Source organism: Caballeronia sp. LZ032, assembly GCF_031451315.1.
Lineage (GTDB): Bacteria > Pseudomonadota > Gammaproteobacteria > Burkholderiales > Burkholderiaceae > Caballeronia.
The window spans coordinates 2,398,994-2,456,664 of record NZ_JARUXP010000001.1 but is presented as its reverse complement, the minus strand read 5'-3'; the positions used below and the strand labels follow the sequence as shown (position 1 = coordinate 2,456,664).

At 65.0% G+C, this 57,671-nt stretch carries 48 protein-coding genes (1 of these 48 cut by a window edge); 23 read left to right on the top strand and 25 right to left on the bottom strand.

The genetic code is table 11. From position 1 onward, the window contains the following. A protein-coding gene (locus QCE69_RS11470) for a helix-turn-helix domain-containing protein (RefSeq protein WP_309918093.1) crosses the window boundary here: on the bottom strand, positions 1-939 show its 5' portion. It extends 144 nt beyond the left edge of the window; only the first 939 of its 1,083 coding nucleotides appear in the window; the start codon lies at positions 937-939; its stop codon lies off the left edge, out of view. 326 nt (positions 940-1,265) lie between these two features. On the opposite strand from QCE69_RS11470, the gene galU reads away from it, so the two are divergent. Further along, the gene (gene galU, locus QCE69_RS11465) at positions 1,266-2,231 is read left to right on the top strand and encodes a UTP--glucose-1-phosphate uridylyltransferase GalU (RefSeq protein WP_309918091.1); all 966 of its coding nucleotides are present in this window, start codon (positions 1,266-1,268) and stop codon (positions 2,229-2,231) included. 81 nt (positions 2,232-2,312) lie between these two features. On the opposite strand, the gene QCE69_RS11460 is transcribed toward galU, so the two are convergent. Further along, entirely contained in the window at positions 2,313-2,765 is a 453-nt protein-coding gene (locus QCE69_RS11460) for a GDP-mannose mannosyl hydrolase (protein WP_309931633.1), read from the bottom strand. 149 nt (positions 2,766-2,914) lie between these two features. Continuing rightward, positions 2,915-4,951, bottom strand: coding sequence for a hypothetical protein (locus tag QCE69_RS11455; protein ID WP_309930778.1), 2,037 nt, complete (start codon positions 4,949-4,951; stop codon positions 2,915-2,917). 1,202 nt (positions 4,952-6,153) lie between these two features. On the opposite strand from QCE69_RS11455, the gene QCE69_RS11450 reads away from it, so the two are divergent. The 9 genes from QCE69_RS11450 (at position 6,154) to QCE69_RS11410 (ending at position 18,726) form a co-directional block, all read left to right on the top strand. Further along, complete coding sequence (locus QCE69_RS11450; protein WP_309930776.1) at positions 6,154-7,155, top strand: helix-turn-helix domain-containing protein; 1,002 nt, start codon at positions 6,154-6,156, stop codon at positions 7,153-7,155. 185 nt (positions 7,156-7,340) lie between these two features. Further along, on the top strand, positions 7,341-8,822 hold the full coding sequence (locus QCE69_RS11445; RefSeq protein ID WP_309931632.1) for a mannose-1-phosphate guanylyltransferase/mannose-6-phosphate isomerase: 1,482 nt from the start codon (positions 7,341-7,343) through the stop codon (positions 8,820-8,822). Between the two features lie 134 nt (positions 8,823-8,956). After that, entirely contained in the window at positions 8,957-10,336 is a 1,380-nt protein-coding gene (locus tag QCE69_RS11440) for an undecaprenyl-phosphate glucose phosphotransferase (protein ID WP_309918082.1), read from the top strand. A gap of 50 nt (positions 10,337-10,386) precedes the next feature. Next, positions 10,387-11,541: a polysaccharide biosynthesis/export family protein gene (locus QCE69_RS11435; RefSeq protein WP_309919814.1), complete on the top strand. Its 1,155-nt coding sequence runs from the start codon at positions 10,387-10,389 to the stop codon at positions 11,539-11,541. Positions 11,542-11,613: 72 nt separating this feature from the next. After that, positions 11,614-13,842, top strand: coding sequence for a polysaccharide biosynthesis tyrosine autokinase (locus QCE69_RS11430; protein WP_309930774.1), 2,229 nt, complete (start codon positions 11,614-11,616; stop codon positions 13,840-13,842). A 97-nt stretch (positions 13,843-13,939) separates the two neighbouring features. Beyond that, positions 13,940-15,058 carry a GDP-mannose 4,6-dehydratase gene (gene gmd, locus QCE69_RS11425; protein WP_309918076.1) on the top strand — a complete coding sequence of 373 codons (1,119 nt, stop codon included), beginning with the start codon at positions 13,940-13,942 and terminating at the stop codon, positions 15,056-15,058. 4 nt (positions 15,059-15,062) lie between these two features. Next, positions 15,063-16,019, top strand: a complete 957-nt coding sequence (locus QCE69_RS11420) for a GDP-L-fucose synthase (protein WP_309918074.1) — start codon at positions 15,063-15,065, stop codon at positions 16,017-16,019. Between the two features lie 53 nt (positions 16,020-16,072). Next, positions 16,073-17,215, top strand: coding sequence for a glycosyltransferase family 4 protein (locus QCE69_RS11415; protein ID WP_309930771.1), 1,143 nt, complete (start codon positions 16,073-16,075; stop codon positions 17,213-17,215). A gap of 161 nt (positions 17,216-17,376) precedes the next feature. Then, the gene (locus QCE69_RS11410; RefSeq protein WP_309930769.1) at positions 17,377-18,726 is read left to right on the top strand and encodes a glycosyltransferase WbuB; all 1,350 of its coding nucleotides are present in this window, start codon (positions 17,377-17,379) and stop codon (positions 18,724-18,726) included. Between the two features lie 54 nt (positions 18,727-18,780). Here the strand turns inward: QCE69_RS11410 and QCE69_RS11405 are convergent, their stop codons facing one another. Continuing rightward, positions 18,781-19,254, bottom strand: a complete 474-nt coding sequence (locus QCE69_RS11405; protein WP_309918066.1) for a hypothetical protein — start codon at positions 19,252-19,254, stop codon at positions 18,781-18,783. A 466-nt stretch (positions 19,255-19,720) separates the two neighbouring features. On the opposite strand from QCE69_RS11405, the gene QCE69_RS11400 reads away from it, so the two are divergent. The 3 genes from QCE69_RS11400 (at position 19,721) to QCE69_RS11390 (ending at position 23,027) form a co-directional block, all read left to right on the top strand. Beyond that, positions 19,721-20,350, top strand: a complete 630-nt coding sequence (locus QCE69_RS11400; RefSeq protein WP_309918064.1) for a DapH/DapD/GlmU-related protein — start codon at positions 19,721-19,723, stop codon at positions 20,348-20,350. Between the two features lie 387 nt (positions 20,351-20,737). Further along, positions 20,738-22,483, top strand: coding sequence for a GMC family oxidoreductase (locus QCE69_RS11395; protein ID WP_309930767.1), 1,746 nt, complete (start codon positions 20,738-20,740; stop codon positions 22,481-22,483). 115 nt (positions 22,484-22,598) lie between these two features. Next, entirely contained in the window at positions 22,599-23,027 is a 429-nt protein-coding gene (locus QCE69_RS11390) for a hypothetical protein (protein ID WP_404987314.1), read from the top strand. Here the strand turns inward: QCE69_RS11390 and QCE69_RS11385 are convergent. Both QCE69_RS11385 and QCE69_RS11380 read right to left on the bottom strand, forming a co-directional pair. Then, positions 22,997-24,205 (bottom strand): glycosyltransferase, encoded by a 1,209-nt coding sequence (locus tag QCE69_RS11385; protein WP_309918056.1) that lies wholly within the window; start codon positions 24,203-24,205, stop codon positions 22,997-22,999. The two genes, QCE69_RS11390 and QCE69_RS11385, sit on opposite strands and share 31 nt — an antisense overlap. Positions 24,206-24,241: 36 nt before the next feature. Next, the gene (locus QCE69_RS11380) at positions 24,242-25,723 is read right to left on the bottom strand and encodes a hypothetical protein (protein WP_309918054.1); all 1,482 of its coding nucleotides are present in this window, start codon (positions 25,721-25,723) and stop codon (positions 24,242-24,244) included. Between the two features lie 381 nt (positions 25,724-26,104). Here QCE69_RS11380 and QCE69_RS11375 point away from each other — a divergent pair, with 381 nt between their 5' ends. Continuing rightward, a complete protein-coding gene (locus QCE69_RS11375; RefSeq protein ID WP_309930765.1) occupies positions 26,105-27,241 on the top strand; it encodes an acyltransferase in 1,137 nt (378 codons plus the stop codon). A 1,225-nt stretch (positions 27,242-28,466) separates the two neighbouring features. Here QCE69_RS11375 and QCE69_RS11370 read toward each other — a convergent pair. Beyond that, positions 28,467-29,639: a glycosyltransferase gene (locus QCE69_RS11370; protein ID WP_309930763.1), complete on the bottom strand. Its 1,173-nt coding sequence runs from the start codon at positions 29,637-29,639 to the stop codon at positions 28,467-28,469. A gap of 457 nt (positions 29,640-30,096) precedes the next feature. Here QCE69_RS11370 and QCE69_RS11365 point away from each other — a divergent pair, with 457 nt between their 5' ends. From QCE69_RS11365 to QCE69_RS11345, 5 genes are all read left to right on the top strand, one after another. Further along, the gene (locus QCE69_RS11365; protein WP_309918046.1) at positions 30,097-31,344 is read left to right on the top strand and encodes an oligosaccharide flippase family protein; all 1,248 of its coding nucleotides are present in this window, start codon (positions 30,097-30,099) and stop codon (positions 31,342-31,344) included. Beyond that, positions 31,345-32,421, top strand: a complete 1,077-nt coding sequence (locus QCE69_RS11360; protein ID WP_309930760.1) for a glycosyltransferase family 4 protein — start codon at positions 31,345-31,347, stop codon at positions 32,419-32,421. A gap of 221 nt (positions 32,422-32,642) precedes the next feature. After that, positions 32,643-33,122 carry an ImmA/IrrE family metallo-endopeptidase gene (locus tag QCE69_RS11355; protein WP_309918039.1) on the top strand — a complete coding sequence of 160 codons (480 nt, stop codon included), beginning with the start codon at positions 32,643-32,645 and terminating at the stop codon, positions 33,120-33,122. Then, complete coding sequence (locus tag QCE69_RS11350; protein WP_309918035.1) at positions 33,119-33,574, top strand: hypothetical protein; 456 nt, start codon at positions 33,119-33,121, stop codon at positions 33,572-33,574. The genes QCE69_RS11355 and QCE69_RS11350 overlap by 4 nt, the downstream gene beginning before the upstream one ends. 53 nt (positions 33,575-33,627) lie before the next feature. Beyond that, entirely contained in the window at positions 33,628-34,335 is a 708-nt protein-coding gene (locus QCE69_RS11345; RefSeq protein ID WP_309930757.1) for a dienelactone hydrolase family protein, read from the top strand. A gap of 66 nt (positions 34,336-34,401) precedes the next feature. Here QCE69_RS11345 and QCE69_RS11340 read toward each other — a convergent pair whose 3' ends face one another. The 5 genes from QCE69_RS11340 to QCE69_RS11320 form a co-directional block, all read right to left on the bottom strand. Beyond that, the gene (locus QCE69_RS11340; RefSeq protein WP_309809457.1) at positions 34,402-35,511 is read right to left on the bottom strand and encodes a glycosyltransferase; all 1,110 of its coding nucleotides are present in this window, start codon (positions 35,509-35,511) and stop codon (positions 34,402-34,404) included. Positions 35,512-35,607: 96 nt separating this feature from the next. Further along, a complete protein-coding gene (gene galE, locus QCE69_RS11335) occupies positions 35,608-36,657 on the bottom strand; it encodes a UDP-glucose 4-epimerase GalE (RefSeq protein WP_404987313.1) in 1,050 nt (349 codons plus the stop codon). Positions 36,658-36,678: 21 nt separating this feature from the next. Beyond that, positions 36,679-37,818 (bottom strand): glycosyltransferase family 4 protein, encoded by a 1,140-nt coding sequence (locus QCE69_RS11330; protein WP_309930755.1) that lies wholly within the window; start codon positions 37,816-37,818, stop codon positions 36,679-36,681. 133 nt (positions 37,819-37,951) lie between these two features. Continuing rightward, positions 37,952-38,758 carry a glycosyltransferase family 2 protein gene (locus QCE69_RS11325; protein ID WP_309930753.1) on the bottom strand — a complete coding sequence of 269 codons (807 nt, stop codon included), beginning with the start codon at positions 38,756-38,758 and terminating at the stop codon, positions 37,952-37,954. Then, on the bottom strand, positions 38,755-40,017 hold the full coding sequence (locus QCE69_RS11320; protein WP_309918024.1) for an oligosaccharide flippase family protein: 1,263 nt from the start codon (positions 40,015-40,017) through the stop codon (positions 38,755-38,757). Before QCE69_RS11320 ends, QCE69_RS11325 begins: the two co-directional genes overlap by 4 nt. Before the next feature lie 527 nt (positions 40,018-40,544). On the opposite strand from QCE69_RS11320, the gene QCE69_RS11315 reads away from it, so the two are divergent. From QCE69_RS11315 to waaA, 4 genes are all read left to right on the top strand, one after another. After that, positions 40,545-41,945: a phosphomannomutase/phosphoglucomutase gene (locus QCE69_RS11315; RefSeq protein WP_309918020.1), complete on the top strand. Its 1,401-nt coding sequence runs from the start codon at positions 40,545-40,547 to the stop codon at positions 41,943-41,945. Between the two features lie 1,040 nt (positions 41,946-42,985). Continuing rightward, complete coding sequence (waaC, locus tag QCE69_RS11310; RefSeq protein ID WP_309930751.1) at positions 42,986-43,981, top strand: lipopolysaccharide heptosyltransferase I; 996 nt, start codon at positions 42,986-42,988, stop codon at positions 43,979-43,981. Positions 43,982-44,064: 83 nt separating this feature from the next. After that, complete coding sequence (locus tag QCE69_RS11305; RefSeq protein ID WP_309930749.1) at positions 44,065-44,949, top strand: Kdo hydroxylase family protein; 885 nt, start codon at positions 44,065-44,067, stop codon at positions 44,947-44,949. A 32-nt stretch (positions 44,950-44,981) separates the two neighbouring features. Then, positions 44,982-46,331 (top strand): lipid IV(A) 3-deoxy-D-manno-octulosonic acid transferase, encoded by a 1,350-nt coding sequence (waaA, locus tag QCE69_RS11300; RefSeq protein ID WP_309918012.1) that lies wholly within the window; start codon positions 44,982-44,984, stop codon positions 46,329-46,331. Between the two features lie 3 nt (positions 46,332-46,334). On the opposite strand, the gene QCE69_RS11295 is transcribed toward waaA, so the two are convergent. The 13 genes from QCE69_RS11295 to urtE form a co-directional block, all read right to left on the bottom strand. Continuing rightward, positions 46,335-47,513, bottom strand: coding sequence for a glycosyltransferase (locus tag QCE69_RS11295; protein ID WP_404987359.1), 1,179 nt, complete (start codon positions 47,511-47,513; stop codon positions 46,335-46,337). A gap of 165 nt (positions 47,514-47,678) precedes the next feature. Next, entirely contained in the window at positions 47,679-48,329 is a 651-nt protein-coding gene (gene ureG / locus QCE69_RS11290; RefSeq protein ID WP_309809441.1) for an urease accessory protein UreG, read from the bottom strand. An 8-nt stretch (positions 48,330-48,337) separates the two neighbouring features. Next, complete coding sequence (locus QCE69_RS11285; protein WP_309931628.1) at positions 48,338-49,018, bottom strand: urease accessory UreF family protein; 681 nt, start codon at positions 49,016-49,018, stop codon at positions 48,338-48,340. Then, complete coding sequence (gene ureE / locus QCE69_RS11280; RefSeq protein ID WP_309930746.1) at positions 49,005-49,628, bottom strand: urease accessory protein UreE; 624 nt, start codon at positions 49,626-49,628, stop codon at positions 49,005-49,007. The genes QCE69_RS11285 and ureE overlap by 14 nt, the downstream gene beginning before the upstream one ends. Positions 49,629-49,632: 4 nt before the next feature. Further along, the gene (ureC, locus tag QCE69_RS11275; RefSeq protein ID WP_309918005.1) at positions 49,633-51,339 is read right to left on the bottom strand and encodes an urease subunit alpha; all 1,707 of its coding nucleotides are present in this window, start codon (positions 51,337-51,339) and stop codon (positions 49,633-49,635) included. Between the two features lie 27 nt (positions 51,340-51,366). Next, on the bottom strand, positions 51,367-51,672 hold the full coding sequence (locus tag QCE69_RS11270; RefSeq protein ID WP_309809435.1) for an urease subunit beta: 306 nt from the start codon (positions 51,670-51,672) through the stop codon (positions 51,367-51,369). 14 nt (positions 51,673-51,686) lie between these two features. Beyond that, complete coding sequence (gene ureA, locus QCE69_RS11265) at positions 51,687-51,989, bottom strand: urease subunit gamma (RefSeq protein WP_309809433.1); 303 nt, start codon at positions 51,987-51,989, stop codon at positions 51,687-51,689. A gap of 98 nt (positions 51,990-52,087) precedes the next feature. Then, positions 52,088-52,807, bottom strand: a complete 720-nt coding sequence (locus tag QCE69_RS11260) for an amino acid ABC transporter ATP-binding protein (RefSeq protein WP_309918000.1) — start codon at positions 52,805-52,807, stop codon at positions 52,088-52,090. Continuing rightward, positions 52,794-53,444 carry an amino acid ABC transporter permease gene (locus QCE69_RS11255; RefSeq protein ID WP_309917997.1) on the bottom strand — a complete coding sequence of 217 codons (651 nt, stop codon included), beginning with the start codon at positions 53,442-53,444 and terminating at the stop codon, positions 52,794-52,796. Before QCE69_RS11255 ends, QCE69_RS11260 begins: the two co-directional genes overlap by 14 nt. After that, complete coding sequence (locus QCE69_RS11250; protein ID WP_309809426.1) at positions 53,441-54,118, bottom strand: amino acid ABC transporter permease; 678 nt, start codon at positions 54,116-54,118, stop codon at positions 53,441-53,443. Before QCE69_RS11250 ends, QCE69_RS11255 begins: the two co-directional genes overlap by 4 nt. A gap of 18 nt (positions 54,119-54,136) precedes the next feature. Continuing rightward, complete coding sequence (locus tag QCE69_RS11245) at positions 54,137-54,934, bottom strand: transporter substrate-binding domain-containing protein (RefSeq protein ID WP_309930744.1); 798 nt, start codon at positions 54,932-54,934, stop codon at positions 54,137-54,139. Positions 54,935-55,115: 181 nt separating this feature from the next. Beyond that, positions 55,116-55,976, bottom strand: a complete 861-nt coding sequence (locus QCE69_RS11240; protein ID WP_309930742.1) for an urease accessory protein UreD — start codon at positions 55,974-55,976, stop codon at positions 55,116-55,118. 29 nt (positions 55,977-56,005) lie between these two features. Continuing rightward, the gene (urtE, locus tag QCE69_RS11235) at positions 56,006-56,698 is read right to left on the bottom strand and encodes an urea ABC transporter ATP-binding subunit UrtE (RefSeq protein ID WP_309917984.1); all 693 of its coding nucleotides are present in this window, start codon (positions 56,696-56,698) and stop codon (positions 56,006-56,008) included. Positions 56,699-57,671 lie beyond the last annotated feature (973 nt).

The following is a 57,671-nucleotide window of genomic DNA, read 5'->3' as shown; positions in this document are numbered from 1 at the left end:
GTCGGTGCCGGCGAGCAGCATGCAGCTCGCATCGAGCCGTGCGCGCAACAGATACTCCGACGGCGTCAGTCCGATCTGCGCCTTGAAACGGCGCAGGAAATTGCGTTCGCTCATCGCCGCGACGCGCGCCGCATCGGCGATCGAGATCGGCCGCACGTAGTTCTCGCGAATCCAGCGCGCGGCCGCGTCGATCTTCTGGCGCACGCCGCCGCCGTCGGTGTCGTCGAGGACCGTCGCGAGCTTGTGCCATGCGCCCGGAATCGAGCGTTCCGATACTTCGCGCGCCACCGCCGAACCATAGTCCCGCTTGATGATGGACAGCGCCGCCGCGATCGGTCCTTTCGGATCATCGAGCGTGAGCGTCTGCTCGGCGATGAACAGCGGGTTCGCCATGCCGGGCAGGTGCGCGGCCGGGAACGCCGGCGCCGCTGCTTCTCCGGCGAAATCGAGCGAACGGCTCTGCACGGTGAGATTGGCCGCCGTGAGAATATGCGCGCCTTCGCCGATCGCCTTGATGAACGGAATCTTCGGCGCCACGCGGCCGAGGCGCTTGCGCAGCATCGTGTCGTGCCGCGCCTGGCGCGCGCCCGCGCCGCCCGCGATGAACAATGCATCGCATTCGTTCATCCAGCGCGTCTCCAGGCTGTCGGTCCAGATGCGCATCGAACAACTGCTCGCCACGCTGCCGCCTTCACTGGACAAAAATAGCAGCGAATAGTGCGGCGCTTCCGTGCGGTGGCCAGCATCCGCCGGCAGATGGACTTCGTTGGCAAGCGAAAAGACCTCGGAGATGGAACTCACTTCGACGAGCGAGAATTCCTCGAAGACCAGAATGCCGATCCGCTTCTCCGTGCCGGCCATGCTGGCGGGCTCAGGCTCGATGCCGGGCGTGACCCCGCGCACCACCTGAAGCCGGCCCATGCCATTGGCGTATTCCATCGACTTTCTCCCTCGACCGGAACGGGCCCTCACGGCATCCGGACCGGTCACATGCAAGGAACGCGAACCTCCGTTGAAGGCGGCGCAAGGTGCGGCAATGTGAGCTCACATGCGTCGCACTATACGCGGCAGGCAACATTCGCCACGCTCGCAGTCGGAAAAAGGCGAAGTGTTGGCAGATGATTTCGATACTCGAGGAATAAGCTCACTTCATTCCTGTCGTCTGACGAAACCGACGACGCTTTTCTCATAACAAGAGGCGTGCCGCAAACGCTCGACGACGCATCGGGCATGCCTCCCCGACAACCATGACACGAGGTGAGCCGATGCTCAAAGTACGCAAGGCGGTGTTTCCTGTCGCGGGCCTCGGCACGCGCTTCCTTCCGGCCACCAAGGCGAGCCCAAAGGAAATGCTGCCGGTGGTCGACAAGCCGCTGATCCAGTATGCGGTCGAGGAAGCGATGGCCGCGGGTATCACCGAGATGATCTTCGTCACCGGCCGCAGCAAGCGCGCGATCGAAGATCATTTCGACAAGTCCTACGAGATCGAGTCCGAGCTCGAAGCGCGCGGCAAGCAGAAGCTGCTCGACCTCGTGCGCAGCATCAAGCCGAGTCATGTCAACTGCATCTATGTGCGCCAGGCGGAAGCGCTCGGACTGGGTCACGCGGTGCTGTGCGCGGAAAAGCTGGTCGGTGCCGAGCCGTTCGCGGTCGTGCTCGCCGATGACCTGCTCGACGGCGAGCCGCCGGTGCTCTCGCAGATGGTCGATGTCTTCGATCACTATCATTCGTCGGTGATCGGCGTGGAGGAGATCGACCGGCAGGACTCGCGCTCGTATGGCGTGATCGAAGGCAAGCCGTGGGACGACGGGCTCTTCAAGCTCTCGCGCATGGTCGAGAAGCCGGAGCCGGCGCTGGCGCCGTCGAACTTCGGCGTGGTCGGCCGCTATGTGCTGATGCCGCGCGTGTTCGACTTCCTGCGCAAGCAGACGCCCGGCGCAGGCGGCGAGATCCAGCTGACCGATGCGATCCAGGCGCTGCTTACGCAGGAGCAAGTGCTGGCGTTCCGTTATCGCGGCAAGCGCTTCGATTGCGGCAGCAAGCTCGGCTACCTGAAGGCAACGGTCGAATTCGCGCTGCGTCATCCTGAAGTGCGCGACGAGTTCGAGCGCTATCTGCGCGCGCAGTTCGGTGCGCAGCAAGAGCAGCAACAAGCGCAGCAACAGGAGCAACAGGCAGTGGCCACGCCTGCCGCGGACGACGCGAGCGCGTGCCCGGTGGTCGAGGCATAACCAGTTTCTTGGCGGGAAGGATGGGCGGCGCGCAGCGATGCGCGCCGTTTGTCTTTTGAGCGCCGGCGCACGTGCGCACGCTCAGCGGAAGTACGCCTTGGTGTTCTCGTGGACGTCGTCGCGCGCGAGCAGTTCGTCGCGCGAGAGCCATAGATATTCGCTGTGCTGGTCGAAGCGGCCGATGGCCGCCGTGGCGTTCAGCGTCAGCGTGTAGGCGAGCACGACATAGTGCGTGCCGAAGCCGCCGGCGCCCGCGAAGTTGTCGTCGTAGCGGTGTTCATACACGCCGAAGAAGCGCGCTCCCGCGCGCTCCATGCTGGCCACGCCCAGCTCGTTGTGGGCGATGCGCGTGAACGCGCCATCGAGCGATTCGTCCTTGGCGATGCGTCCGCCCGGCACGAACCAGGTGCCCTGCGCCGGCCGGTTGCGCCGCCGTCCTAACAAAACATGCCGGTTGCCGTCGGTGACGATCAGGTCGATCGAGACCAGCGGCGTGAGCCGCACCACGGTCAGGAAATCCGCCTCGCTCAGCATCGCCGCTCCGTAGGTCGCGTCCATCGTGGCCGGGTTCATTGCGAATCGAGTGTAGCGCGCGGGGTCGCTCCGCCGGCATGCGCGGCACTGGCGAAAACCGCCTGAATGCCGTCAGCGCAGGCCATGCGGCACGCGGCCTGGACCATCGCTCACTGACCGACATAGCCGGCCGGACGCATCACGTTCGCGCGCATCGATTCGGCATTGTTCGACACGACATAGACCGGCGCGGCCGTGAGCACGAGCGGCACCTGGCCGTCGCTGTAAGGCACCGTCGAGGCGTTGCCCATCATGTCGAACACGGTGACCGAGCCGGAATTGCCCGGCGCGTCCACGGCGAGCCGGTAGTTCACCGCGCGCGTGGCATCGAAGCCGTTGGCGCCGGGCCAGGCGGCATTGTCGTGCGTCCACAGCGCGGTCACGACGCGGCCGTTGTTGAGGCGCTGGAACGCATAGGCATAGACGCCCTTCGGCGTGTCCTTCACCGGGCCCAGCGTGGTCGTGCCGTCGATGAGACGCGTCATCGCGGCGACCGCCATCGCGGCGGGCTTCGGACTGATCTGCTTCTGCCCGAAGCCGCCCTGTGGATTCACTAGGTCGAAGAAGATGCCGTAGCCGATCTCGTTGGGAATGTCGGCGGAATAGAACACGAAGCTCACGTCCGCGCCTTCGCCGAGCAGGATCAGATGGGCGCGCGCGACCACCGCGCCCTGCGCATACAGCACGTTCCAGCCGGGCGAGGTCAGCCCGTATTTGCTGCCGATGTCATAGCTCACGCCCGTCTCGGTGACGAACAGCTTCGCGCCGGGCCTGACCACCTCGGTCATTGCGCGGCGCAGGTCGCGCATCATGCCCGGCATCGCTTTCGCGGCGGTGGCCGGGGAGGCGTCGAAGCGCTCCGGCGGATGCGACGGCGACGTGCCGACATCGTAATAGCCATGCGCGCTGACGCCGTCGAGATACTTGCCGATGCCGAGCGGCGCGAGGCGTCTCAGCCATTTCGTGTTCGACGCCAGATTCGACAGCGTCAGCCCCATCACGACCGCGTTCGGATCGCCGGCGTGGATGGCATCGTGCGTGGCCTTGTACAGCGCGACGAGATGGGCGTCCGTATCCTTCCACGGCAGTCCGCCTTCGTAGTCGGGCTCCCAGGTCACTTGGTAGTAGTTGTGCGTCTGCCGCGCGAACCAGGTCTTGCGCACCGTGTTCGATTCCTCGCCCACACGCTTCATATAGGCGCTGTATGCATCGAGCGAGACCGGCGCCCAGCTGTGCGTGCGCTCCTTCGTCGGACTGGCCCAGGCGGGGATGCCGTCGAGCTGGATGAGGCGCAGCAGGTCGCCGGGCTTGAAATAGGCCGCGAGATTGTCGGCGCTGGCGTTGAAGGTGTTCGGGCCTTTTTCCTCGGTCACGTACCAGTTGCGGTTGTCGTTCACCCAGGTGAGGCCGAGGTCCGTGTACAGCGGCCGATAGCCGTCGCCCGAGCAGCATTCCTCGCCGGGCTTGAGATACGCGGAGCCTTGCCCGCCGAAGCGATGCTGGTCGGGATGCGCGAAGGTGATGGGCGGAAGCGCGGGCGACACGTCCGGCAGCACGCCGAAAGTCGCGATGCCCGCGGCCCGGGTGCCGCGCATCGGCAGCGTGCTCTTGCCCGAAGCGAGCGAGGCGCTGACGGAGAAGTATCCCGCCGCCTCCGACGTGCAGGCGAGCGTGTAGGTGCCCGGCTGGGCCTTCACCGGAAAACTGCCGCTGGCCTTCCGGGTGTTCCAGGCATCGCGGATCTGCCATTCGACGGTGTCGGCGGCCTGGGTTCGCGTGGTGATCGCGATGCGCACGGGGGCATCGAGCGGAAACATGCGCGTGCCGTCGCTGCCGGGCGTATCGGCTTCGATCGGATCGCCGCCCGCTTTCGCCGCGACGGGCGGCGTGGGCGCGCTGCAACGCAGGGGCGGGGTGTCGGCCGGGTCCGGCGCCTCGTTTTCGGCGACCTTCACGAGCGCCGCGCGCGGGGCGCCGGGTCCCTCCGCCGCGAGCGTCTCGATGCGGGTGGCCAGCGTCTCGGCGGGGCCTGGCTTGTCGCAGGCGCTCAGCGCCAGCAGCGCGCCCGCGGCCATGGCGATGCGCGCCTGCGGGACGCGCAGGGTTCGACGAGGGGCGGTGAAACGCGAAGCGGGTTTCCGGTTCATCGTGAGCCTGGCGCATGAGCGCTGCGTGCCGCCGATGCGGCGAAGGCGCTCGGGCCACGCGCCAAGCGCACACGATGCTGCCTGCGCCGGCGGGCTACCGTGCGCGCGCGCACGCGTGGGCGTGCGTCGTCGGAAGAATGCTGGACCGGGTGCCTGCGTTGCGAATGTGAACGCTCCGGGATGGCAGCCATGTGCGTGAGCGCTCATCCAATTTCAGGAGTGAAACATGGAAGGATGACCACGACAACTGCATCCGACCTTGAAAATCGGCAAAGCTGACCGGCGCGGACACTGTTTCGCTGCGTCTAAACAGCGTGATTTGAATGACATGAGAGGTTTGCAAGCAAGCGCACGTATTCTCCCGATGATTACAGCCGCTTTCAATGGCGTGGAGAAAATCCGCGACGGACCCTGCGCCGCCGCAAAACGCTAGAGAATGGCGGACGCGTCAGTTGCCGTTTCCCGGCGGATACGCGGACGTGTCGCGCTTGCGGCCGTTTTGCGGTGCAGCATCGGAGTTAATAAGCCATGTCTTCAGATTTGCCAGTAAGCCGGCATTATGATGATTAATTTAAAATCAAAAAACGCGTGATTTAATCACCGGGAAAAAATAGCAATCAGTTAATACATCGCCAATTACGGGATTAACCGGGTGTACGAAAGCCGGATTAAGACCGAGTTCTGAACCGCCGCGAACGGCAAAAAATTTCCGATTGACGCGATACGTTGGCCGGTCTCTGAACCGCGCGATGTTTCATGGTTGAATCAGTTTCTTTGCTCCGACCTGCGCCAAACCTCGCCGCGCCAGCCGTACAGGGCCGCGGGGCGTGGCTTTCAGGCTTTGTCCATGGCCGATCAAGCGGCTCGCGGGCGCGGATTGCACTAAGTCGCGGACTAAAAGTTTGTATGACAAATCGCGTCTTTATCGCGTGATTCTTTAGAAAGCGGCGCATTCCGAATTTGGGGAGGGATATCAATGTGCGCTCACCCTCATAGCGCGACAGATTTTGTGGTTCAAGCGCGAAAATCTAGAGCACAAAAAAGTTTGTCTGCTTATTATTCAAGCCAGCGGATCGATTCCGCCATCACTCCGTTCCAATCGGTCACGGTAACCCGGCGAAGTTCGGGAAACTCCTTTGATGCGCCGCAATGACCGAGAACTCTTCCGCACCTCATTGGAAACAAAGCTGCAGAGGATGACCATGCCTTACGCCAATCTCGAACCCGCAGTCATGGGTTGGACGCCGCCCGCGGCGCGAACCTCGCAGACCGAGGTCCGCCGCATTGCGATCCTGCTGTTCGACGGATTCTCCCTGCTGGGCGCGGGGATCGTCGCGGAAGTCTTCCACATGGCCAACGAGCTGTCGTCGGCACGGTCCCGCGTGGACTGCACCTACGACGTCCGTTTCCTGTCGGTGGAAGGCGGCAACGTTGCGTGCTCCTCGTCGGTGCGCGTGTGGACCGACGGCCTGGACGGGCGTCACTACGGCGGCTTCGACGCGCTGTTCGTCGCCGGCGGCCGTGGCGCGGAAAGCGCCGCGAAGGACGATCGCATCGTCGAATGGCTGCGCCGCGTGCAGACCAAGACCACCGTGGTCCGCGCCATCTCCGAGGGCCGCAAGGTGCTCGACGCCGCGGGCATCGGCCAGGTGCAGGATCCGCAGGCGCGCTACGGCGGCGCCATGATCCATCTGGTGCGAGAAGAGCAGTCGGCCGACGCTGGCGACCGCTACGAGTCGATGAAGGGCGCGCTGCTGATCGTGAAGCGCGACCTCGGCATCGACGTGTCGCGCAGCGTCGCGGAGCGCCTGATGCCGGGTTCGGCGGCGAAGCTGGTGTCGATTCTCGGCGACAGCGGCGCGGCGTCCGCCGGCGACAAGATCCGGGCGGCGGCGCGCTGGCTGCAGGACAACTGCGAGCGGCCAATCTCGGTGGTGGATGCGGCGCAGGTAGCCGCGATGAGCGAACGCAACTTCCTGCGCCGCTTCAAGATCGAGATGGGCATCACGCCGTCCGATTACCTGTTGCAGGCGCGGCTTGCCGTCACCTGTGCGCTGCTGACGGATTCGGAACTGCCGGTCGACAAGATCGCGCGCCGCAGCGGCATGGGCAACGGCGACCGGCTGGCGAAGATTTTCCGCAAGCGCCTCCTGATCTCTCCGACCGAGTACCGGACGCAGAGCAGGCGCGAAGCAAACGGCTGAACGGCCGAACGGCTGATACGCGCGCTAGCGCGCATGGTCTGAACAACGATGGCGTAAAGCGTCGAAGGTTTGGCCGGACCAGAACGGTTCGGCACTCAATCATTCTCGGGCGGCAGTGTGCTGCCCGACCGAAATCGCAGGCAGGAGTCCATATGACGAATGAGGCACGCACGGTAGGCGAGACGATGACTGGCACGACGAGCATGGAGACGGCCGCGTGCCGCAGGCTTGTCCCGGTCATTCTCGCCGGCGGCTCGGGTACACGCCTGTGGCCGATGTCCCGTGAACAATTCCCGAAGCAGCTGATCGGCATCGTCGGCCGTGATTCGCTGCTGCAGGCCACCGTCGGGCGCCTCAAGGGTTTCTCGGGCGATTTCAAGGTGGCCGCTGCACCGATCATCGTGTGCGGCGAGGAACATCGCTTCACCACGGAAGAGCAGACCCGCGAGGCAGGTGTCGATGCCCGCATCATCGTCGAGCCGGCGCGCCGCGATACGGCGCCCGCGCTGACGCTCGCAGCACTCGCGGCGATCAAGGACGGCGAGGACGCGATCATGGTCGCGATGCCCGCCGATCACTCGATCGCCGACCTGCCGGCGCTGCATCGCGCGATCGCCATCGCGGCGGAGCACGCGGCGCGCGGCGTGATCGCGACGCTCGGCATTCCGCCGACGCGCCCCGACACCGGCTTCGGCTACATCCGCCTGGGCGAGGCGCTGGAAGACGGCGCGCACAAGATCGAGCGCTTCGTCGAGAAGCCCGCGGCCGAGCTCGCGACGCAATACGTCGCGGCGGGCACGTACTGGTGGAACAGCGGCATTTTCGTGGTGCGCGCGAGCGTGTGGCTCGCCGCGTTGCAGAAGCTCAATGGCGAGATGCACGCGGCCTGCCGCGCCGCGCTCGCGGAAGGCCGCGACGACGGCAAGTTCATGCGTCCGTCGGCCGCCGAGTTTGGCCGCGCGCCGTCGGATTCGATCGACTACGCGGTGATGGAGCACATCGGCACGAACAACCGGCCGTGCGACGGCGTGGTGGTGCCGCTGGTGGCGGGCTGGTCCGACCTCGGCTCGTGGGACGCCGTGTGGGACGCGATGGACAAGGACGAGTCGGGCAACGTCGCGAGCGGCCGGGTGATGTTCGAAGGCGCCACGTCGAGCTATGCGCGTTCCGAAGGCGGCCGCCTGGTGGCGTGCGTCGGCACGACCAACATCATCGTGGTCGAGACGGATGACGCCGTGCTGGTGGCGGACCGTTCGCGCGTGCAGGACATCAAGGGGCTGGTGGCGCGCATCCGCGAGCAGCACGCGCCTGAAGCGAACGCGCATCGCAAGGTGCGCCGTCCGTGGGGCTTCTACGATTCGATCGAACACGGCGAGCGCTTCCAGGTGAAACGCATCGTGGTGTCGCCGGGTTCGAAGCTCTCGTTGCAGATGCATCACCACCGCGCGGAGCACTGGATCGTCGTGTGCGGCACGGCGCTCGTCACGCGCGGCGACGAGCAGTTCATGTTGTCCGAGAACCAGTCGACCTTCATTCCGCTCGGCGTGACGCATCGGCTGGAGAACCCGGGCAAGGTGCCGCTCGAGATCATCGAGGTGCAGTCGGGCAGTTATCTCGGCGAAGACGACATCGTGCGCTTCGACGACACCTACGGCCGCTGCAACTGAGCACGGCTTGAGAGTAACAAACGGGCAACACGCGACACTTCTTTGCAACGGCTTCACACCAGATCCAAGACTGGCTGGCGAGGGAGGACACGAGCGGGTGCGGTACACGGGCGATAAGCATTCGGGGGAATGACATGCGCGATTTACAGGGATTGCTGGCCAGGCTGTTCGACGTCATCGTGATCGTCGGCGGCGCGGCCGTGGCATCGCAGATCAGGTTCGAGTACATCGAGGCTCACGCCTATTCGGTGGCGTTCGTCGCGTTCGCGGCGGCGTTCTCGCTCGCCCTGTTTCCGGGCTTCGGCGTGTATCAGTCGTGGCGCGGCCGCAGCAAGCTGCAACTGGCCTGCCAGGTGTCGCTCGGCTGGCTGGTCGTGCAAGGCTGCGCCCTGGCGCTGATGTTCTCGCTGCATCGCCTCGACTATGTGTCGCGCCTCTGGTTCGCTTACTGGACCGCGATGTCCGGCGGCCTGATGATCGCCGGCCGGCTGATCACGCACGCGGTGCTCGCGCACATGCGTCATGCGGGCATGAACCTGCATCAGGTGGCGATCGTCGGCTGCGGGCGGCACTGCCATTCGATGATCCGCAAGGTCGACCGCGCCACCGACTCCGGTTTCCGCGCCACCGCCGTCTTCAATGCGGCGCCGGAGACCGGCACGATCAACACGCATGTGCCGGTGTTCGAGAATTACGAGGCGTTCGTCAACTACGTGCGCACCCAGCATGTCGATGAAGTGTGGCTCGCGCTGCCGCTGTCGCAGGAACGCATGATCCTGCGCTTCGTGAACGAGTTCCGCGACGACCTCATCAACGTGCGTTTCATCCCGGACGTGCGCAGTCTCGCGCTGTTCGAAAGCGGCGTGACGGATCTGCTCGGCACGCCCGCGATCAACCTGGTGGCGTCGCCGCTGTCGGCGTCGGCGCTGCTGAAGAAGGAACTGTTCGACCGCGCGTTCGCGCTCGCCGCGCTGATCGCCGTCGCGCCGCTGATGATCGGCATCGCGCTTGCGATCAAGCTGACCTCGCGCGGCCCGGTGTTCTTCAGGCAACGCCGCAAGGGCGCGGATGGCCGCGTCTTCCGAATCTACAAATTCCGTTCAATGCGTCTGCATACGGAACAGGCCGGAGTGCTCCAGCAGGCCACGCGCGGCGACCCGCGCGTGACCCGGGTCGGAGCGTTCCTGCGCCGTACCAGCCTCGATGAGCTGCCGCAGTTCCTCAACGTTCTGTTCGGCGACATGTCGGTCGTGGGCCCGCGTCCACACGCACTGGAGCATGACGACCTGTATCAGAAGGTCGTATCGGGGTACATCCATCGTTACCGGATCAAGCCGGGCATTACCGGCTGGGCCCAGGTCAACGGATTTCGAGGAGAGACTGATCGCATCGAGAAGATGGAAGGACGCGTCGCACACGATTTGTACTACCTGGGTAACTGGTCGTTCGGCCTCGACATGAGAATCATCGCCGCAACGATCTTCAAGGGACTACGCCACACCAACGCTTACTGATGTAGGGGACGACCATTATGCACAATCAACAACAACCGGGCACCACCTCCATGGCCGCCAATACCAACGTGTCGCGCATGTTCCGCCTCACGAGCCTGGCTGCGGCTGCTTCCTTCACCGTGCTGTTCGCGGGCTGCGGTCTGGCGCCGGGCATGCACTTCGAACAACCGGCGCAACTCGTCGAGACCTCGAACGACCAGGGCGATCCTGCATCCACGGTCAACATTCCGATCACGCCGATCGACCTCTCGCTCGTGCGCAAGATGAAGGCCGCGCAACCGGTCGTCACGGGCGATCCGAACGCCTCGCTGTACGGCAAGGCCGGCGCGTACAAGCTCGGCGTCGGCGACGTGCTGCAGATCACCGTGTGGGATCACCCGGAACTCGTCGCCGCGCTCGGCCAGCCGCCGCAGCAGACGCGTACCGCGGATGCCGCGCCGGGCTTCGTCGTCGATGCCGACGGCAACCTGCAGTTCCCGTACGTCAACCGTCCGCTGCATGTGGAAGGCAAGACCGAAGGCCAGGTGCAGCGCGAGCTCTATCAGGAGCTCTCGAAGGTATTCGTGAAGCCGCAGGTGACGGTGCGCGTTGCATCGTTCCGTGCGTCGCAGGTGTATATCGACGGCGATGTCCGCACGCCGGGCTCGCAGCAGATCAACGACATTCCGATGACGCTCACCGAGGCCATCGGCCGCGCGGGCGGCTTCGCGACGACGGCGGATCAAAGCCGCGTCACGCTGATCCGCGACGGCGTCACGTATCACATCAACATGGCGGGCATGACGTCGAAGGGCAAGAGCCCGTCGGACATCATGCTCAAGCCGGGCGATGCGCTGCGCATCGACTCGCGCGAAGACAACGGCGTCTATGTGATGGGCGAAGTGTCGAAGCCGGCCACCGTGATCCCGATGCGCAACGGCAAGCTGACGCTGTCGGATGCGGTGTCGCAGGCGGGCAGCTTCAACCCGGAGACGTCCGATCCGAAGCAGGTGTACGTGATCCGCAACGGCCAGACCGACCAGCCCGAGGTGTATCACCTCGACGCGCGTTCGCCGGTGTCGATGCTGCTCGCGAACGGCTTCGAGCTGCAGCCGCATGACGTGGTCTACGTGGACAACAACGGACTGGTTCGCTTCTCGCGTGTGCTGAACCTGCTCCTGCCTGCCATCAACGCCGGTCTGACGGCAGCCGTCCTGACGAAGTAAGGGTTGTGACCGGCGCGCAGGGGCGCGCCGGTGGTTTGTTTGTTCGTTTTCAAGAACTGAGCGAGCGAGACCATGGCGATGAACTTCGATTCACGATACTCCGACGTATCGACGGGCGACGAATTGCGGCTTTCCGACTATCTGGCGGCCGTACTCGGCAACTGGAAGCTCGTGACAATCGTGATGCTCGCCGTGGTCGCACTGGGCACAGCGTACGCGTTCATCGCGACGCCGACCTACAAGGCGGACGCGCTCATCCAGGTCGAGGAAACGAACCCGAACAACAACCCGAACGCGAACGCCAATGCCGTGCAGGCCGTGTCGCAGATGTTCGACGGCAAGGCCACCACGGCCGCGCAGATCGAACTGCTGCGTTCGCGCCTCGTGGTGGACGACGCGGTGCGCCGCCTGCATCTCGACATCAGCGCGGTGCCGCATGGCTTCCCGGTGCTGGGCGGACTGCTCGGCAGCGCGTTCTCGATGTTCAACATGGCGGTGCCCTCGGGTTATCTGTCGCGCTTCGCATGGGGCGGCGAGCAGATCGAGGTGCCGCTCTTCGATACGCCGAAGGATCTCTACGACAAGAAGTTCACGCTGGTCGCGGGCGAGAACGGCAGCTATGTGCTGAACGATCCGGACGGGGTCGCCATTCTCACGGGCCGCGTGGGCCAGGAAGCGACCGGCGTGACGCAGCAGGGGCCGGTCAAGCTCAAGGTGGACAAGCTCGTCGGCAACCCGGGCGTGCAGTTCGAGTTGCAGCGCTTCTCGACGCTCACCACCATCGACAGCCTGCAGAAGCGCCTGACGGTCGCGGAAACGGCATTGCAGTCGGGCATCATCGGACTCAGCCTGGAAGGCAGCAACCCGAAGGAAGTCGCGCAGATCGTCAACAACATCGCGAACCGCTATGTCGCGCAGGATTCGGAGAAGCGCTCGGCCGAAGCGGAGCACACGCTCGCGTTCCTCGACCAGCAGTTGCCGATCCTCAAGAAGCAGCTCGACGAATCCGAGCAGAAATACAACTCGTTCCGCAACAAGCAGGGCACGGTGGATCTTTCGGAAGAGAGCCGCCTGCTGCTCCAGCAGATCGTCGACAACAAGACCAAGCTCTCGGACCTGCAACAGCAGCGCGCCGAACTGTCGCTGCGCTTCACCGCGAACCATCCTTCGGTGCAGGCGCTCGACGCACAGATTGCCTCGCTGACCGGCGCGCAGTCGCGCATGGCCAAGAACGTGTCGACGCTGCCCGATACCGAGCAGACCGCGCTGCGCTATCTGCGCGACGTGCGCGTCAATACCGAGCTCTACACCAATCTCCTGAACAGCGCGCAGCAGCTGCGCATCGCCAAGGCGGGGCAGATCGGCAACGTGCGCGTCGTCGATTTCGCGCAGACGCCGGACGATCCGGTGCGCCCGAAGCGCGTGCTCGTGATCCTGATCTCGGCGGGCGTGGGCCTCGTGCTCGGCATCCTGCTCGCGTTCGTGCGCAAGTCGCTGTATGGCGGCGTCGAGCGGCCGGAGGAGATCGAGAAGCAACTGGGCGTGCGCGTCTTCGCGATCGTGCCGCGCAGCACCCAGCAACTGCGCCTGCAACGCAAGGTCGGCATGCGCCGCGAAGGGCTGCACGTGCTCGCGGCGCAGGCGCCGGAAGATGCGGCCGTGGAAGGCATTCGCGGCTTGCGCACCTCGCTGCAACTGCAACTCGCCGATGCCCGCAACAACGTCGTCATGCTGACCGGCTCGCGGCCGGAGGCGGGCAAGTCGTTCCTTTCCGTGAACCTCGCGACCCTGGTGGCCTCGACCCGCAAGCGCGTGCTGCTGATCGACGGCGACATGCGCCGCGGCGACATCCACTCGCACTTCGGCGTGCGTCACTCGCCGGGCCTCTCCGACGTGCTGATGGGCGCGGACGTGGCGAGCGCGATCCTCACCGACGTCCTGCCGGGCGTCGACCTCATCACCAAGGGCTCGCTGCCCTCGCATCCGTCGGAGCTGCTCGCGAGCGACCGGCTGGGCGAGGTGCTCGGTGAACTGAAGCAGCGCTACGACCTCGTGATCATCGACACGCCGCCCGTGCTGGCTGTCACCGACGCGACCGTCATCGGCAAGCACGCGGGCACGAGCCTGCTCGTCGTGCGGCATGGCAAGAACCAGGTGCAGGAGATCGGCGAGACGATGAAGCGCCTGCACCACGGCGGCGTGAACATGAAGGGCGTGCTGCTGACCGACGTGCCGCAGTCGAAAATGTTGATGGGAAGTACATACGCCGGGTATTACGGCTACGAAAGCATCGCGGAGTGACCAGCGCAAAACAATAGCTCGGTAGAAGTGCCCGGTACAACAATGTCGGCGCGTCCCCGCGCGCCGCATCTTGAGACCGAAGATGGAGAGGTTACGCATGGACCGCAAAGTCGCGTTGATCACGGGCATCACTGGGCAAGACGGGTCGTATCTTGCCGAACTGCTGCTCAGCAAGGGGTACGAAGTGCACGGCATCAAACGCCGGAGTTCGCTCTTCAACACCGACCGCATCGACCATCTGTACCGCGATCCGCACGAAGCGGACCAGCGCCTGTTCCTGCATCACGGAGACCTGACGGATTCGACGAGCCTCGTGCGCATCATCCAGCGCGTGATGCCGGATGAGATCTACAACCTCGCCGCGCAGAGCCATGTGGCGGTGTCGTTCGAGGAACCTGAGTACACCGCGAACGCCGACGGCCTCGGCGCGCTGCGCATTCTCGAGGCAATACGCATTCTCGGCCTCGAGAAAAAAACGCGGTTCTATCAAGCTTCGACATCCGAACTATACGGGCTGGTCCAGGAAATCCCGCAGCGCGAGACCACGCCGTTCTATCCGCGCAGCCCGTACGCGGTCGCCAAGCTGTATGCCTACTGGATCACGGTGAACTACCGCGAGGCCTATGGCATGTACGCGTGCAACGGGATTCTCTTCAACCACGAGTCGCCGGTGCGCGGGGAAACCTTCGTTACGCGCAAGATCACGCGCGCGATCGCCCGCATCGGCGTGGGCCTGCAGGACGACGTCTATCTCGGCAACCTCTCCGCGCTGCGCGACTGGGGCCATGCGCGCGATTACGTCGAGATGCAGTGGATGATGCTCCAGCAGGACAAGCCTGAGGATTTCGTCATCGCCACCGGGGTGCAGTACAGCGTGCGCGAATTCGTCCAGCAGGCGGCCGCCGAACTCGGCGTGCACGTGCGCTTCGAGGGCGAGGGCGTGGACGAGGTGGGCATCGTGGACCACGTCGAGAGCCGCGAAACCAAGCTCGCGCCGGGACAGGTGATCGTGCGGGTGGATCCGCGCTATTTCCGGCCGACCGAAGTCGAAACCCTGCTCGGCGATCCCTCCAAGGCGCACGCCCGGCTCGGCTGGCGGCCCGCCACTCCGTTCGCGGCGCTCGTCAAGGAGATGGTGCGCGCCGATTTTCAAATTGCCCGGCGCGACGCGCTCGTCACGCTCGCCGGTTTCAAGGCCCTCGAACATCACGAGTAAGCGCATGGACAAGCACGCACGAATCTTCGTGGCAGGACATCGCGGCATGGTCGGCTCGGCGCTCGTGCGCCGCCTCACGGACGCCGGCTACCGGAACATCGTCACCCGCACGAAGGCGCATCTCGACCTGACCGACCAGGGCGGCGTGAACCTGTTCTTCGAGGAAGAGAAGATCGACGTGGTGCTGCTCGCGGCGGCGCGCGTGGGCGGCATTCTCGCGAATTCGACGCTGCCCGCCTCGTTCATCTACGAGAACCTGGCGATCGAAACCAACGTGATTCATGCGGCGTGCCGCTGGAACGTGTCGAAGCTGATCTTCTTCGGGTCGTCGTGCATCTATCCGAAGGACTGTCCGCAGCCTATCCGCGAGGAATACCTGCTGCAGTCCGCGCTGGAGCCGACCAACGAGGCCTACGCGATCGCGAAGATTGCCGGTCTCAAGATGTGCGAGGCCTACAACCGCCAGTACGGCACGAAGTTCGTCTCGCTGATGCCGACCAACCTCTTCGGGCCGAACGACAACTACGACCTGAAGAGCAGTCACGTGCTGCCCGCGCTGCTGCGCAAGGCGCATGAAGCCCGCCTGCGTGGCGACACGACGCTGCCCGTGTGGGGTTCGGGCACGCCGCGCCGCGAGTTCCTGCATGTCGACGACCTCGCCGCCGCCGCCGTCTTCCTGATGGAACAGGACGTGGGCGAAGGCATGTTCAACGTGGGCGTGGGCACGGATCTCACCATCCGCGAGCTGGCGGAGACGATCTGCCGCGTGGTGGGCTTTCACGGCGAACTGGTGTTCGATCCGACCAGGCCCGACGGCACGCCGCGCAAGCTGCTCGATGTCTCGAAGCTGGGCGGCATGGGATGGCAGGCGTCGATCGGACTGGAGGAGGGAATCCGCGCGACGTATGAGGAGTTTCTGGTGCGCTATGCATCGATGCAGCAGACGCCGGTTGCCGCGTGAGCGGTTGCGCGACGGCATCGCTTACGACAAAAACGACACAGGGTAGAACAACAATGTCTGCATCAGTGACCATCTTTCACAACGTCGTGTGGTCGCGGCACAAGGGCGAGGTGCTGTCGGCGCTGCACCACATCTCCGGATCCGGCGCGATCCGCTATTCGATGGTGCAGATCGCGGACACGGAACACGACCGCATCGGCTTCTCGGAAGTGGACTATTCGTTTCACCGCTACCCGATGAAGAAGCTCTTCAACGGCTGTTATGAAGACGTGCCGAGATGGCGCATGACGATGCGCCTCACGTGGGAAGTGCTCCGGACCAAGGCGGATCTCGTGGTTTTGCCGGGCTACCATCGTCCCGAATACTGGGCGATGCTGGGAGCCTGCATCGTGACGGGCAAGCGTCGCGCGGTGTTCTGCGATTCGACCGCGCGCGACAACCCGCGCCGCATGCTCACCTCGATTCCGAAGCGCGTGTTCTTCACGCTGTGCGACGGCTACTTCGCGTTCGGCATGCGCAGCCGCGAGTATCTGATGTCGCTCGGCGCGAAGCAGGACGCGATCTTCAGTCCGTGTCAGGCGGCCGCCATGCCGCGCGCGTTCTCGCCGGGCACCGTCGTGTCCGACCGGCGCGCGCACCGGCAAGGCGGCCGGCCGGTGTTTCTCTTCGTCGGACGGCTCTCGGCGGAGAAAGGAATAAACACGCTCGTCGAAGCGTTCAGGATGTTGAAGGAGCGTGTGCAGGATGCGGAGTTGCGCATCGTCGGCACGGGACCGCTCGGCAATCAGTTGAAACAGCAAGTCGCCGATGCCGGTCTGCAAGACTCCGTGCAGTTCCTGGGCAGTCTGCAGGACGAGCCGCTCTCGCGCGAGTATTTCGGCGCCACCTGCATGGTGCTGCCGAGCGTGCGCGAGCCGTGGGGTCTCGTGACGAACGAGGCGCTGGCCCATGGTTGTCCGGTCCTCGTCAGCGAGAGTTGCGGCTGTGTGCCCGAACTCGTCGTCGACGGCGTGTCCGGCTATGCCTTTCCCGCCGGCGATGTGCCGGCGCTGCATCGCGTGATGCTGAAGTCGCTGGAGGCGTTCGCGGATACGGCGGGTGTCGCCGTGCGCTGCATCGACGTGATCCAGCGCTTCGATCCGCCGTCCGCGGCGGCCAACATCGCGCGCGGCTGCGCGCTGCTGCTGACGAACTGAGCAAGACTGGAGCGGAGGAACCCGAAGGACGCTTAAGGAGGGACCACAGGCTGTCACCAACGCCGTCGGGCACGCGGTCCTGCGTACCCGGCGGCCTGCGCTTTGCCGGGCGGCGAGGACACGCCCGCGCATCCAGGCGCGCATGTCGGGCGAGGGACCACATGAGAATACTTATCTACGGGCTGAACTATGCGCCCGAGTTGACGGGTACCGGCAAGTACACGGCGGAAATGGCGGAGGCGCTGGCCTGCGCGGGCCACCGGGTACGCGTCGTCTGCGCGCCGCCGTATTACCCGGAGTGGAAGGTGGGGCAGGGCTACCGGAGCTGGCTGCATCGCTTCGAAACGCGCGAGGGCGTGCGGCTGTGGCGCGCGCCGCTGTGGGTGCCGGCCAAGCCCAGCGGCGCGAAGCGCATGCTGCATCTGGCTTCGTTCGCGTGTTCGTCGCTGCCCGCGCTGGCCTGTCATGCGCTGTGGCGGCCCCATGTCGTGATGACGATCGCGCCGAGCCTGCTCAACGCGCCCGGCGCGCTGATGCTGTCGCGCACGACGGGCGCGCGCGCGTGGCTGCATATCCAGGACTTCGAGGTCGATGCCGCCTTCGACCTCGGCATGCTCAGGAACCCGCGCGCCGGGCGCCTGGCGCTCGCGTTCGAACGCTGGCTGATGAAGCGCTTCGACGTGGTGTCGTCGATCTCCGACAAGATGGTCGATCGCGCGGTGAACAAGGGCGTCGCGCTGTCACGCGTGTTCCATCTGCCGAACTGGGTGGACACCGCCGCGATCTTTCCGCTCGATCGTCCGAGCGCCTTCCGTCGGGAACTCGGCATCGGCGAGCATACGCCGGTCGTGCTCTATTCCGGCAACATGGGCGCTAAGCAGGGTCTCGAAGTGCTGGCGGAGGCGGCCGCCGCGCTGGCCGGCCGCACGGAAATCGTCTTCGTGTTCTGCGGCAACGGCGCGACGCGGCTGCAATTGCAGAAGCGCTGCGCCGGCTTGCCGAATACGCGCTTTCTCAGTCTCCAGCCGCTCGAGCGTCTCAACGAACTGCTCAATCTCGCCGACATCCACGTGCTGCCGCAACGCGGCGACGTCGCCGATCTCGTGATGCCGTCGAAGCTCACCGGCATGTTCGCGAGCGCGCGCGCCGTGATCGCGATGGCGCATCCGGGCACCGAATTGTTCGAAGCCGTCAGCGGGCGCGGCGAGGTGATCGAGCCGGAGAATGCGCAGGCGCTGATCGGCGCGATCGAACGGCTCGTCGCCGATCCGGAACAGCGCGCGCGTCACGGCGAGGAAGGCCGTCTGTTCGCGCAGGAACGGCTCGCACCGGCGGCGGTGTTCGCGCGGCTCGAAGAGCGTCTGTTCGAGTTGTCGGGCTCGCGTCTGCCGAATGCGGCAGAAGTGCGCGAGGCAGTGTCCCAGACCCGGCCCGTCGACAGCCCTGAAGTCACGCTCGCGCGCATGACGGAACGCGCGCCGATCCTGCCGCAGGTCGAGAAGATCGAATAGCGTCTGCCTCGGCGTGGTTCGTCATGAACCGCGCCCGTGACGTGGACCTTCAAATCAATAAGGCGACTTGTAGATGTCCCGCGCCCGCGCCGCATTGGCGGCGGGCGGCCTGAGGCCGTTGGGCGTCGGATAGAGCGCCGCCGCCGCGCCTTGCGGCATCATCGTGGCCTTCGTGTCGGGCTTGCGTCCGGTCGCACGCAGGCGCGCACCCGCGCCCGCATTGCCGGCATAACCGTTCTGTTGCGCGAGCAGCTTGTCCGTCGGAGAGACGCCTTGCGCGGTCTGCCCGTTGGTGATCGGGCCGCGCTGTCCGCCGCGCCCGTTGGTCGGCGCGCCATACGGGTCCGCATACGCGCCCGGGCTGCCGAGCAGGTCCATTTCCGCCGGCGCGGCGCCGCCGGCTTCGCCCTTGCTGATCGCCGCATCCGAGAAGTTGCCCGCGTGCGCGAGGGGCGTCGCCATGCATGCAGCGGCCGCGAGAGCGGTCATGAACAGCGAGCGCAGCGCCGTGCGCGGTTGATGTTTCATCGGATTCTCCGGGCCTGTTGCAACGTTTCGCCATGCTTCGCAACGAGGCATCGCGCATCGTTTCGGGGAGCGCCGGACCGCCTGCGGAAACGCTTGTCCGGCGCATGAAAACAGCATATTGCGCGGCACCGCCCGCTAACGCCAAAAGCCTTGCTGAAGCGGCCATTCGCATGAAGGCGCGGGTGACGCCGCGCGCCCTTCGCTGATAATCCATGCACCACACGCCGCATGCCGCCGCTGCGAAGGCGTCCGTTCCCCGCGAATGGGTGAACGACAGAACGCTCTTCAGCGCGGATCATGCGGGCAAGACAAGCAGACACCGGAAGACTTCGTGCACGTCATCGCGCGCAGGTCTTCGACGGCAGACGAAGCTGCGAACGACGAACGATTCAAACGATATGCGTGGCGCGCCGCAAGGCGCCCTTGGGCCAGAAGCAGCGAGCAGCAGCACACGGGCGGGGGGCATATGGACGAAGCGATCGGGGAGCGTTGCGCCGGCCACGCCGAGGAGGCCGGCGCACGCGCGACGCGTGGCGCCAAGGCGTCGGGCCGCGTGATCGACCTGTCACGGGCCGGTCCCGGCAACTTCGTCGCCAGGCGTGGCTTCCTGACCGAGCTCGTATGGTTCTTCGTCGAAGCCTGTTTCATCAACAACAAACTCATTCCCGTGTCGTTCGTGCGCGTGGCGCTGCTGCGCGCGTTCGGCGCACGCATCGGCCGCGGCTGCCGCATGCCGCATCCCATTCGCGTCAAGGCGCCGTGGAACCTCGAGGTCGGCGCTCACTGCTGGTTCGGCGTCGATGCCTGGATCTACAACCAGGCCGGGATTCGCATCGGCAATCATGTCTGCATCTCGCAGGGCGTCTTCCTGACGACGGGCTCGCATGACGTGGCCGGCAACATGGACCTGCAAGTCGCACCGATCGTGATCGAGGACGGCGTCTGGATCACATCCAAATGCGTGGTGCAGATGGGCGTCACCATCGGACGGTCGGCGGTCGTCACGCCGCTCTCGGTCGTGCATCGCTCGCTCGAAGCGGACGGCGTGTACGGCGGCAATCCCGTGCGCTTCATCAGAAAGCGTTTTCCCGTTTGAACCGATGCGCCACGCGCAGGGCGTCCCTGCTCGTGGCGTGTGCCGTTGCAACGTTGCACCTGACGTTGCAGACGGCGAGACAGGCAACGCGCCGGCGCGACGGCCCAAGAGCTCCACGAAGGAGCCGCCCCGAGCACCGGGATTTGTGGACCGACTTGCGAAGGAGGCCGTGAAGCCGAAGCGGTATTCCGGGGGAACGCGGCTGCGCGACAGGCGCGCGCTGCGAACACGCGAAAGGAACACCGTCGGGATCGTTCGTATCGCCCGCGTGCACGGTGCGCACGGCGCGCGCGATACGGCGTCAGGGATCTTGGATCAGAGAAGCGCGGTGACCAATCGAGCATTGCGTGACACCGCTCTACAGCACGGAACGAGGGAGCACGGGGCATGTTCATCGACAGCCGGAGTGTGGAAGAAGGCGCAGTCATAGAGACCACGGTGTGCATCATCGGCGCGGGGGTGGCGGGCATCACGCTGGCGCTGGAACTCGAAAAGCAGGGCATCGACGCCTGCATGCTGGAAAGCGGCGGCTACAAGCCGGACGACGACACCCGCGACCTGTATCGCGGCGAGAACGTCGGCGTGCCGTATGAATTCGCCGACGGCTGCCGCAGCCGCTATCTCGGCGGCAGCAGCAATTGCTGGGGCGGCTGGTGCCGTCCGCTCGACCCATGGGACTTCGAGAAGCGCGACTGGGTGACCGACAGCGGCTGGCCGTTCGGTATCGACGAACTGCGGCCGTACTACGTCCGCACGCATCAGTTGCTGCAACTGGGCGAGGGCAACTTCGAGCCGGCGTACTGGGAAGCGGCGATTCATCGCGACGACGTCAGGCGCCATCCTTTCCCGAGCGGCGCCGTGCGCGACACGATCTCGCAGTTCAGCCCGCCGGTGCGCTTCGGCAAGGTGTATCGGCAGCATCTGCTGGACGCGAAGCACGTGCGCGTGATGCTGTTCGCGAACGCGCTCAATATCGACACCGACGCCGACGCGCGTTCGGTCACGAAAATCGATGTCGGCACGCTGACGGGCCGGCGCTTCGCGGTGCGCGCGAAGGTCTTCGTGCTGGCGACGGGCGGCATCGAGAATGCGCGCCTGTTGCTGGCCTCGAACCGGGTGCAGGCGGCGGGCCTCGGCAACGCCCATGACCTGGTGGGCCGCTATTTCATGGATCATCCGCGCATCATGTCGGCGAACGTGCACTTCACGAAGCAGTGGGCGCGCAACAAGCTCTACGACATCAAATATCACTATCAGAACCGCGCGGTATCGGCGCACGGCACCTTCATCTCGTCGCAGTTCGCGCTCACGCAGCAGGTGCTCGAAAAGGAGCAGCTGCTGAATGCGCGCGCCTGGTTCTATTCGGTGTTCCGCGGCGAGAACACGAAGGGATCGGAGGCGCTGATCCGCATGAAGCAGCGGCTGCTGAAGAAAGACGAACCCGGCTACAGCACGGCCGCGGACCTGCTCGCGATGGCGACCCATCCCGTCGATACCGCGTGCTTCGGTCTCGCGCGCCTGTTGCAGCCGCGTCCGCTGATCACCGAGGTGAAGATCCAGACGATCGTCGAAGCCGAGCCCAATCGCGACAGCCGCGTGACGCTGTCGGCCCAGAAGGACTTCCTTGGCATGAACCGCGTGAAGGTGGACTGGCGCGTGACCGAGCTCGTGAAGCGCACCTTCGACCGCACGGTGGCGCATATCGCGGCGGACCTGAAGCGCGGCGGCGTGGCCGACGTGACGCTCGACGAGCCGCTCGAAGGCAAGCCCTGGCCCGCGCAGCTGGAAGGCACGTGGCATCACATGGGCACGACGCGCATGCATGATTCGGAGAAGCAGGGCGTGGTGGATCGCAACCTGAAGATCCACGGCATGAGCAATCTGTATGTGGCGGGCAGCTCGGTCTTTCCGACGGTCGGGGCGAATTTCCCGACCATCACGATCGCGGCGCTGACCCTGCGGCTCGCGGGTCATCTCGGGCGCGTCATCAAGGGCGACGACACCGTCAGCGCGCATGTCACGCCGTCCGGCATGCCGGCCAGGAGCGACGCGCCGGGCGAGACGCTGCCCATGGCGGCGTCGGCGCTGCATATGCCCGGGGTCGCGTTGCCCTTGCAGATGGCGAAGAAGTAGCGCGGGCGGGAAACGGCGTGGGGTGGGCGGGCATCGCTATAATCGCCGTCCGACCTGGTTTTTTGGTGTCCCGCTCGTGAAAAAGCCCGCCTTACTTGCACTCGCACTCGTTTCGATGTCTCTCGCCGCCTGCTCGTCCGTCGAGAAGGAGCAAAGCAAGGAGCGCCTGTTCATGCTCTCCCAGCAATCGCTCGACGACGCCCAGCGCAACGCCACCGTCGCGTGCCGCGATGCCGCGCAATGCGACGCCGTGTGGGCGCTGACCAAGACCTACGTCGAGCAGAATTCGAAGGAGCGGCTGACCCGCGCCGATGCCGACGCGATCGAGACCGACGTGCCGTCCGGCTCGGGCAAGCCGGTGTTCTCGGCGACGCGCGTGGCCGCGGCCGGCGGCGGCGCGACGGTGTCGCTGTTTGCGCAATGCAAGGGCATGTATGAAGACGAGCGCGCACGCGGCTCCGACTTCGACGACTGCGCGAAGAAAATCCTCTCGGTGCAGAACGGTTTCGTGCCTTATCTCAAGGCGCGCTTGCCGGCGAACTGATCGCGCGAGAAGGCGCCGCCTTGCAGGTCGGCGTTCTCGCGCAAGACCCGCAGCAGATCCTGCGACATCGCTTCCACATGAAAGCGTGTCGTGAAGGTGTCGAGCGCCTGCTTGCGCATCGCGTCGCGCGCGGCGGGGTCCATTGCCAGCCAGGCTGACAGCCCCGAGCTCGCGCCTTCGACGGTATCCGCCGTCACGATGCCCGCGCCATCGGCCTGTACCTCGCGCCAGATGTTGACCTTGTCGGAGATCAGCACCGGCAGGCCCGAACCAAGCGCCTCCGCCACCGCAATGCCGAAGTTTTCCTGATGCGAGGTCAGCGCGAAGAGGTCGCTCGTGCGGAAGGCGCCCCATTTCAGATCGCCGGCCAGCATGCCGGTCCAGGTCATTCGCTCTGCGATACCCAGTTCGCCAGCCAGTGCGCGCATCTGCGCGGCGTAGGCGTTGTCGTCGGGGCCTGCCATGACGAGGTGGGCGTTCGCATCGATGTCGCGCACGCGCGCGAAAGCCTTCAGCAGCACGTCGCACGCTTTCTTTTCGTGGATGCGGCCGAGGAACAGGATGATGCGCCGGCCCGCCAGTTGCGGAAACTTCGCGAGGAAGGCCTCGCGCAAGGCCGCCGAATCCGCGGGCGGCGGCCGCGTACCGAATGCCACCACTTCCTCGTTCGCGCGATACAGCCGGAAGGATTCGCGCGCGAGCAGCCGCTCCTCCTCGGTCGTGAACAATACCCGGCGCGCATCGCGCAGCACGCGATACTCGGCCCAGGGCCAGTAAAGGCATTTCTTCAGATGCTTGAGCGGATAGGTCCGCTTGAACCAAGGGTCGAGCATGCCGTGCGGAAACACGTAGTACGGCACGCCGCCGCCGTGCAAGGCCTTCCATGCGCCGAAACTGTGGTACTGCCACAGCCCGTTGACGATCACCGCGTCGAAGCGCGGCGCGTGTTCCTTCAGCCAGGGCACCAGCGCCGGACACAGGCCGTAGAAGCCGCGCGATGGTCCGAGCGCGTGCAGTGGCAAGCCGAATCCCGCGACATGGGGCGCATCGGGCGCATCCAGCGATGCCGCTTCGACCTCGTGGCCCAACGCGCGCAGGCTGAGGCCGCTTTGCAGCACGCCTTCGGTGGGACCGCCGGCGCGCGGATCGACAGTGGAGAGCAGGTGCAGGATCTTCATGACGGGCGGGCGGGTCCGTGAGCGAGCGCAGCGACTTCAGGCGTTGGGCGCGAACGAACCGGCGCCGGGCGGCGGCTCGTGGCGTCCGGCGCCGTGCGGCAGGCCTGGCGCGGCGGCGCTGTGCGCCGGCAGGATTTCCGGCAACGGTTCGTCGTGCGGGCGCAGGTCGGGCGGCATGGCGCCGGGCATGCCGTCCTGTCGCCGGCGTGCGCGTGCCTGCTGCGAGGCGGTTTCGGCGGCGCGCATGCGCATGGCGTGAGCGATGCGCGCATAGGACGCGACCAGCAGCCCGAGCGCCACGCCGAACACGACGCCCGAGAAGCGGTTGCCGAGCGGATTGCCGCCGATCGACGTGGCGGGCAGCGCCGCGACGACCAGCAGCGCGCGGCCGAGCACGGGCAGATAGAGCGTTTCGGGCGCGCGATGACGCCACGAGCGATAGGCCATCGAGCCTTTCCAGAGTGCCCAGAGCAGCGCGATGGGCAGCGCGAGCCCGAACAGCAGGCCGCCCGCGAAGAACTGGTAGACCCAGAAATTGTGGCCTGCGGACCATTCCTTGATCGCGTAGAAATCCTTCTTGGTGAACTGGCCGGCGAGGTCGGGCAGGTAAGTGGGCGAATAGCGATAGTCGTGACCGTAGCCCATGCCGACGAGCGTGCCGAGCGTCGAGGCGGTGGTCTGATCGAGCTGGTCCTTCATTTCGGCGAGCCGCGTGATGGTGGTCGGATCGCGGCCGGACTCGGTGTCCTTCTTGAACGACATGCGCTGGACCCAGTGTTCGCCGACGCCGGGGAAGAACGTGCTGGCCGCGACGGCGAGCGCGCCGAGCAGGGCCATCAAGGCGACGGCGCGCAGGCCGGCGCGCACCAGCTTCTTGAACGAGGGCGCGGCGAGCCAGGTGGCGAAGGCGAACAGCAGCACGGTGCCGACGACGAGACTGCGCGTCACGCTGAGCAACTCGATGACGATGGTCGCGAGGAACAGCAGCACGGTGAAGCGGGTATAGCGCTTGACCACGACGAACTCGTGCAGCAGCAGCCCCTGCAGACAGAGGAAGGTGACCGAGACGATGCGAAAGCGCACGCTTTCGAGATTGCCGCCGGTGGCCATGCCGAAGCCGAAGCTGAAGACGAGGGAGGCGATCATCGACCAGTACATGGCGTGTTCGAGCTGACCGAGGCGCTTCGGGTCCCATGGCCGGCAGGCGACGAAATAGCCGAGCAGCATTTGCCCGAACGGCAGGATCACGCGCATGTAGTTGCCGGAGTCGTTGCCCTGCATGGCCTGGGTGGCGATGCTGCCGAGTATCGTGATGAGGAACAGCGATGTAACCAGCGTGCGCAGGCGCGAGCGCTGTGCGAAACGCGGCGCGATGAGCAGCAGGAAGCAGCCCGCGAGAATCGAGGGCACGGTGAGCAGGATCTGGATGGCTTTGCTGGCCGTTTCGGCGCCCTTGAAATCGAACGCGAGCGGAAGCAGGAACAGCCAGACCCAGACGACGGCGAACTTGTTGCGCATGGCGTTCTCTCGAGAATCGCAGCACTCTTTCGAGTCTTCAACGCGGTGTCGATGCCGTGCCGGGCCGATGCGCCCGGCGAATGCGTCGTTTCCGGCGTGCCGGAAAGGTGAACCGACTATACAGCGGGCCATGCGGCGTGCCGCCGGGGGCGGCGTCCAGCGACTAGCGTTCGGCGCGAAAGGACGGATGCGCATGTGCGCCGCACCACGCTGGCGTCGCGTGCCCTGGCGGTGCGGGCCGATGTCTGCAAACGGCGTGATTCTGGCGGATCGTCCCGGATTGGCGGAACGAAGATTGATAAGCCGGAGCCGGTTTGCGGCGGCGCGGTTGCACGCGCGCGATTCGATGACGATAAACGACCTTCGCAGACGGGGTAGAGCATGGGCTTGTTCGGCGCGACACGCATGCAGGGACCCAGCCGGTCGATCGAACTGGATTTCATCCGAGGGCTCGCGATCATCGCTGTGATGGGGTATCACTTTCATTCGTATCCGACGGGCAGCGCGTTCATTGCGGCGATCGAGTATCCGCTGAAGAACTTCGGTCACGAGGGCGTCAATCTGTTCTTCACGTTGTCGGGGTTTCTGGTGGGCGGGCTGTTGCTCAAGCAGTATGCGCAGCAGGGGCGCATCGACGCGGGGCGCTTCATTGTGCGGCGGATCTTCAAGATCTGGCCGGCGTATTACGTGCTGATCCTGTTCCATGTGATTGTCGGGCGGCATCCGGCGAATACCTTTCTCGTGCAGAACCTCACGCATATGCAGAACTACTTCGGGTCGTCGATTGCGCAGACCTGGAGTCTTGCGGTCGAGGAGCATTTTTATCTGTTCCTGCCGGTGTTGTTGATCGTGCTGGCGCGCTGGCGTACGCGGGTGGATGCGTTGCTTGGCGTGCTCGGGACCTTGTGTCTCGTTGTGCTCGTTGCGCGCAGTGTCGCGGTGTATCGCGGGGATCTGCAAGGGACGTTTTTTTATACGCAGTACCGTATCGACAGCCTGTTGTTCGGGGTGATGCTCGCGGCGCTTTACTGGATGAAGCCGGCGGTGTATCAGGCGATTGCGCGGCGCAAGCGGATGTTGATCGCAATGGTCGTGGGGGTCGTGCTCTGGCTCGTGCTCGGGACGCGCGATGTCGCGCTGGATCAGAGTATCGGGTACACGGTTCAGGCTGTCGGGTTCTGTGCGTTGATTGTGCTGACGCTCGAATATTCTGGTTCCTGGCGGATGTCGAAGGTGTATCGGGTGATCGGGTGGATCGGCGTTTATTCGTATGGCATCTATCTGTGGCACTCGCTTGCACTCGCACCCGGGGATATGCTGATTCGCAAGGCCGCGGCGTTGCATCTGCCAGCTGTTCCGGCCTGGTTCGCCATCATGGGGGCGCAGTTTGCTATCGCCATCGTGGTCGGGTATGTGACGACGCGGGCCGTCGAGTTTCCCTTTCTTCGCATCAGGGATGCGTGGTTTCCCGCTCGCAGGAAGGTTGAGGTTGATCTTGTGGGGGGAAGGCAGGCTTGATCGGTTTTCATTGCGGTGCGCTTGGTTGTTGTTCGCCTGCGCTTCTATGGGCTTCCTGTATTCGCGTCGGTTTATTAGCATTGCCGCTCCCCGGGGCGGGATTCTGCGCTCTCGTCCTTTACGTGAGTCTTTTGTGTTCGCCAGCGCTTCCATGGACTTCCCGCTTTCGCGTCGGTCTATTGGCACTGCCCCTCCCCGGGGCGGGGGTAACTTTCTTTGCTGCTGCAAAGAAAGTCACCAAAGAAAGCAGCTTTTTTTCTCGCCCAGCGTCATCTAGCGGCACGACACAGAACCATGTTTCTGGCCCGGCAGTAGAGAGTGCCCTCATAGGCCTAACCGGGCGTGGATCGCGGACCCACTGGGACAAACTGCCGTTCAACGAACTGGTGCAGCACCTGAAAGTTCCGGCCCAGCGCTACGCGCTGCCGAAGGGTATGCAAGGGACACCAACTAGTGGTTTGCGCGGTGAGATAGATGGCCCGATGAGCGTGCACGCGTGAACCCGGTGTATCGATCGGCGTGCGTAGATTCAGGACATGGGTAACAGGTGTGTCAGGACATAGGTAACACAGCAAGTTTGTGTCGCTCTCCGCTCAGATGCGCGAGGCTGCTAATCCACTCATGATCGACTCGGGACGAGTCATTGGTCCGAAGGTTACCCATGTCCTGACACACGTGTTACATGTCTCGATTCCTGCGCGCTGCTGTCCGGTCAAAAAGGTCCGCGCGTAACTTGTTATCCGGCAAATCCATCTCACCGCGCAAATCGCTCGTTGGTTTCCCGTGTACACCCTTCGGCAGCGCGTAGCGCTGGGCCGGCGCTTTCAATGGCTGTACCAGTTTGTTCAGTGGTGCGATGTCACAGTGGGTCCGCGATCCACGCCCGGTTAGGTCTACAAGGGCACTCGCTAGTGCCGGGCCAGAAACATGATTCTGTGCTGCGCCCATAGGATGACGCTGGGCGGTAAGAAAGCTGCTTTCTTTGGTGACTTTCTTTGCAGCGGCAAAGAAAGTTACCCCCGCCCCGGGGAGGGGCAGTGCTGATACACCGACGCGAATGCGGGAAGTCCATCGAAGCGCAGGCGAACACAAAAGACACACACGAAGGACCAGCGCGCAGAATCCCGCCCCGGGGAGGGGCAGCGCGAATAGACCGACGCGAAAACGGGAAGTTCATCGAAGCGCAAGCGAACAACGAACGACAACAAGCGCAAGCAGAAAACCTTCAAACCGCCTGCCTCAAAGTCTCCTTAAACTGCGCAAGTGTGTTGCGCTCCAACAGATGCCCGGCCACCTGCGGCCGGCCCCTCGTCGCGAGGACATCATCGAGTGCCCGGTTGATCGACGCAACCGCCAGATCCTCGACCACGGGTCCAAGCTCCCCGGTCCGGCAGAACCATCCAATCAGTCCATCCGCCGTCGCCACGACCGGCTTCCCGAAGCGATATGCCTGCACCAGCACGCCGCTCATCCCGTAATGCCCCTTGTACCCCAGCCACACCACATCGCAAGCCGAAAACAGATCAAGTTCCTCCTCGCTCGAAATGAAGCGGTCGAACACCACCGGCGCCGGTGTCAGCGCCGCCAGCGCCGCACTCAGCCGGGCGCGCGTCTCCACATCCTGCGACCCCGCAATCACCAGCGTCGGCCCATGCGATCCACTCGCCCGCCGCCCCAACGCCTCGATCAACTCGAACACGCCCTTGCGATCGTTGATCGCCCCGTACACCAGCACATGCGTGCCGTCCGACAGCCCCAGCCGCGCACGGGCGGCAGCCGGATCGGCGGCGCGCGCATCCGGAAAGGGATCAGCCAGATAGCCGATGCTCGCGCCTGCCGCATGCGACCGGCGCTTCCACCAGTCCGGCAAGGTCGGGTCGATCGTCAGCAAGGTCCTCATGCCGCCCGCCCGGATCGCGCGTGCGAACAGCGTCCCCTTGACCGCATTGACCAAAGGCCGGCGCGGCGCACGCACGCCCACACGGTGATGATGAAAGTTCGAGCGCATCGTGATGCCCACCCACGGCGTCGCGCCAAACGGCGATCCCAGGAACGGCAGCGCAAGCAGGAAGTAATCGACATAAGGCACGACGACCAGCGCCGCCCGCCGCTCACGGCTCGCTTCGTCGTACATGTGCCGGAACTGCCGGTGCATCCGGACATAACCCAGCTTCGAGGCCAGCGCGCCGCTTCGCGCAGGTGGCGCGACGAACACGATGTCGAGACCGGACGGCGCCGCCTCGCGAATCCTGCGCGCCAGCGGATGGTCTTCGTTGCACGGGTCCGTCACGATCGCACATCGGAATCCCGCTTCCATGTACGCGTTCGCTGCCCATTCGGCATAACGCCAGCGGTGGCCGCTGAAGTCGGGTTCGATGATGAAGACGCTTTCGGTCATCGCAGGGGCCCTTGCGGTCTCTGTGCACGTGGGTCACGCGTGAAGCGGACAGGACAACGCCGCCGACCTCCGTCGATTGCGCCGACGAATCAACACTAGCACCGGCCGCACGTCATCGGACGCCATATGTGAGCGTTTATCCGCGTGCCCTCTGCGTGCCCTCTGCGTGCCCTCTGCGTGCCGTCCGCATGCCCCGAGCGGCGTCCAAAACACCCTTCGCAACCGCGACGCGCCCGCAATCCGCATTGCTACCCATTTCGGGCCGATTTCGACTACGCGTTGGCGTCCGTCGCGGCACGGCGCACGATACTTTTGCCACAGTCGCCTGAAAAGAAGCGTGGCCGCGCTCGCATCGCCGTCCGGACAAGGCAATGCAACGGCTCGCAAGGTGGTCCGCACGCGATACCGACATATCGCGGCGCCACGAATTGAAATCTCAGCTGCGCGGGGAATTCGAGTGAGATCGGTCCGGCTTCCTTTTCTTCCGGCACGCGCGCGTTTCGAGCACGATGCGGCGTTCTGGGTGCTGCTCCAGCAAGTCGTCGTGCGCGGGTTCGTGGCCATCAAGTTTCTCGCCATCGGCCGGATCCTCGGGCCGGAAGCCATCGGCGCCGTCAGCATCGCGCTGCTCGCCGTCGCCATCGCCGAATCGCTCTCCGATACGGGTCTCGCCCAGGCCGTCGTGCAAGGACGCGATGCGCCCACCCACAGCGAACTCGGCGCCGTCTGGACCACCCTCGCCATGCGCGGCCTGGCGATCGGCCTGCTGCTCGCCGCCCTCGCACCGTTCATGAGCAGTCAGTTTCATCTGAGCGGTTCCGTCGGACTGATCCTGCTCGCCGCCGTGCTGCCGCTGCTGCGCGGCATCGCCTCTCCGGCGTATTTCGTCGTCACCCGCCAGCGCGGCTTCCAGAAGCTGGCGGGCGTCGAAACCTCGGCCGCGTTCACCGACTGCGCCATCGGCCTCGTATGCGCGCTGTCCGGCGCGGGCGCGTATTCCGTGCTGATCGGGCTGGTCGCCGGCGAACTGCTCAAGACCGCGCTCACCTGGACCAGCATGTCGCCGCGCCCGCCGCTGCGCTTCTCCTTCGCGGGAATCGGCCATTACGTGAATTTCAGCCGCTGGATCTGGGCGGGCAGCGTGGTCAACCTGCTGCTCAACCAGTTCGACAAGGTGGTCGTCGCCAAGCTGCTCGGCCCGGTCCAGCTGGGCGCGTACCAGATGTCCTCGAAACTCGCGCAGATGCTGCTCGCCGATGCCGCCATCGCGATGTCGCAATACCTGTTTCCCACCTTCTCCGAACATCACCGGCGCGACGTGCAGGCCGCGCGCAAGCTGTTCCGCCGCTATCTGCTGCTCGCGGCGCTCGGGCTGGCGCTGTTCGTCATCGTGCTGCGCTGGGCCGCCGAGCCGCTCTTCAACTTCGTGCTCGGCCCGGCGTGGCTGTCCGCCGTGCCGCTCTTCAGGATCTTCGCCATCAACATGGCGATCGGCGCGATCATCGCCGTGCTGGTGTCGTGGCTGCGTGCAGCCGGACTGCCGAAGGTCGCGACGCATGCGTCGATTCTGCAGGCCATCGTGCTGTGCGTGACCGTGCCGGTCGCGACGCATCTGTGGGGCGTGACGGGCATTGCCTGGGCCATGACGCTGGGGCTCGGCGCGGCCGCGAGCTGGATGCTGTTCCGAATCATGCGGGAGGCGTGAATGCGCATAGTCCACCTCGTGCTGACGCCGCGCCTGTCGGGTGCCGAAGTCCTGGCGAAAGATCTCGCGATTCATCAGCAGAAGGGGGGCGAAACCGTCGCGGTCGCTTCGCTGATGCCAGCGCACGAGGATTTCATGGCGCTCAGGGCGGAACTCGTTGCCGGCGGGGTGCAATGTCTGTTTCCGGAGCGCAGGCACGGCCGCTTCGGCAAGCTGTGGAACCTGTACCGCACCATCCGCAACTATCGCGCCGACGTGCTGTTCGCCCACGCGACCATTCCCGCGTTCTATGCGCGCGCGCTGCCGCTCGCGGTGCCGGTCGTGTATGTGATGCATTCGGCCGCCAACGACTTCGAGCGCTCGATGTTCCGCAGCGTCGAACGCGTGCTGTCGCACCGGGCGCGTGCGGTGATCGCGGTGTCGCCGAACAACATCGACGATTACGTCGGCGCGGTGGGCCGCCATCCGTCGATGACGCTGATCCCGAATGGCGTCGACATGTCGCGCTTCGGCATGCGCACGCGCACCCAGGCGCCGGAGACGGCGCAAATCGTGCAGATCGGGCGCTATACGTCGGTCAAGAACCAGCTCTCGACGGTGCATGCGTTCCGCCAGGTCGTCGAACGGGTGCCCGCCGCGCGGCTGCTGCTGTGCGGCGTGATTGAGGATCCGGCCTATCACGCGGCAGTGGGCGATCTGATCGACAAGCTCGGGCTGGCGGACCGCGTCAGCCTGCAAGGGCCGCGCACGGATGTCGCCGACCTGCTGTTTTCTTCCAGCGTGTTTGCGATGCCGTCGCGCTCGGAAGGGCACAGCATCGCGTTTCTCGAGGCGCTCGCCTCGGGACTGCCGGTGGTGGCCAGCACCATCCGGCCGTTCGGTTTCGCCGCCGATCTGCCCGGCGTGCATCTGTGCGATCCCGACGATACCCAGGCCTACGCCGATGCCCTCGTGCGCGCACTGGCCGAACCGCGTTCGCATCGGCCGCTGCCGGGGCTCACGCTCGCCGATACGGCAGCGCGCTATCTTGCCGTCGCACGCGAGGTCACGCGGCCGCTGCGCGCGGCTGCGGTCTGATTCCTTGTTGCCTTTCGGCTTCTAACGCGGTTTCCTTTCTGCCCTTTCGTCAGGGGTTATCGATGCCCTCGACGCGCGCCACTTCCTTTTCTTCTTCATGACGCCAGCCATTCGGACTAGGTGCGTAGAGACGCGCAAAAGCCGATGATAGACTGCATCGCCAATTCGCCAAGGATGGCGAAGTATCTGTTTTGGTAACGGATGATGAAGGGAAAGGAAACATGCTGAAAAGGATTGCGCGTTACATGCTTGCGAAGCATTGGGACGGGAAATTGCCCGTCGACACTTTTGCGATTGCCCGATCCGAGAACGTGACTGTGCAGCGTGAACCGGACATGGGCGCCGTGTACGGGCGCTTCGAATTCGTTGACGGACAGCCGCGCATTGTCGTCAATGGCGATGCCCCGGAGCTGAGGCAGCGTTTTGTCGTTGCGCACCATCTGGGACATCTGGCGCTGGAGCACGGCACGCATTTCACGTGTGCCTCACGCCAGTTTTCACTGTATCAGCTGGACGAAATCGAGAACCAGGCCAATCGCTTCGCGCTGGAAATGCTCGTACCCGGGTTTGCGCTCAACATCCTTATCCAGAAGCGGAACATCACCAACTTTCATCGCCTGACCGATGCTTTCGAAGTCAGCGAACTTGCGATGAAGCTTCGTCTGAAGCAACTTGGATGGATCAAACGAGCACGCATATGAATCGTCTTCCTGTCGTGGCCGAGCGCGATGAAACCTCGGATCTCACCATACCGCCGCCTGAGCTCAAGAAGCGGGCGGCGGCGCATCCCGCGCTCATTGAAGAGGAAATTGCTGATCGAAAGCAGTATCGTCAGCTCAGAGCGTTTTCTTTCTACGGTGTGGCGGGACTGATCGCCACGCTGGCAACCTTGTTCGTGGCGTGGACTGCGTCATTCGGCATGAAACTCCATGAGAGTTTTCGAGCGGATCCTGCCTTGAGCGTATTCCTTCTCACGCCCATGATCGTGATGTCTGCTTCGGTCGTCTTGCCGTTGCTCGCGCTCGTTCGCTTCGTGTTCCGGGACGCCTCCAGCGACGACGAACCTGCGTCACCCACCCTCTGGCAAGCCCTGCTCAAGGAACTGGCCGACCTTCTCAAGCAGTACCTGAACCGCAGCAGACCCGCAACCTGACCAACCTTGCCGCGCATTGCACCATCCATTTCCACTTCGCACAGGAGACTTTCATGTCCGACATGCTCAGCATCTCCACCCCTGACGGCAACTTCGACGCCTACGTCGCCTGTCCGGCCTCGACTTCCGCGCAGGCGTCCGCACCGGCAGTCATCGTCATCCAGGAAATCTTCGGCATCAACGGCGACATGCGCGAAACCTGCGACGAATACGCGCGCCAAGGGTACGTCGCGTTGTGCCCCGACCTGTTCTGGCGTCTCGAACCCAATGTCGTTCTGACGGATCGCACCGAAGCCGAATGGCAGCAGGCCATGAAGTACTACAACGCGTTCGATCTGAACACGGGCGTCGAGGACATTGCCGCGACCATCGGCTTCGCGCGCGGGCTGCCGCAGGTGCGGGGAAAGATCGGCGCGGTCGGCTTCTGTCTCGGCGGGCTATTGTCCTTCCTGACGGCGGCGCGCACGGACGTCGACGCCGCGGTCGCGTACTACGGCGGCGGCACAGACCAGCATCTCGGCGAAGTGCCGAAGATACGCATTCCGCTGCTGCTGCATCTCGCCGAAGCGGATGAATTCATTCCGGCGGATGCGCGCAACCGCGTGCTTGCTGCCGTACAGGGACAGGCGAACATCGAGGCGTTCACCTATCCCGGCTGTCATCATGCGTTCGCGCGCAACCAGGGCGTGCATTACGATGCCGCCGCCGCGCAGCTCGCCAACGGCCGCACCTTTGCGTTCTTCGCGCAGCACCTGAAATGACGCGCGTCGGATGCGCCAGAAAAAACGCCGCCCGGAGCAGGGCGGCGCGCGTTCATCCATTCGAGTTCATTTCTTCACCGTATGCGGCCGTCGAAACACCAGCCAGCGGGGCGACTTGAAGCGCACGATGCTCACATACAGCCACACATAGGTCGCCGCGAACACCACGACGAAGCAGAACAGGTGCAACGTATGCCGCCAGAAGAGCGTCGCCGGAATCACGGCGATCAGGCACAGCAGCCAGAGGTACGGCGAGGTGAGCGAATTGCGGCGCGTCAGTTCGTGCGCGTTCTTGACGCCGACGGCCCAGCGCATCAGACGCTTGTAGACGAGCATGTGCAGATGTACGCCATCCGGAATGCCCGGCGAGATGCCGCGAATGAATTTCTTGCGATAGATCGAGAAACAGGTTTCGAAGATCGGGTACATGAACAGCAGTACCGGATACCAGGCCGAAACATCGCGGTTGCGCATCACGAGCATGATGGCGAGCTCGCCGAGCATGAAGCCGACGAAGTAGGCGCCGCCGTCGCCGAGAAAGATCAGCCCGGCCGGGAAGTTCCAGATGAAGAAGCCCATCACCGCGCCCATCATGATGAGCGAGCCCGACAGCACCACCGGATCGTGCACCTGGAACGCCACATAGGCGAGCGAGGCGAACATCATGAAGGTGACCATCGAGGCGAGGCCGTTGAAGCCGTCGATGATGTTCACCGCATTGGCGAGCGCCGCGACCGCGAGCACCGTTACCGCGCAGGAAACGACCGCGTAGGAAAGCACGAAATCGAGCGGCGGCACGCTGATGCGCGTCACGGCAATGTCGAGAAACGCGTACGCCAGTCCGGCGGCGGCCATCGTGCACAGCAGTCGCACCAGCGGCGACACGCGCTTGGTCAGGTCCTCGACGAGCCCGGACAGGAACGCCGGCATGCCGCACGCAATGATGCCGAGGATGCCGCCCGACACAGCCGGATAACCCCAGCGCAACTGCACGGCGGAAGCGGTCAGTCCGCACAGGATGCCGACGCCGCCGATACGCGGCACCGGATACGCATGAAATTTCTGCACGCCGGCGAGGTCGGTATCGCCGAGCACGCCTTCCTGGAGATGGGCGAAGCGCACGATGAACAGCGTCACCAGCAGCGAAATCAGGAAGGCAAGCGCGAAACTGAGCATGAAGATGAACCGGAGGAGGGGTTGCGCCCCGCATCGTACCTTATCGGCAGGGACGATCCGGAGCGCGATGCCCGGAGCCACGCTCCAGGCGAACCCTCAAGCAAAACCGCGCGGATTCTGCGACTGCCAGCGCCAGTGATCCTCGCACATGCGTTCGATGCCATGCTGCGCGCGCCAGCCGATCAACTCGGCGGCGGCGGCGGGGTCGGCGTAACACGCGGCGATATCGCCCGGACGACGCGGCACCAGTTCGTAGGGCACCGGCTTGCCGGACGCCGCCTCGAACGCCTTCACGACATCGAGCACGCTGTAGCCCTGGCCCGTCCCCAGGTTCACGACGAAACTGCGGTCGAGGCGGCGCAGCGCGTCGATGGCCGCGATATGCCCGCGCGCCAAATCCACGACGTGAATGTAATCACGCACGCCGGTGCCGTCGTGGGTCTCGTAGTCGCTGCCGAACACGCGCAGCCGCTCCAGCTTGCCCACGGCGACCTGCGCCACGAACGGCATCAGGTTGTTCGGCACGCCCGCCGGATCCTCGCCGATCAAGCCGCTTTCGTGCGCACCCACCGGATTGAAATAGCGCAGCGTGGCGATCCGCCATGACGGGTCCGAGACTTCGAGATCGCGCAGGATCTGCTCGGCGATGAGCTTCGACTGGCCGTAGGGGTTGGTCGCCGAGAGCGGGAAGCTTTCGTCGATCGGCACGCTTTTCGGCACGCCATAAACGGTCGCGGACGAACTGAACACGAAGTTGCGCACGTTGCGCGCCTTCATCACCTTGAGCACGGCCAGCAGGCTGCCCACATTGTTTGCGTAGTACTCGACCGGCTTCGCCACGGACTCGCCCACGGCCTTCAGCGCCGCGAAGTGGATGGCGCCGGTGATGTCGTGCGCGTCGAAGATGCGTTCGAGCGCGGCTTCATCGCGGGAATCTTCCTGATAGAACGCCACCCGCTTGCCGGTGATCTGCTCCACGCGCTGCAGCGATTCGGCACGGCTGTTCACGAGATTGTCGATGACCGCCACGTCATAGCCCGCGTCGAGCAGTTCGACGCAGGTGTGCGTGCCGATAAAGCCTGCCCCGCCGGTGACGAGAATCGTGCCCTGGGTCGCGTTGTTCAGCGACTGCTTGCCATTCATCATGCGCTCTCCAAATAACTCGAATCAGAGTGAAATGCCGGTGATGGCATGTATTGTGCCTTTGTAGCGTTCGACGACATTCTTCTCGTCGAATTCACGGGCCACCTTCGCGCGGCCGTGCTGCGCCATCGCCGCGCGTTCGGCGGCGGGCAGCGTCAGCATGCGCTCGAGTGCCTGGGCCAGGCTGTCCGCGCTCTTCACTTCGCAAAGCAGCCCGGTCACGCCGTGCTCGACCACTTCGCGGCAGCCCGGCACGTCGGTGGCGACGATCGGGCGGCCCATCGCCGAGGCTTCCATCAGCGTGCGCGGCACGCCTTCCCGGTACGACGGCAGCACGACGCAGTCCGCCGCGGCGATGAGCGGACGCACGTCGTGCGCTTCGCCCAGGTACTCGACGATATTCTCGCCTTCCCATTGCGCCACGTCCGTGCGGCTGATCGCGCTCGGATTGTCGACGCCGACCGGCCCGAGCAACTGGAAGCGCACGTGCGCAAAGCGTGCCTTCAGGCGCCGCGCGGCTTCCACGTATTCGGCCACGCCCTTGTCCCACAGCAGCCGCCCGATCAGGATGAAGACGAATTCCTCGCGGGCGGGCAGCGGGGTCAGTGCGAATTCGTCGAGATCGACGCCTTCTCCATGCAGCCGCCGCGCACGATCCGGATGCGCCAGCAGCTTTTCCTGCACGAAAGCCGCATGGTCGTCCTGATTCAGGAACCAGATCTCGCGCGGGAAGCGGAACGCCAGGCGGTAGAGCCGTTTCGCGACCTGCGCCGTGCGGCTCGTCTGGATGAACACGTAGCCGAGACCCGTCGTGACCGCAATCGACGGCACGCGGGCGAGCATCGCGGCCAGCGAGCCGTAGATGTTCGGCTTGATCGTGTAGTGAAACACGATGTGCGGGCGCGTCGTCCGATAGGCACGGTACAGCGCGGCAAGGGTCTTCAGGTCCTGGCGCGGATCCGTGCCTTTCGATGCCACCGGCAACTCGACGCAGCGGCAGCCCATTTCGGCGAGCGGCTCGAAGGTGCGGTCGCGCGGCGCGAGGATCGTCACCTCCGCGCCGCGCGCGGTCAGCATGCGCAGCAGGCCGCGCCGGTAGGTGTAGATCGCCCATGCGGTGTTGCAGACGAGGGCAATGCGAAGACTCGACTTTTCTTTCGTCATCCGGAGGTCATGGTTCGACGGCGTGGATCGCGCGGCGCGTCATCGAGTGGCAAGCGATTGACAGGCGCCGCGCGGATTCACCGTGCACTCAACGTAGCGCAAAACAATTCAAAAACAAATCGACAAAAAAAGCTCAGGCGACGGGCGTGGAGCGCATGAGTTTCGCCTTCAGGCCGCGCAGCAGACGGTACGGCAGCGCCAGGTGCGCGACGCTTTTGACCATGCCCAGCCAGTCGAGCGGATTCATCACCCGCACATGGCGCAGTTGCAGCCGCAGGGTCGACAGCACCTGTGTCCGCCGTTTCGTCGCGCTGATGCCGGCCTCGTTGAGTTCGTAATACAGGCCGAATTCGGGCAGGTTGGCGCCGTCGTGACGCCGCAGCAGGCGCAGGATCAGGTCGAGATCCTCCGCGGCGCGGTACTGCGCCCGATAATTGCCCGCCTCGATTACGGCGTCCACGCGCAGCATCAACGAAGGATGCGTGAAGCAGGTGCGCGCCAGCATCAGGCGGCGCAGCGCGGACGGCTCGCACGGCGGCTTCAGGTCGAACAGCGGCGCGCCCGCGGTGGACACGACATGCGTCCACATGCCCAGCACCGCGACGCGCGGATGCGCTTCCATATAGGCGCGCTGCTTCGCGAGCCGGCCGGGCATGGCGAGATCGCCGGCGTCGATGCGCGCCGCATAGCGCACGCCGCGCGCCGCGAGCGCGTCGATGCCGGTCTGCAATGCGCGTTCGATACCGCCGTTCCTCGGCATCCGAAGAATCTCGATCTGCATGTTCGCCAGCGCGGGCGCGGCGATGGGCGGGGTGCTGCCGTCGTCGACGATCAGCACGCGCACCGGGGAGGTTTCGCGGAACGACGCGAGCGTACGCTCGACTTCGGCCTGGCCGTTGAAGGCGGGCAGCAGCAGCATCACATCGGAAAGAGCATTCATGCGCGCAGCCGGAAACGGAGGTAATAGAAGTTCACCGCCGCCGCCGCCACATAACCCGCCGCCAGGCCCATCAGCGCGCCATAGCCGTCGAAGCGCGGAATCGCGATCAGGTTCACCGCGAACGCCACCGCGAGCGCGAGCAGCCATTTCGACAGCAGCACGTACTTCGCCTGATATTTGAGCACGACCAGATTGCCGATCGCCTCGATGCCCGCCGGCACCGACAGCCACACGGCCCAGCGGAACAGGCTGGCGGCGTCGGCATAGTTGGGGCCGAACACGCGCGCGATGATGAAACCGCCGAGCGCGTCCAGCACGGCTGCGCCCGCGATCATCAGCGCGGCGGTCATCGCGAACAGCCGCAGCAGGTTGCGCCGCAGCAGCCGCGTGTCCTGTACGCGGTACACAAAGGCCGGCGCGATGGTCTGCGCGAGCATCAGCGCGAGCGCGATCCAGTTTTCGTTGAGCTGCTGCGCCGCGGAATACAGGCCCAGTTCGGCGAACGACACGCGATGCGCGAGCATCAGCCGGTCGAGCTTCAGGAACAGGTACATGCAGATGAGTCCGAGCCAGAACACCGTGCCCGCGCTCGCGAAATGCCTGAAGAGCGCGCGGTCGAAGCGCCAGCCGAGGCGGCCGCCGTGCCTGCGCATGTAGTACAGCACGAGCGCCGCGCTGATGGCCGCCGCTTCGAGCGCCCACAGCCAGCCGAAGCGCGACGGCGCGGCCGCCACGCGCACGAGCGCGTAGACCAGCGCCGCCTTGAAGATCGCGGCCAGCATGCTGGCGAGCAGTTGCGGCTTGCTGTAGGTCTGGCTTTGCAGCCAGGAGTTGACGACGCCGATGAACGGTTCGCGGAACAGCATCGTCACGGCGAGGCCGGCGAGCATGAGGCCGACGGTCGGGTCGATGCCGCCCGCCGCGATCCAGATCCAGGTTGCAATGAGCGCGAGTATCGAGACGCCCATGCGCAGCACGAACGCGCTGCCTAGCACGATGCCGGTGTCGGCGGGCGGCCGGCGCACGATGGTCGGAACCAGGATCTCGGCGCCGCAGACCCACGTGACCGGCGCGATCACGAGCAGCAGCGTGTTGGCGTACTGCCACTTGCCGAAGTCGTCCGGGCCGAGATAGCGCGCCAGCACGCCCGCGATGACAATGGCGACGGCGATTTGCGTGAGCCGTTCGAGCCCGAGCCAGACGATGTTGGCCAGCGCGCGGGCGACGTCCGGATTGCCGGAACGCAGCAGGGCCTTCATTCAGCCGGCTTCCCGTCACGCACGGGCACGCGGCGTGCTACCGAAGACTGTCCGGCTGCAGAAACCGCGTGATCGGCTGACGAATAGCATTCAATCGTCACGTTATGTGGGATGACGCGCGAAGGCGCTTCATTCGGGGGCATCGGGGCGATAGGGCGTTTGAGCATTGGATTAGAATGAACGCGCCGGTTTTTACCGCAACGCGAAAGCCACGAGAGCGCCGAAAGACAGCGATTATAAGTGCGATCCGGGGCGCGTCCGTCCGCTTCGGCGGGCGGGGGACGGCTTCAGTGTGTTGCCTTTGCATGTGCTGCTGCGCTTTGCATATCGCTTTGCATCCATTTGTTTCAGTCGTATGGGTTTAACAGACGCATAAGCGGAATTCGACACGTCATCACGTCATCACGTCATCGGGCGGTCGTCTGCGCGGCGTGGGCGCCGTGACGGCGGCCAACGTCACGACCTGCATGCCCTCATGGCTGCATCGCCGAGAATTCGTTCATCAATCGACAAGAGGTAGCCATCTCATGAGCCAAGTATCCCAATCCATTTTCAAGGCCTACGACATTCGCGGCATCGTTGGCAAGACGGTCGATCGCGACGTTGCGAAGAGCATCGGCCAGGCGTTCGGCAGCGAGATCAGGAAGCAGGGCGGCGATTCGGTCGTGGTCGCGCGCGACGGCCGTCTGTCCGGTCCGGAGCTGGTCGGCGCGCTGGCGGACGGCTTGCGCGCGGCAGGCGTCGATGTGATCGATGTCGGCATGGTGCCTACGCCGGTCGGCTATTTTGCGGCGAGCGTGCCGCTGCCTTTGCCGTCGGGTGAGCGGCGGGTGGATTCCTGCATCGTCGTGACGGGCAGCCACAATCCGCCCGACTACAACGGTTTCAAGATGGTGCTGCGCGGCGCGGCGATCTATGGCGAGCAGATCCAGGGCTTGTACAAGCGCATCGTCGACAACGACTTCACGACGGGCGAGGGCAGCTATACCGAGTTCGACGTGCAGCAGATGTATCTGGACCGCATCGTGTCGGATGTGAAGCCGGTGCGCGCGATGAAGATTGTCGTGGATGCGGGCAACGGCGTGGCGGGCGGCTTGGCGCCGCGTCTGTTCAAGGCGCTCGGCTGCGAGCTGGTGGAGTTGTTCACGGACATCGACGGCAATTTCCCGAACCATCATCCGGATCCGGCGCACGTCGAGAACCTGCAGGACGTGATCAAGGCCTTGAAGGAAACCGATGCCGAAGTGGGCTTTGCATTCGATGGCGACGGCGACCGTCTGGGTGTCGTGACGAAGGATGGGCAGGTGATTTATCCGGATCGTCAACTGATGCTGTTTGCGCAGGAAGTGCTGTCGCGCAACAAGGGTGGGCAGATCATTTATGACGTGAAGTGCACGCGCAATCTGGCGAAGTGGGTGCGCGAGCAGGGCGGCGAGCCGATCATGTGGAAGACGGGCCATTCGCTCGTGAAGGCGAAGCTGCGTGAGACGGGCGCGCCGTTGGCGGGCGAGATGAGCGGCCATGTGTTTTTCAAGGACCGCTGGTACGGTTTCGATGATGGGTTGTACACGGGGGCGCGGTTGCTTGAGATCCTGTCGCGGGTGGCGGATCCGAGCAAGCTGCTGAACGACCTGCCGGACTCGCTTTCGACGCCGGAGTTGCAGATCAAGATGGAAGAGGGCGAGAACGTCCAGTTGATCTCGAAGCTGCAGGAGAACGCGAAGTTCACGGGCGCCGATGATGTGCTCACGATCGACGGGCTGCGCGTCGAGTATCCGGATGGGTTCGGGTTGGCGAGGTCATCGAACACGACGCCGGTCGTGGTGATGCGGTTCGAGGCCGATAGTGAAGGGGCGCTGAAGCGCATTCAGGAGGATTTTCGTCGGGTGATTTTGGCGGAGAAGCCGGACGCTCAACTGCCGTTTTAAAGCGCCTTCGCGGCGCTTGACTCAGCGGTGCGGTTGCTTTTTGGGGGCCGCGCCGTTGTTTTTTTTGCTTGCGCTTGGTTGGTGTTGTTGTTCGCTTGCGCTTCGATGGACTTCCTGTGTTCGCGTCGGTCTGTTAGCACTGCCCCTCCCCGGGGCCGGGGTCTTCGTTCTGGTCCTTCGCGTGGGTTGCTTGTGTTCGCTTGCGCTTCTATGGACTTCCTGTGTTCGCGTAGGTTTATTAGCACTGCCCCTCCCCGGGGCGGGGGTAACTTTCTTTGCTGCTGCAAAGAAAGTCACCAAAGAAAGCAGCTTTTTTTCTCGCCCAGCGTCATTTAGCGGCACGACACAGAACCACGTTTCTGGCCCGGCAGTAGAGAGTGCCCTCATAGGCCACACCGGGCGTGGATCGCGGACCCACTGTGACATCGCACCACAGAACAGACTGGTGCAGCCCTTGCATGCTCCGGCGCTGCGCTACGCGCCGCCGACCGGTCAATCGGGGATGCCAGTGCACTCTTGCTTACGCGTCCATCTCATTGCTCTTGCCTCCCACTGGTTTCCCTTGCATACCCTCCGGCAGCGCGTAGCGCTGGGCCGGCGCTTTCAGGTGCTGCACCAGTTCGCTGAACGGCAGTTTGTCCCAGTGGGTCCGCGATCCAAGCCCGGTGTGGCCTATGAGGGCACGCTCTACGGCCGGGCCAGAAACGGGGTTCTGTGCTGCGCCCATTTGATGACGCTGGGCGGAAGAAAAGCTGCTTTCTTTGGTGACTTTCTTTGCAGCGGCAAAGAAAGTTACCCCCGCCCCGGGGAGGGGCAGTGCTAATACACCGACGCGAACACAGGAAGTCCATGGAAGCGCAAGCGAACACAAGCACCCCACGCGAAGGACCAGAGCGAAGACCCCGCCCCGGCAAGGAGCAAGGGACAAGCGGCAAGTGCCAACAACCCCACCCGACGGCGGTAAGCCGTCCAACTCCCATGCCGCGCTAAAATCCCCCCTTTACCCTCCATCCCGGCGCCCTCGGCGCCACTCCCCCGGCGTGCAAAAGATCCTGATCATCCGCGTGTCGTCGCTTGGCGACGTCGTCCACAATATGCCGGCCATTGCCGACATCCGCCGCCGCTATCCGGATGCGCAAATCGACTGGCTCGTCGAAGAAAGCTTCACAAGTCTCGTCGAACTGGTCCAGGGCGTCCATCGCGCCATTCCGTTCTCGCTCCGACGCTGGCGCAAGTCCATCGCCTCACCCGCCACCTGGCGCGAGATCGGTCAGTTCAAGCGCTCGCTCGCCGCCGAAAACTACGATCTCGTCATCGACTGCCAAGGCCTCATCAAAACCGCATGGGTCGCGAGCTGGGCCCGCGGGCCGCTCGCCGGCCTCGCCAACCGCACCGACGGCGCCGGCTTCGAATGGCCCGTGCGCTTCTTCTACGACCGGCGCGTCCCCGTCGAGCCGCGCACCCACGTCGTCGAGCGCACCCGCAAGCTGGTAGCCGCCGCGCTCAGCCTGCCCGACCCGCACATGACCGACGACATCGACTTCGGCCTCGACACCCGGCGCGCCACGCTCGCCGTCTCCGAACTCGGTCTCAACCTGCCCGTGCCCTACGTCGTGTTCGTCCACGCCACCTCGCGCGCCGACAAGCAATGGCCCGAAGCCGCCTGGATCGAACTCGGACAAGCCCTCGTCACGCGCGGCGCATCACTCGTGCTGCCCTGGGGCAGCGAAGCGGAACGCGCGACCAGCGAAAAGCTCGCGAAGGAATTCGGTGCAGCCGCCATCGTGCCGCCCAGGCTCTCGCTGCCGGCCGTGGTCGGGCTGATCGAAGGAGCGGCGGCGACAGTCGGCGTCGATACTGGCCTGGTGCATATTGCCGCGGCGCTGAAGCGGCCGACCGTCGAGTTGTACAATTTCTCGACCGCCTGGCGCACCGGCGGCTACTGGTCGCCGCAAGTCGTCAATCTCGGCGACGCAAGCCGCCATCCCACGCTTGCAGACGTCAAGACCGCGCTCGCAGGCTTCGGCCTGTTGTAGCGCTTCAGTGCATGGCCCGCACGCGCGGGCAACGCGCGGGACAACACAGCGGTCATTCAAGCTCGAAGCAAGGTCATAGTCACATGACGGAATCGCAAATCATCGAAGTCGCCTCCGCCGACTGGCACGGGAAAAATCTCTCCGTGCCGCGCGAGACGCTGCTCGCCGGCGTCGAAAACGGCAAGGTGCTGTATTTCCCGAATCTGCGTTTCGCGATCGAGGGCGGCGAACGCGCGCTGCTCGATCCAAAGATCGCCGATCCGAAGCGCAAGAACATCAGCCTCGCGCCCAATGGCGGCGCGCTGAACGGCGTGCTCGGCGATGCCGTGATGCAGTCGGCGGTGCGCTCGCTCATCAAGCGCTATCAGGACAACGCGCGCTCGCTCGTCGACGGCCTGTTTCCCGAATACGACGGCAAGCTGCGCGTCGCGCCCACCAGCCTGCGGCTGCATCAGGTCGAAACCCGCGAGACCTCGTGGCGCAAGGACGACAGCCGCCTGCACGTCGACGCCTTCCCGTCGCGCCCGAACTACGGCGAGCGCATCCTGCGCGTGTTCACCAACATCAACCCGCAAGGCGCGCCACGCGTCTGGCGCGTGGGCGAGCCGTTCGAGGACATGGCGCAGCGCTTCCTGCCCGGCATCAAGGCGCAGGCGCCCGGCGCCGCCTGGCTCATGAACCTGCTGCACATCACCAAATCGCGCCGCAGCGAGTACGACCATCTGATGCTGCATCTGCACGACGCGATGAAAGCCGACCTCGACTATCAAAAGGTCTCGCCGCAGGAAACCATGCCGTTCCCGCCCGGCTCCGTATGGGTCTGCTTCTCCGATCAGACCTCGCATGCCGTGATGTCCGGCCAGTACATGATGGAGCAGACCTTCTTCCTGCCCGTCAAGGCCATGGCCCGTCCCGAGTGCGCGCCGCTCGGCATTCTCGAGCGCCTGAAGGGCAGGGCGCTCGTTTGAGCGGCGCCGCTTCTCCGAGTCTGGCCGCCGGCGTGCTGAGACGGATCTACCGCGCGCTGTGGTGGATCGTCGCGCCGCTCGCGGTGCTGCGGCTCCTGATCCGCTCGCGCAGGGAACGCGGTTATCGCGAACACATCGGCGAGCGCTTCGGACACATGCCGCCGTATGGCGGCCGAAGCGCCGGCGATCTCGCACCGCTCATCTGGGTTCACGCGGTATCGGTCGGCGAGACGCGCGCCGCGCAGCCGCTCATCGAAGCGCTGATCGACGCGCATCCCGAAGCCCTCATCCTGCTCACCCACATGACGCCGAGCGGCCGCGCCACCGGTGTCGAGCTGTTCGGCGACCGCGTGCTGCGCAGCTATCTTCCCTACGATCTGCCCATTCTCGTGCGGCGCTTCCTGCGGGCGTGGCGGCCGTCGCTCGGCATCGTGATGGAAACCGAGGTCTGGCCGACGCTCATCGACGAATGCAAGCGTGCCGACGTGCCCCTCGTGCTGACCAACGCGCGCATGTCGCAGCGCTCGTACCGGCGCGCGGCGAAGTTCGGCCGCGCGGTGCGCGAGGTGTTCGGCGGCTTCTCGCGCGTGCTCGCCCAGACGCCTTCCGATGCCGAACGGCTCACCGCGCTCGGCGCCCGCAATGTCGCGGTGCTCGGCAATCTGAAGTTCGACATGAGCGCGCCGCCCGAACTGATCGCGCGGGGCCAGGCATGGCGCGCGGCGATCGGCGAGCGCCCGGTGTGGGTCGCGGCCAGCACGCGCGAGGGCGAGGAAACGCTCGTGCTGCGCGCGCTCGCGGCGCTGGACATGCCGCATGCGCTGCTGATTCTCGTGCCGCGTCATCCGCAACGTTTCGACGAAGTCTCCGCGCTGCTGTCGAGCCATGGGCTCACGAGCGCGCGGCGTTCAGTGTGGGCGCCCAAACCGGCCGCGGCGGGTTCCGGCGCCGATACCCCTGAGCCCCTGCCGGCCAACGTGCAGGTCCTGCTCGGCGATTCAATGGGCGAACTCGGCGCGTACTACGCGGCCGCGGATGTGGCGTTCATCGGCGGCAGTTTGTTGCCTCTCGGCGGGCAGAATCTGATCGAGGCGTGCGCGGCGGGCGTGCCGGTGCTGATCGGCCCGCACACCTTCAACTTCACGCAGGCCACCCGCGACGCCATTGCCGCCGGTGCGGCGCTGCGCGTCCAGGATCCGCAGGAACTGGGACAAGGCCTGCGCGAGATTCTCCAGGATCGCGCCCGGCGGCTGGCCATGAGCGCGGCGGCCTCGGCCTTCGCGGCGGCGCATCGCGGCGCGACGGCGCGCACGGTGAGCGTGCTGGGCGCGCTGCTGGAGGAAAGCGAGGCGGCGCGCGATGCCGCGTCGCTCGCCGATTAGCGGTCAGTGCGGCTTGCGGGAGAGCAGTTCCGTCACGCAGCGCGCGAAGCGTTCGTTGCTCGCAGCGATTCCATACTCCTCGGCGCGCTCCGACGCACGCTGCTGCATGCTGGCGCGCAGCGCATCGTCGGTCAGCACGCGATGCAGCGCCTGTGCGAGTTCATCGACGGCACCGACCGGAAACAGGATGCCGAAGCGGCCGTCGCCGAGAATCTCGCGCGGACCGGTCGGGCAGTCGCTGGCGATCACCGGCTTGCCGAGCGCGAGCGCTTCGAGCAGCACCATCGGCATGCCTTCATAGCGCGAGCTCAGCACCTGTAGCCGCGCGCCCGCTGCCAGCGCATGCGGATTGTCGAGCTGACCCATGAAATGCACGCGGCCATCGACACCCAGTTCCTTCGACAACGCCTGCAGCTCGCCGCGAAACGCGCCGTCGCCGACGATCACGAGATGCTCTCGAATGGCCGGATCGCGGATCAGTTGCGCATACGCCCGCAGCAGGGTGCGATGGTCCTTCTGGATTTCATCAAGACGCGCGACCGACACGATATACGGCGCATCGCAAGGCGGCGTCTGTGGCGCGGCGCCGTTGCTGCGAATCCGCTCGATGTCGATGGCATTGGGCAGCGTGAACAGCCGTTGCAGCCTGTCGCCGAACATGGCGCGGGCCTCGTCGGCCATGTGCTGGTTGAGCGCGCCAACGCCGTCGTAGCGGGCGAACTGCGTCGCGAGCCGGCGTTGCTTGCGCGGCCGGTTGGCGAGGCGCGCGTCGAAACTGAAATGATTGACGCCCAGCCACGCCACGCCGAACTGCCCGGCGAGACGGCGCAGCGACATGTCGTAGTCGACGATCAGCGCATGGCGGCGCGCAAGCTCGGCCACGCGGCGTTTCACATACGGACGCACGGCGAGCGTGTTGAACACGTCGCGCCCGACGCGCCCGAGCTTGCTCAGGCTCTGCGCATAGCGGCGTTTCTGGAAGTGATTGAGCCAGTCCTGATCGGCGAGGATTTCGATGGCGACATCGGCCGGCACGAGCGGGCGAAAGCGTTCCTCGAAAGCAGGCGACGGGTGCATGACCGACAGCGTGACCGTGAAGCGGTTGCGGTCGAAGACATGCAGCCATTGCATCAGCGACGACTCGATGCCGCCGTTGCCGAAGTCGACAATGTGAAACAGCACCGGAACACGGCCGGCCGGAAAATGCGCGGGCGAACGAGGGGACAGGGCAGCGATGGACACCGTGCAGCGCCCGCCGCACAGCGCGGGCGTGGAATGATTGCGAAGCCGTCATGCTACCGCATGCGCGTGCCGCGCTCATGAAGCGGCGCGCACTGCGACATCAATTCACGAAACCAGCAAGCCCTTCTTCTCGATGAACGCGATCACCTGGGCCAGTCCTTCCTGCGCCTTCAGATTGCACATGACGAAGGGACGTTCGCCGCGCATCTTGCGGGCGTCGCTCGCCATGATGTCGAGGTTCGCGCCGACATGCGGCGCCAGGTCGGTCTTGTTGATCACCAGCAGATCCGACTTCGTGATGCCCGGGCCGCCCTTGCGCGGAATCTTCTCGCCGCCCGCGACGTCGATCACGTAGATCGTGAGATCGGAGAGTTCCGGGCTGAAGGTGGCTGCGAGATTGTCGCCGCCCGATTCGATGAACACGATGTCGGCGTCCGGAAACTTCGACACCATGCGATCCACCGCTTCGAGGTTGATCGACGCGTCCTCGCGAATCGCCGTGTGCGGGCAGCCGCCCGTCTCCACGCCCATGATGCGCTCGGCCGGCAGCGCGCCCGCCACCGTCAGCAGGCGCTGATCTTCCTTGGTGTAGATGTCGTTGGTGATGGCGACGAGGTCGTAGCGTTCGCGCATCGCCTTGCAGAGCATTTCGAGCAGCGTCGTCTTGCCGGAACCGACCGGCCCGCCGACGCCGACCCGCAGGGGCGGCAGTTTCTTGGTTCGACGGGCGGCGGCGGAATAGGCGGGAGCGTTCATGAGTCGGGCTAGGAACGAAAGAGTCGTGAGTATTGGGATTCGTGCCGCGCGGACAGGATGCCCAGTTGCGGCGCGAAGGTGTTGATCCGGTCGGGCGAGGTAGCGAGCGCGCGGCGCACGGCATCGTCGATGGGTCCGCGCAACGCGACGATGATGCGCTGCCCCGCAAGCTGGCCGAGCGGCACGGCCTTGAGCGCGGCGGCCGCCTGGTTCTCGACCCAGCTGAACGCGTAGGCGGCGAGCGCGGCCTCAGGCGCGGCGTCGTGCGCGAAGGCGGCAAAGGCGAAGGCGGTGGGCTGCGCGATCGGCTTGAGCGATGCGAGCGTCTCGCGGCGCGCGGCATCGCCCCATTCGAGCGACGCGCACAACTGGGCCAGCGACCAGCCCATCTGCTCGGTCTCGCGCCGCAACTCGGCCGACTCGCGGCTGGCGAGGTAGGCGTCGTTGGCGGCGCGGAGCGCGGCTGCGTCATGCGTGCGCCAGGAATCGATCTGATGCGCAAGCAAGGGCAGTTCACCGCGCGCCAGCACCGTCGAGAGTCCGCTTTCGATCCACTGGCGCGCGCTGTCGCCGTCGTGGATCAGGCCGTGCTCGATGGCCGCTTCGAGCCCTTGCGAATAGCTGAACGCGCCGATCGGCAGTGCCGGCGACGCGAGATGCAGCAGCGCCGTGAGTTCAGCGATGCGCATGGCCGTGGTGAGCGTGGCCGTGATCGTGATCGTGGTCATGCGAATGATCGTGGCCGCATGACGAATGATCGTGATCATGTGCGTGATCGTGGGCATGCCCGTGATGCTCGTCGAACACCTTCTGCGCAAGTGCATAGTCCTCGCTGAAGGTTTCGTCGTGACCATGCTTGTGGCCGCCGCCATACGCGCCGGTCTCGGGCTGGAACGGCTGGGTTTCGTGCGCCACCAGCACGCCCAGGCGCTTCAGCATGTCTTCGAGCACGGCATCCGCTTCGAGCTTCAGATAGTCCGCGCCGACTTCCACCGGCGTGTGGCGGTTGCCAAGGTGATAGGCGGCACGCGTCAACAGCCGCACGCTCGGCGCGCGCACCACCAGCACGTCTTCGGCAGCCGCGACGACCCGCACGAAGCCGCCGTCCTCCGCGACCAGCATGTCGCCGTCCGCGAGCACGGTGCCGCGCGGCATCACGAGCGCGACTTCCTCGCCGCTGTCGAGCGTCGCGGCGAGGCGGCTCTTGCAGCGCGCGTCGAAGGGCAGCGTCAGGGTGGGCGCGCGCTTCACGAGCACGGGCGCGAGTTTCGCGGTCAGGCGTTTATCGATGGTACGCATGGCATCAGAACAGGAAATAGCGCTGCGCCATCGGCAGGACGGTGGCGGGATCGCAAGTGAGCAATTGTCCGTCGGCGATCACCTGATAGGTCTGCGGATCGACGCTGATGGACGGTTGCCATGCATTGTGAATCATGTCGGCTTTCTTCACATTGCGGCAGTTGCGCACCGCGACCACCTGCTTGGTCAGTCCGTAGCGGTCCGCGATGCGCGCTTCCATCGCCATCTGCGATACGAACGTGAGCGAGGTCTTGCCGAGCGCGCCGCCGCGCGTGGCGAACATCTCGCGGTAATGCACCGGCTGCGGCGTCGGAATGGAAGCGTTCGGGTCGCCCATCTGCGCCAGCGCGATCATGCCGCCCTTGACGATCAGCGACGGCTTCACGCCGAAGAACGCCGGCTCCCAGAACACGAGGTCCGCCCACTTGCCCGGCTCGATGGAGCCCACTTCATGCGCAATGCCGTGCGTGATCGCCGGATTGATCGTGTACTTGGCGACGTAGCGTTTCGCGCGGAAGTTGTCGTTGCGTCCGGTGTCCTCGGGCAGCGCGCCGCGTTGCACCTTCATCTTGTGCGCCGTCTGCCAGGTGCGGATGATGACTTCACCGACGCGGCCCATGGCCTGCGAATCCGACGACAGCATCGACAGCGCGCCCAGATCGTGCAGGATGTCTTCGGCGGCGATGGTCTCGCGGCGGATGCGCGATTCGGCGAACGCGATGTCCTCCGCAATCGACGGATCCAGGTGATGGCACACCATCAGCATGTCGAGGTGTTCGTCGAGCGTGTTGACGGTGTAGGGACGCGTCGGATTGGTGGAGGAGGGCAGCACGTTCGATTCGCCCGCCACCTTGATGATGTCCGGCGCATGGCCGCCGCCCGCGCCTTCGGTGTGATACGTGTGGATCGTGCGGCCCTTGAACGCGGCGATGGTCGTCTCGACGAAGCCTGCCTCGTTGAGCGTGTCCGTGTGAATGGCGACTTGCGTGTCGGTGTCGTCGGCAACAGAGAGGCAGTTGTCGATGGCCGCGGGCGTCGTGCCCCAGTCCTCATGCAGCTTCAGGCCGATCGCGCCGGCCTTTACCTGTTCGATCAGCGGCGCCGGCAGGCTGGCGTTGCCCTTGCCGAGGAAGCCGAGGTTCATCGGCCAGCCGTCGGCGGCCTGGAGCATGCGCTCCATGTGCCACGGTCCGGGCGTGCAAGTGGTTGCGTTGGTGCCGGTCGCGGGGCCGGTGCCGCCGCCGAGCATCGTGGTGACGCCGCTCGCGAGCGCTTCGTCGATCTGCTGCGGGCTGATGAAGTGGATGTGCGTATCCACGCCGCCCGCCGTGACGATCAGCCCTTCGCCCGCGATCACTTCCGTGGCCGCGCCGATGGCGATGTTCACGTTTGGCTGGATATCCGGATTGCCGGCCTTGCCGACGGCGAAAATGCGCCCGCCCTTGATGCCGATGTCGGCTTTCACGACGCCCCAGTGATCGAGGATCAGCGCGTTGGTCACGACGGTATCGACCACGTCCGCGGCGGCGCGTTGCGACTGGCCCATGCCGTCGCGGATCACCTTGCCGCCGCCGAACTTCACTTCTTCGCCGTAGGTGGTGAAGTCGCGTTCGACTTCGATGATGAGGTCGGTGTCGGCGAGGCGCACGCGGTCGCCGGTGGTCGGGCCGAACATTTCCGCATAAGCGCGGCGGCCGATGCGTAGCGTCATATTCTCAGCGTCCTTTGCGGGAATGATTTAGAGCGGACCCATGACGAGGCCGTTGAAGCCGTACACATGGCGGTCGCCCGCGAGCGCCACGAGCTCGACCGTGCGTTCCTGGCCCGGCTCGAAGCGCACGGCGGTGCCCGCCGCGATGTTCAGCCGGAAGCCGCGCGCCCGCTCGCGCTCGAACTTGAGCGCCGCGTTGACTTCGTAGAAGTGGTAATGCGAGCCGACCTGCACCGGCCGGTCGCCATGATTCGCGACGACGACCGTCACGGTCTCGCGGCCCGCGTTGAGTTCGTGCTCGCCGTCGTCGATGAAATATTCGCCGGGGATCATCAGCGTCGCTCTGCTCAGGGAATCGGGTGATGGACGGTCACGAGCTTCGTGCCGTCGGGAAAGGTCGCTTCGATCTGGATGTCCGGAATCATCTCGGGGACGCCTTCCATCACGTCGTCGCGGGTGAGCAGCGTGGTGCCGTAGTGCATGACCTCGGCGACGGTCTGGCCATCGCGCGCCGCTTCCATCAGCGCAGCCGAGATGAACGCCACGGCCTCGGGATAGTTGAGCTTCAGGCCGCGTGCGCGGCGGCGTTCCGCGAGCAGCGCCGCGGTGAAGATCAGCAGCTTGTCCTTTTCTCTGGGTGTCAGTTTCATGAGCTTCTTGGGCAGTAAAGCGTGACGGGCCGCGCCATGCTAGCACCGGAACACCTTGTTTCGTTAGCCTGCTTCCGTTCTTACGGATGGCTTGCGGCTCACTGGATGAAGCGCTGCAACTCCACGGTCGAGGGCCGTTCGAAGATGGCGTCCGGCGCGCCGGATTCCCACACGCGTCCCTGATGCATGAACACCACCTTGTTGCTCACCTTGCGCGCGAAGCGCATCTCGTGCGTGACCATGATGAGCGTCATGCCGTCGCGGGCGAGGTCTTCCACCACGGCCAGCACTTCGCCGACGAGTTCGGGATCGAGCGCGGAGGTAATCTCGTCGCACAGCAGCACGGTGGGCTTCATCGCGAGCGCGCGGGCGATGGCCACGCGCTGCTGCTGGCCGCCCGACAACTGGTCGGGATAGGCGTCGAACTTGTCGCCGAGGCCCACGCGTTCCAGCACCGAATGCGCGGTGGCGCGGGCCTTGGCCTTGTGGATCTTCTTGACCACCGTTTGCGCGAGCATCACGTTCTGCCCGGCGGTGAGATGCGGGAACAGGTTGTACTGCTGGAACACCATGCCCACCTTGAGGCGCAGCGCGCGCAGGTCGGCGTGGCGCGCGTCCATGTGCTCGCCGTCGATTTCGATCGACCCTTCGTCGATGCTTTCAAGCCCGTTCAGCGTGCGCAGCAGGGTGCTCTTGCCCGAGCCGCTGCGCCCGATGATCGACACCACCTGGCCGCGCTCGACGGAGAAGTCGATGCCCCTCAGCACAAGGTTGGCGCCGAACTGCTTCTGGAGATTGCGGGTTTCAACGAGCGGCATGCCATTTCCTTTGAAGCGTGCGTGCATAGCGCGTGAGCGGATAGCAGAGCACGAAATAGATCACGGCCACGAGTCCATACACGAGGAAGGGCCGGAAAGTTGCATTCGAAATCATCGTGCCGGCCTTGGTCAGCTCGGTGAAGCCGATGATCGAGACCAGCGCCGTGTCCTTGACCGCCTGCACGGCGAAGCCCACCGTGGGACCGACGGCGATGCGCAGCGCCTGCGGCAGGATCACGTGGCGCAACTGCTCGAAGTAGCTCATCGCGAGCGATGACGACGCTTCCCACTGGCCCGTCGGCACGGCTTCCACGGCGCCGCGCCAGATCTCCGCGAGATAGGCGCTGGTGAAGAGCGTGAGACCGACGGTCGCGGCGAGCCACGGCGCGACGTCGATGCCGAGCAGCGGCAGGCCGAAGAACACGAGGAACAGCTGCATCAGCAGCGGCGTGCCCTGGAATACCTGGATGTAGCCCTTGACGAGCATGCGCAGGATTTGCGACTTCGACACGCGCATGACGAGCAGCGCGAAGCCGACGATGCCGCCCAGCACGAACGACACGACGGACAGCACGATGGTCCAGCGCGCCGCGAGCAGCAGGTTCTCGACGATCTGCGCGAGAGTGAATTCGATCATCGCGCGTGGCTCCGGCTGGCGGTGAGAAAGCGCTTGCCGGCCGCGTTGAGGACGGTGCGCAACACGAGGGCCATCACGAGATACGCGCCCGTGATGAAGAAGCAGGTCTCGAACGCGCGGAAATTGCGCGACTGGATATAGCTGGCCGCATAGGTGAGATCGGGCACGGAGATCTGCGAGACGACGGCTGAGCCGAGCATGGTGATGACGATCTGGCTCGTCAGCGCGGGAAACACCTTGGCGAGCGCCTGCGGCAGCACGACATGGCGGAAGGTCTCGCCGCGCGACAGCGCCAGCGATGCCGCCGCTTCGTGATGCCCCTTCGGCACGGCGCCGATGCCCGCGCGGATGATCTCGGTGGAATAGGCGCCGAGGTTGAGGGTCATCGCGAGAATGGCGGCGACGTACTCGCTCAGGTGGATGCCGAGCGCCGGCAAGCCGAAGAACACGAAGAACAGCTGCACGATGAACGGCGTGTTGCGGATTGCCTCGACATACGCGCCGACGAGCGTATTCAGCCATTGACGCGGGCTGTCGCGCCCGGCCGCGCCGAGCACGCCGAGCGAGACGCCCAGCGCGGTCGAGACGGCGGTGAGCGCGAGCGTCGTCGCCGCGCCGCTCGCGAACATGCCCGCGTATTGCGCGAGATCGGCGAACTCAAGTTCATAGGCCATACGATGCCGCGCTCCTGGTCACAGGCTGGCGGGCAGCGGCTGCCTGAACCACTTCTTCGACATGCCGTCGAGCGTGCCGTCCTTCTTCGCCTGCGCGATGGCGCCGTCCACCTTGGCGAGCAGACGCGGCTCGTTCTTGTTCATGCCAACGAAGCACGGCGAATCCTTGATGACGAATTTCGCTTCGGGCCGGCGCGGCGGATTCTTGGCGAGGATCGCGGCCGCGACGATGTTGCCCGCCGCGATCAGCTGCACTTGTCCGGAGAGGAAGGCGGAGATGGTGGCGTTGTTGTCCTCGAAGCGCTTGATGGTGGCGTTCGGGGCCATCTGCGAGAGCGCGATCTCCTCGAGCGCGCCGCGCGTGGCGCCGACGGTCTTGCCGGTGAGATCGGCGGGGCCGGCAACCTTGATGTCGGCGGGGCCGAACACGCCCTGGAAGTAGGGTGCGTAGGCGGTCGAGAAGTCCAGCACCTTCTCGCGCTCGGGCGTCTTGCCGAGCGACGAGATCACGAGGTCCACCTTGTTGGTCGTCAGATAGGGGATGCGGTTGGCGCTGTTGACGGGCACGAGTTCGAGCTTCACGTTCAGCGACTTCGCGAGCAACGCGGCCATGTCGACGTCATAGCCTTGCGGCTTCATGTCCGCGCCGACCGAGCCGAATGGCGGATAGTCCTCGGGCACGGCCACGCGCAGCGTGCCGTTCCTGGCTATCGTGTCGAGCGCATCCGCGTGGGCGGCGAGGGGCGTGAAGGCGGCGAGGGAGAGGGCGAGGACGGCGAGCGCCGTGCGGCGGGCGCGGGAGAACGGGGTGTGCATCGATGATCCTTCGGTCTTGGTTCGATCCTGGCGGCCGCGTGGGAAGTGCGGCTCTTGAGCGAAGGCTTAAAGCGAGAGTCGTGCCATCGGGGCGATGGTCTTGTCCTGTCGAGCTTCCCGGTTCACGGGCGCCGTGGCGCGCCCCCTTGCGGGGCAGCGTGATGCGCCATCGTGGTGCGTACTAGGTAGTCCACAGGCGCAGCGGGCGCGCCTCGACGCCGTGCACGACGGGACGCAGTTGTGTCCAGCAGGCGGCGAGTGCGTTCTGCAGCGGTTCCATCGAGCGGCCGATGGCGCGCACGATCAGCACGCCCGGCGCGACGCAGGAAGCGGCGGCGCGCAGTTCGGCGTCGAAGGGCAGGGCGGCGGTGAGGGTTTCGGCGAGCGCATCGTCGCAGGCGGGGCCGACGGCCCATAGCGTGCCGTAGGCCGGAAAGCCGGCGAGGCCTTGGGGTGAGTCGCGCAGCGGGTCGTCGGCGGCGAGCAGCGTGCGTTCGAGCCAGCGCGTGGCGCCGCTGCGATGCCCGATGCGCGAGATCGCCCGGATGTGGCCTTGCGTCCATTTCTCGCCGGCGGCGGCGCGGCCGAGCAGCATGGCGTCCCAGCCGATGGCGGTGGCGTCGTCGTCGAGTGTCAGGTTGAAGTCGAGCTCGATGTTGGATGATTCGAACACGATGTTGTTTTGCGGAAGCCAGTCGAGTCTGGCGCCGGCGGCGAGCGTGATGTCGATGCGTTGCGTGGCGAGCCGGCCGTTGGCCTTGTACCACTTGGTGGCGCCGGGCGTCGTGATGACGGCGTGGGTGTGTTCGTGGAGGTGGATGTCGATGGAGAGCCGGTCGCCGCCCGCGACGCCGCCGGGCGGATGCACGATCACGGCGTGGCAGATGTCGGCTTCGGGGTAGAGCGGACGTTGCAGCCGCAGCGGTCCTTCGTGCCTGCGATGCGAGCAGACGGTGCGGCCGTGCTGATGCGTGAAGCCGAGTTCGAGGCGGCCGCGCCACACGTGGGGATCGGCGAGGGCGGCGTGCGATTCGTGGTGCATGGGCGATGCGGGTCAGGGGTGAGTCGAGATCATACGGCGATCAGCTCGCGCACTCCATGCTGGTCCATTTCATTGCCGGCGCCGCCCGCGATGATTTCGCCGCGGCTCATGACCCAGTAGCGGTCGGCGAGTTCGCGGGCGAAGTCGTAGTACTGTTCGACGAGCAGGACGGTCATGCCCATTTCATCGACGAGCTGGCGCAGCGTGCGGCCGATATCGCGGATGATCGAAGGCTGGATGCCTTCGGTGGGTTCGTCGAGGATCAGGAGTTGGGGTTCGCTCATGAGGGCGCGGCCGATGGCGAGTTGTTGCTGCTGCCCGCCGGAGAGGTCGCCGCCGCGGCGGTGTTTCATGTCCCGTAGCACGGGGAAGAGCTCGTAGATGCGGTCGGGGATTTTTGAGGGGGCCTTGCGGCTGGCGGCGCCGACGAGCAGGTTTTCTTCTACGGTCAGGCGGCCGAAGATGTCCCGGCCTTGCGGGACGTAGGCGAGGCCGCTCGCCACGCGGGAGTGGGTGGGCATTGTGGAGATTGTTGTGTTTCGCCAGGTTATGGTGCCGGTTTTGGTTGGGACTACGCCCATCAGGCAGCGCAGGAGCGTCGTTTTGCCTACGCCGTTGCGGCCTAGCAGGACGGTCAGCTTGCCTTCCGGGACGGTCATCCGCACATCGCGGAGGATATGGCTACCGCCGTAGTATTGGTTCAGGTTTTCTATTTCCAACATGGGTTTGGCTCTTGCGGTTGGGTTTTGTTTTGCTTTGCTTTGCTTGCGCTTGTTGTCGTTTGTTGTTCGCTTGCGCTTCGATGGACTTCCTGTATTCGCGTCGGTCTGTTAGCACTGCCCCTCCCCGGGGCCGGGGTCTTCGTTCTGGTCCTTCGCGTGGGTTGCTTGTGTTTGCCAGCGCTTCTATGGACTTCCTGTGTTCGCGTAGGTTTATTAGCACTGCCCCTCCCCGGGGCGGGGGTAACTTTCTTTGCTGCTGCAAAGAAAGTCACCAAAGAAAGCAGCTTTTTTTCTCGCCCAGCGTCATTTAGCGGCACGACACAGAACCACGTTTCTGGCCCGGCAGTAGAGAGTGCCCTCATAGGCCACACCGGGCGTGGATCGCGGACCCACTGTGACATCGCACCACAGAACAGACTGGTGCAGCCCTTGCATGCTCCGGCGCTGCGCTACGCGCCGCCGACCGGTCAATCGGGGATGCCAGTGCACTCTTGCTTACGCGTCCATCTCATTGCTCTTGCCTCCCACTGGTTTCCCTTGCATACCCTCCGGCAGCGCGTAGCGCTGGGCCGGAACCCTCAGGTGCTGCACCAGTTCGCTGAACGGCAGTTTGTCCCAGTGGGTCCGCGATCCACGCCCGGTTAGGTCTACAAGGGCACTCGATAGTGCCGGGCCAGAAACATGATTCTGTGCTGCGCCCATAGGATGACGCTGGGCGGAAAAAAAGCTGCTTTCTTTGGTGACTTTCTTTGCAGCGGCAAAGAAAGTTACCCCCGCCCCGGGGAGGGGCAGTGCTAGCAGACCGACGCGAACACAGGAAGTCCATGGAAGCGCTGGCAAACACAAGCAACCCACGCGAAGGACGAGAGCGAAGACCCCCGCCCCGGGGAGGGGCAGTGCTAGCAGACCGACGCGAACACAGGAAGTCCATGGAAGCGCTGGCAAACACAAGCAACCCACGCGAAGGACGAGA

Excerpts from the sequence above, each read along its gene's own strand:
- galU (WP_309918091.1), top strand. The coding sequence starts at position 1,266 with ATGCTCAAAGTACGCAAGGCGGTGTTTCCTGTCGCGGGCCTCGGCACG.
- QCE69_RS11460 (WP_309931633.1), bottom strand. The coding sequence starts at position 2,765 with ATGCTGAGCGAGGCGGATTTCCTGACCGTGGTGCGGCTCACGCCGCTG.
- QCE69_RS11455 (WP_309930778.1), bottom strand. The coding sequence starts at position 4,951 with ATGAACCGGAAACCCGCTTCGCGTTTCACCGCCCCTCGTCGAACCCTG.
- QCE69_RS11450 (WP_309930776.1), top strand. The coding sequence starts at position 6,154 with ATGCCTTACGCCAATCTCGAACCCGCAGTCATGGGTTGGACGCCGCCC.
- QCE69_RS11445 (WP_309931632.1), top strand. The coding sequence starts at position 7,341 with ATGACTGGCACGACGAGCATGGAGACGGCCGCGTGCCGCAGGCTTGTC.
- QCE69_RS11440 (WP_309918082.1), top strand. The coding sequence starts at position 8,957 with ATGCGCGATTTACAGGGATTGCTGGCCAGGCTGTTCGACGTCATCGTG.
- QCE69_RS11435 (WP_309919814.1), top strand. The coding sequence starts at position 10,387 with ATGGCCGCCAATACCAACGTGTCGCGCATGTTCCGCCTCACGAGCCTG.
- QCE69_RS11430 (WP_309930774.1), top strand. The coding sequence starts at position 11,614 with ATGGCGATGAACTTCGATTCACGATACTCCGACGTATCGACGGGCGAC.
- gmd (WP_309918076.1), top strand. The coding sequence starts at position 13,940 with ATGGACCGCAAAGTCGCGTTGATCACGGGCATCACTGGGCAAGACGGG.
- QCE69_RS11420 (WP_309918074.1), top strand. The coding sequence starts at position 15,063 with ATGGACAAGCACGCACGAATCTTCGTGGCAGGACATCGCGGCATGGTC.
- QCE69_RS11415 (WP_309930771.1), top strand. The coding sequence starts at position 16,073 with ATGTCTGCATCAGTGACCATCTTTCACAACGTCGTGTGGTCGCGGCAC.
- QCE69_RS11410 (WP_309930769.1), top strand. The coding sequence starts at position 17,377 with ATGAGAATACTTATCTACGGGCTGAACTATGCGCCCGAGTTGACGGGT.
- QCE69_RS11405 (WP_309918066.1), bottom strand. The coding sequence starts at position 19,254 with ATGAAACATCAACCGCGCACGGCGCTGCGCTCGCTGTTCATGACCGCT.
- QCE69_RS11400 (WP_309918064.1), top strand. The coding sequence starts at position 19,721 with ATGGACGAAGCGATCGGGGAGCGTTGCGCCGGCCACGCCGAGGAGGCC.
- QCE69_RS11395 (WP_309930767.1), top strand. The coding sequence starts at position 20,738 with ATGTTCATCGACAGCCGGAGTGTGGAAGAAGGCGCAGTCATAGAGACC.
- QCE69_RS11390 (WP_404987314.1), top strand. The coding sequence starts at position 22,599 with ATGTCTCTCGCCGCCTGCTCGTCCGTCGAGAAGGAGCAAAGCAAGGAG.
- QCE69_RS11385 (WP_309918056.1), bottom strand. The coding sequence starts at position 24,205 with ATGAAGATCCTGCACCTGCTCTCCACTGTCGATCCGCGCGCCGGCGGT.
- QCE69_RS11380 (WP_309918054.1), bottom strand. The coding sequence starts at position 25,723 with ATGCGCAACAAGTTCGCCGTCGTCTGGGTCTGGCTGTTCCTGCTTCCG.
- QCE69_RS11375 (WP_309930765.1), top strand. The coding sequence starts at position 26,105 with ATGGGCTTGTTCGGCGCGACACGCATGCAGGGACCCAGCCGGTCGATC.
- QCE69_RS11370 (WP_309930763.1), bottom strand. The coding sequence starts at position 29,639 with ATGACCGAAAGCGTCTTCATCATCGAACCCGACTTCAGCGGCCACCGC.
- QCE69_RS11360 (WP_309930760.1), top strand. The coding sequence starts at position 31,345 with ATGCGCATAGTCCACCTCGTGCTGACGCCGCGCCTGTCGGGTGCCGAA.
- QCE69_RS11355 (WP_309918039.1), top strand. The coding sequence starts at position 32,643 with ATGCTGAAAAGGATTGCGCGTTACATGCTTGCGAAGCATTGGGACGGG.
- QCE69_RS11350 (WP_309918035.1), top strand. The coding sequence starts at position 33,119 with ATGAATCGTCTTCCTGTCGTGGCCGAGCGCGATGAAACCTCGGATCTC.
- QCE69_RS11345 (WP_309930757.1), top strand. The coding sequence starts at position 33,628 with ATGTCCGACATGCTCAGCATCTCCACCCCTGACGGCAACTTCGACGCC.
- QCE69_RS11340 (WP_309809457.1), bottom strand. The coding sequence starts at position 35,511 with ATGCTCAGTTTCGCGCTTGCCTTCCTGATTTCGCTGCTGGTGACGCTG.
- galE (WP_404987313.1), bottom strand. The coding sequence starts at position 36,657 with ATGATGAATGGCAAGCAGTCGCTGAACAACGCGACCCAGGGCACGATT.
- QCE69_RS11330 (WP_309930755.1), bottom strand. The coding sequence starts at position 37,818 with ATGACGAAAGAAAAGTCGAGTCTTCGCATTGCCCTCGTCTGCAACACC.
- QCE69_RS11325 (WP_309930753.1), bottom strand. The coding sequence starts at position 38,758 with ATGAATGCTCTTTCCGATGTGATGCTGCTGCTGCCCGCCTTCAACGGC.
- QCE69_RS11320 (WP_309918024.1), bottom strand. The coding sequence starts at position 40,017 with ATGAAGGCCCTGCTGCGTTCCGGCAATCCGGACGTCGCCCGCGCGCTG.
- QCE69_RS11315 (WP_309918020.1), top strand. The coding sequence starts at position 40,545 with ATGAGCCAAGTATCCCAATCCATTTTCAAGGCCTACGACATTCGCGGC.
- QCE69_RS11305 (WP_309930749.1), top strand. The coding sequence starts at position 44,065 with ATGACGGAATCGCAAATCATCGAAGTCGCCTCCGCCGACTGGCACGGG.
- ureG (WP_309809441.1), bottom strand. The coding sequence starts at position 48,329 with ATGAACGCTCCCGCCTATTCCGCCGCCGCCCGTCGAACCAAGAAACTG.
- QCE69_RS11285 (WP_309931628.1), bottom strand. The coding sequence starts at position 49,018 with ATGCGCATCGCTGAACTCACGGCGCTGCTGCATCTCGCGTCGCCGGCA.
- ureE (WP_309930746.1), bottom strand. The coding sequence starts at position 49,628 with ATGCGTACCATCGATAAACGCCTGACCGCGAAACTCGCGCCCGTGCTC.
- ureC (WP_309918005.1), bottom strand. The coding sequence starts at position 51,339 with ATGACGCTACGCATCGGCCGCCGCGCTTATGCGGAAATGTTCGGCCCG.
- QCE69_RS11270 (WP_309809435.1), bottom strand. The coding sequence starts at position 51,672 with ATGATCCCCGGCGAATATTTCATCGACGACGGCGAGCACGAACTCAAC.
- ureA (WP_309809433.1), bottom strand. The coding sequence starts at position 51,989 with ATGAAACTGACACCCAGAGAAAAGGACAAGCTGCTGATCTTCACCGCG.
- QCE69_RS11260 (WP_309918000.1), bottom strand. The coding sequence starts at position 52,807 with ATGCCGCTCGTTGAAACCCGCAATCTCCAGAAGCAGTTCGGCGCCAAC.
- QCE69_RS11255 (WP_309917997.1), bottom strand. The coding sequence starts at position 53,444 with ATGATCGAATTCACTCTCGCGCAGATCGTCGAGAACCTGCTGCTCGCG.
- QCE69_RS11250 (WP_309809426.1), bottom strand. The coding sequence starts at position 54,118 with ATGGCCTATGAACTTGAGTTCGCCGATCTCGCGCAATACGCGGGCATG.
- QCE69_RS11245 (WP_309930744.1), bottom strand. The coding sequence starts at position 54,934 with ATGCACACCCCGTTCTCCCGCGCCCGCCGCACGGCGCTCGCCGTCCTC.
- QCE69_RS11240 (WP_309930742.1), bottom strand. The coding sequence starts at position 55,976 with ATGCACCACGAATCGCACGCCGCCCTCGCCGATCCCCACGTGTGGCGC.
- urtE (WP_309917984.1), bottom strand. The coding sequence starts at position 56,698 with ATGTTGGAAATAGAAAACCTGAACCAATACTACGGCGGTAGCCATATC.